Source organism: Phormidium sp. FACHB-592 (genome assembly GCF_014695795.1).
Lineage (GTDB): Bacteria > Cyanobacteriota > Cyanobacteriia > Leptolyngbyales > Leptolyngbyaceae > Stenomitos.
Genome location: NZ_JACJOZ010000069.1, coordinates 57,672 through 115,342, shown reverse-complemented (window position 1 = coordinate 115,342; position 57,671 = coordinate 57,672). Strand labels below are relative to the sequence as shown.

Sequence of the window (57,671 nt, the reverse complement as noted above, 5' to 3'; positions counted from 1 at the left end):
TGAATATCGCAAAACAGTCTTCCAAAATCCATGCGTAGTCTAACCCAATTCATTCAAGTATTCCTCGAATTTTTAAGGTGGGTTTAAAGAACGTTTTAAAGGTTTTTTCTACCGCTCAAAACGGTTTAAGTAGACCATCAAACCAATGAAATGGTATGCAATGAATTTTTAGGAAGGCGAACCTTAATTCAGCTAAGAATCAACGGTTGCTGTGCTTCTTGAACTTGACATTGATTAAAGCAAGCCTAATGTGCAAAATTTGTGCAAAATTAAAACGAGTGTTCGTATAAGCGGTTACAAAATATTAAGAAGCGCTGCATCCCTTGTGTGTCAAGGCTTCTAGATTCTTTGCTTTCTTAGTTTATCTGAGCTTATTGTTACTTTTGTTTACACTTGTTCAAATAACTAAATGTAAAAGGTGGAGCTGGCGATCGCCAGATGTTGCTACCCACCTCTACTAGTTAGGTTTCAGCCTCGTTTCTGTAGATAGTGCTGCTGACTGCAAACTACTGTGTTAGCGAGAAAGAAGGAACAAGGCGATTCAGCTTAATTTGCATATGCCATTGACGATCAAGCAGGACGCACGATCTCACCTTGCTCTTTGTCCTGGTTTCCAGGTCATGGCGCTCGCGTGAAAGGCATTGGCGAGACATCAACCACTCTCTTGCTCGTCAAACTCTAGCGGTATCCTGACGGTGAAGGTTGTCCAGCCATCGGCACTGGAAGCCTCAACGACTCCTCGAAGCGGCTCAATCAGTCGCTTGACGAGTGCCAGACCTAACCCTGTACCCCGGTGCTGCCAGGGATTAAGGCTGGGAATGCGATAAAACTTGTCGAACACTCGGTTTAGCTCGTCAGCCGCAATTTCAACTCCAGAATTGCTGACGCTAATCTGAATGTGCGATCGCGCCAGAGTGGATGATCGCTCCACCGCTTGCAGCGACACAACAATGGTTTCGCCTGCTGGAGTGTATTTACAAGCATTTTGCAACAGTTCGTTAAAAATGCGTTCCAGATAGGAATAATCGGTTGTTAAGGGAGGCAGAGGCATTGCCACACGAGTTTCCAGACGTTGCTGCTGGCTGCTAAGACGATCGACAAAAGGCGCTAAAAGCGGAGCCAGCCAGACTTGAAGATCCCGTGTGCTGGGGTTGAGCGGTTCAGCCTGGTGCTCCAAACGAGATAGATCGAGCAGGTCGTCGATTAACATGGTTTCGCGCTGACATTCGTCACGCAAGACCTGAACGTAGCGGGCTGCACGTTGAAAAGACTCTGGCTGCAACACTAGTGAAGATGGATCTGCAGCATTGCGTGATCGCCCGTCCTCGGTTTGCAACAGCACAACTTCTAGCATTTGAATCGCCATTCTGATACTGGACATTGGTGTACGCAGTTCGTGCGAAACGGTGCTCACAAAGTCGTCTTTGAGCTGATTGAGCCGTTCCAGTTCATCGACTTGCGCTTGTGCTGCTTGATAGAGACGTGACTGCCGCAGGGCGATCGCACACTGATTGGCAACCTGCTGCACCAGGCGGACTTCCTGCTCCGAAAAAACGTAACCCGCATAGTTGACGAGTCGCAAATCTCCTAACACAGACTGATCATCAACGATAGGACACGCTAACCGTACTACGTGTTCTTGAATCGGTCGCGCATCCACATTACAGTACTGAAAATGCTGTCCCTCTAGTAGCTGCTGGTAAACTTCTGGAAACTGCGACATGGGAATTAGGCGACCTTGAAGGCTCTCTACCGCCGTCGTATATTCGTAGCGCACATTCACTGCGCGCTGAGGTAGATCGTAAACAGCTACGCTACATCGGCTTATAGCCAGTGTGACAGCGAGTTCTTCTACGACTGCCCGTAAAATTTGGTCTTCGTCCAGGCTGTCACGCACCCGCTCAGCAATCCGCTTTAACGTCGCTTCAAAGCTAAAGGCTTGCTGCAAGAGGAGAGTGCGTTCTTGCACCTGTTCTTCCAAACGGGCATTGAGTTGCTGCACTTGCTGATAAAGCTGCGACTGTTGAATGGCGATCGCCAACTGATCCCCAACGGCACGGGTGAGCTCAATTTGCCAGTCTTGCCAGACAAAGGGTTCTGGTCCATGAATCAGTGTGATGTTGCCCCAGACGGCACCGTTCATCTGCAAGGGCACTGCCAGCCATGCTCCCGGAAACGTTTGCGCTAGAATTTGAGTCATTTCATGAGCGATCGTGCTGGCATCATCGAGCCGCACAATTTCCAGTTGTTTTAACCGTGCCGTAATGGGATTGCCCTCATCAGGAATTTCTAGCCCCACTACATCTAAGCCAACGGGTGCAACATCTGGGCTTTGGCGATAGCTAGCTTGATGGACCCAAACACCTTGCTCTGGTAAATATTGCAAAATGTTTGCTTGTTCAACCTGAAGCAAACTTCCCATTTCCATAACAGCTGTTTGGAAAATTGTCGTGAGATCTAGTGAGTTGCGAATTGCCTGAATGACTCGACTCAGCGCTTGTTCTTGCCTTGCCTGCTGCTGCGTTTGCTGATAGAGGTAGCTTTGGTGGATGGCGACCGCAACCTGAGCCGACAGCTTTTTGAGTAGGTCAATCTCTAACTCATCCCACTGGCGGGGTGCCGCACATTGCTGCACCGCTAGTAAGCCCCACAGATGCCCTAGCCCATCTTCATTCCGGTTCACTTGGCTTGGAGGCAGCAGCACTGGAATAACTAGATTTGCTTTTACCTGAAATTGCCTGAGTAGACCAACATAGCACTCAGCTAACCCCGCATTTTCTAGATCATCAATGCTACTAATGTTGCCGTTTGCATAAGGGATCAAACAGTCCGCCATCGCCAAACAGGGGTCAAAAAGGCGTCGCCCCAGCATGGGAATCCAGCCATCTCCGACTGATTCCACAATGACAAAGCCACTCCAATCTGGCTCGAACCGATAAATGATCACGCGATCAGTCTGGAGCAGTTGGCGTACCTCTGTAACCGTTGTGTTGAGAATCTCATCCAACTCAAGCGACTGACGTACCCGTTGCGCGATCGCTACTAGTAGGCGCTCTCGTTCAGCCTGCTGACGCAAAAGGGCTTCTGCCCGCTTGTACTCCGTGATGTCGCGACTGACACATAGCAAAAAGTCGACGCTGCCATCCTGGCTGAACTCCGGCACAATCCGCGCTTGATAAACTTTTAAGCCAGAGGGGGTCGAAAACTGAAACTCAGTAATTTGTTCTTGCTTCGTATCTAGCACGGCTTGCAGCGTCTCACGCCAAGATTCCACTAACTCGGTGGGCATTCCCATCTCGGCGTTGGTGCGTCCAATAAAGGCTTCTACAGCAATGCCAGTTGCCACCTCGACTGCAGGATTAATGTAAACGTGGCGAAACTCCCGATCAAAGCGCACCACAATATCGGGAGAGTTTTCCACCAGTGCCCTAAATTCTTCCTGGCGACGGTGTAAGAGCGCTTCGGCTTGCCGCCGTTCGGTTACATCTTGAAAAATCAAGACACCACCTGTAATTTCACCCTTGTCATTGCGAATGGGTGCAGCCGTGTCACCGATCGCTCGTTCTAAGCCATTCTTCGTTTGCAGCAAACAATGCTCAGAGATACTGACACTGGCTCCCTGACGGATTGCCTGCAAAAGCGGGTTTTCGATCGTTTCTCGTGTCTCTGCATGGATTAGACGCAATACCAATTCAGCAGAGGCACCTAATGCTTCTGACTGCTGCCAGCCAGTAAGGTGCTCTGCAACTGCATTCATAAACGTGATGCAGCCATACTCATCGGTAGCGATCGTGCCATCACCAATACTGGCTAACGTCGTTGCCAACCATTGTTCGGCTTGCTCAAGCTGTTGCTCCAATTGGTAGCGACGCAGCGCAATATTGATAGTTGTATACAGCCCAACCTGATTAAAGGGCTTAACGAGATAGCCAAAGGGCTCCGTAGCCACCGCACGCTGAAGTGTTTGGTCTTCGGCATTTGCTGTGAGGTAGATGATAGGAATGCCCAACTGCTCATGAATTTGAGTCGCGGCAGCAATGCCATCCAGCCCACCCTCAAGCGAAATATCCATAAGAACGAGATCAGGTTGTGTTTCGGCTGCCAGTCGAACGGCTTCCGTTCCTGATGTCACACTTCCTACAACCGTATGTTCCGAATGCTCCAAAAAAGCTCGAATCATTAAGGCAGCCACAATCTCATCTTCAACAATTAAAATTCTTGCCATACGTGAGGCTGCTACTCCTGGCAGACAGAGCAAACTAAGACAACACCATTCTCATCCCGCACCGAACTAAAGGGAATCAGAAGAAATGATGATCTTTGGACTTGACACCACTTCTTGATCCAGAGCGTAGAGACCTTAATGCTTGCTGGTGTAAAGAGAACTAGCGTGTTTTTTGTTTGGTAAAACTAGAGGATCACTTTCATCAGCTATCTCTCCTTGTTTCGCGATCGCACAGCGATTCTAGAAAGCTAGTGATGAACATCATTGTTGAAAGCATTGGTCTAGCAGTTAAGAGCGACCGGACTTACAATCTCCTTTAAGCAAGCACGGCGAGAACAGAATAAATTACGAAAACGCTATGATAGCAAATCTTGATCAGGCTACCTGATGCCTTGTTGAAGCAGTCTGATCAATCAAAACTGACTTGATTACTGCGGGTACAGGGTCAGCCAGTCCTCGTTGAAGGCTTTAGAAACCGATTCAGTCGTTTTGGGTACTAGAGGCGAGAGTGGGCAATTGCTTTTTGTTAAGGGGAATACACTCCCAAGACTTGAGCTAGCCCTAGAGACGCTCCATGAGGTGTCACTCCGTCAAATTACTGAGTACAGCAACGCTAACTGCACCAGCCTTCTCTTAAAATGCGTAAACCATAACAGGCAGTTCCTTGAGACAACGCTAAAAATCAAGGCGCTTGATGTTGAGCCATTCTGAGTTGAGCCATTCTGAATTGAGTCATTCTGACCGCCGATCAGTTTAGCTAAATACTGACGTTGAAGCCTCACTACTGGCGCTTAAACCCATACGCTAAATCGATCTAAGAGGTTGTTTGAAAGGGTCTGGCGGTCAAAACCGCGACGACACCAATAAAGTCCGCTGACACGGACTATCAAAGGCAAGGGTTTGACAACCTGCGGCGGCAGTTTATAGCCTGTTAGGCATGGCTACGCTAGCCTCTCTGTAGCTGGGACTTTAGTTGCCAAAACTACAAGCATCTGGACTGAGGCTTTTGGCATGGGCAGCTAGATACGAATCATTCAGCCAAAAGTCTCACTCCTGTCCATCATCCTGAAGCGATAGGTATAGGTGTACCTAGCGCCACAGGTGACAATTTTTGAGTCAGGTAGAATAGCGGCAGTCGCGCCCTGCCTTTCGGTTTGCCACTTTCAATTCTTATAGGAGACATCTATGAACCATCGGGAGATTAAAAAAGAATCTAACCTTTTATACAAAGCTGTCTTACCGTTATTGGAAAAAGGAGGCAACTTTGAGCGGTTAGTCTTAACCGATTTGGCAAAGATTTTGCAAATCTGTGGGCGCAGTCATGGCGAACTAACATCCAATGAGTTACTCGCTTTTCTAGTTGTCTTTGCGTTGATTAAGCGGGATACAGAAAAGCTGCATATTGCGATCGACTTGTGGGATACCTCCAGTGAAGTGAGGCGAAACACTGAGAAAGAGATGCTAAGACTGCTCCTGGAATTAACCAATAGCACAAACCAGAGTGAGCAATTAGCGCTACCATCGGTTTTGAACAAGTTTGATGAAGAAAAAGGTGCTAATTATTTAGATAAAGTTGTTAACGCGCTTTACCGCTTTGCTCAAGTCATTGTTAAAGCAGATGGCAAAGTGACAATGCAAGAAATGGAAGCATTATCCCAGATCTGGCAATTGCTGCATTCTTACAATAGTTCTGAAACGTACGCTCAAGCGATCGCTCCTGAAAACTTCTCGCTACCCGTTCAGAATGTTGACGATGTATTAGCTGAACTGAACAAGTTAGTGGGCATGGAGAACATTAAAACTGAAGTGAGAACGCTGACCAATTTTCTGCGGGTGCAGCAAGCTCGAGCGCAGCGCGGCATGGCAAAAACACCTACCTCACTTCATGCTGTCTTCTCTGGACCACCGGGAACTGGGAAAACAACGGTCGCTCGCTTGATGGGGAAAATCTTTAAAGAGCTAGGCTTTTTGGCAAAAGGTCATCTAGTAGAAACCGATCGTGCTGGTATGGTTGCCTCTCACATTGGTGGTACAGCGGAGAAGGTTGATGCACTGGTTAAATCTGCGTTAGATGGTGTACTGTTTATCGATGAAGCCTATGCCTTGAAACCACTCAATTCAACCCAGGATTTTGGGCAAGAGGCGATCGATGTGCTGATTAAGCGTATGGAAGATTACCGCAATCGGTTAGTTGTCATCGTTGCTGGTTATACAGACGAAATGGTAACGTTTGTGGAATCTAATCCGGGTCTAAAATCACGCTTTAATCGTTACTTTTACTTTAAAGATTACACACCAGACGAACTCGTTGCCATTTTCAATAAACTTTGTAAAGATAGCCATTTTAAGCCGACTGAGGCTGCTAATCAAACGCTCCGTGCTTTACTTAATACGCTCTACGATCGCCGTGATCGAACGTTTGGCAATGCTCGACTGGTGCGAAATTTGTTTGAGAAAACTATTGAACAACAAGCAAACCGACTCGCTGTTATTTCAACACTGACAGATGAAGTGCTGACAACAATACAGCCAGAAGATATCCCGCTGCTGGAGGTCTTACTGCCACGGCAAAGCGATCGCGAACCGACCAGGCAAGAGGCGATTAATCTGAATGCAACGTCAGTACTCGATGAACCGCTGCCTCAAGATGGCATTCAGCAGCTAACCACGCTGATTAACCAGGCACTACAGCCAGATGGTATTACCGCTAAAGCGAACCTGAAGGATCATAGTTTGCAGATTTTGTTTGAAGCAGAAACAGCGCCTAGCGAACAACAAATGGTTGACTTCGTAAACGAAATGCTGCCGCGCCTGAAGCCCAGTTTTATTACGCAGGTGCAGCTGTATGGTCGCCAACCAGGAGCTGAGTTTCCCGCCTGGAGTCAAGAGTTAACGGTATAACTGTTGCCGACTTCCATAATTAGAATTAGCCAAAACTTTCAACCGCGTAGTAAGAATTGCCATAGCTACTGTCAATGAAAATAAGGCTGCTGTCATCGCTCCCTAGTTCTCGGCTGCTAACAATGCCACGATTGAGAATATGAATAAGCTGCTGAGGCGTAAAGGATTCCAGCTCAACTACGTTGCCTGCTTCCAACCAGGTAATCTCATCTTCTGATAAGCTCGATCGCACCTCAGGAGACATTTGTTTCGCTGCTTCAACCGCATCGGCTGTATTTTGAATAAACATAGACTTGCTAGGAAAAACTTGCCGTGGCAATAAGCCTACGTCAAAGATTTCAACACTGCTATTTTGAAACCATTTAGCACTGCTTCTTAGTTGATGAACCAAGCCTACACCTCTAGCACTGCAATCATGAAAGGCGTACACTTTTAGTTCAGGATTGCGGCGCAACATTCCCATAGTAGTGTCAAAAATGCTCTGCGGATAACCTGTAATGCTAAGAATCGCGCAATTATTTTCAAAATGAAAATTATTGGCAATCAAAATTTGGGCGATCGCAGCACTGCTACAAACAACTAGGCGATCGAAGCTATATGCAGTGACATCTGAATTGACAGTAGCAGGCGTTCGGTCTTCACGAGCAGGCGGCAGCATATTCGTTGCAGAACCATTGATTTGCTGCCAGCGATCGAGCCATCCCTGAAAGAGAGCAGCATCAACTATTAGCTGCTGATGAATCAACATTTGACGACTCTGCCGCCTGCCATAGTAAAACGACCCAACGCCTAAAAAAACACTAATAGCAAAAAGCGGAAAAGAGTTGCCTATAATGCTGACACCTATTCCAGCCGCTAAGATAACGCCTCCAATAATTTGCAGTGCTTTCGCACTACTCTGACGTGCCCTATTGCTTGTTTTTCTAGATTGGCTGGTAGAAGCCAAAATGACAATAGCAACAAGGCTAATAGCAATTGCAGGGAGGGATGCCATTAAGACACTAACCGTATGAGTAAAGAGATTAGAACCCACCACCAGCGTCATAAATGTGGTTACTACAAGGTAGAGAAGCAAACAGCCTTTAGCAGACAACAAATTCTTGGTTCGTAGTCGTTTGTCAAAAAAGTATAAAAACTGTTTGGGTGTGAAAAAGAGCGTATTGTTTGCTGAAAGATCGGCGATCGCTTTGGCGAACATGGGGTCTGTCACTTTAACTGTTCCCATTGCCGTTGGTTCAAAGGCAAACGGATGCTGACAATTTTTGCAGCGACCTTGATTGTCGGTTCGATCTTTTAATGTATTGTCAGTGCTACAGCGAATACATTTCATAATGTTCTATCAGTTAGAAATTAACTATAGCGATCCTATCTAGATTGTGAGAAAGGATTCCAGTGGAATCCTTTCTCACAAAGTCTCTCAATCTCACAACTGATTTAGGACTGCTATAGGAAGTAGAAGGGTTAATTAAATACGGCTTCTAAATAATTTACCCCTAACTACTCACATAGTCGGCATTAAACGCTAATCAGACCTGTTTGTCTAATTTACAACGTTATCTCAGAAAGTTCTCAGGTTGTCCTCATCTTGAGCCTTTAACGTCAGCGGATACTGCAACAAATGGCAAAGCCGCTAATGGTGTGCCTTGTTTATGCTTCAGTTGTAAAAAACGTTACGGGCAAAGTGATGATTAGCTCTCAGCCTGCTGCTAGGCTTTCTCCTCAACTGCTTTTGCAACGTGTTTCTCGTGGTCAGCTTGCTAATGCCGTGATGTTGGGTGGTGTGGCTTTAGCTGAGGCGATCGTAGCGGCATGGTTTGCTAAAGAAGGGACAACCAGCCAGATTTTTCAACATTTAAACCAGTTGCAGGAACAGTCACCGATGGGGATAGAAGCGCCCATGATAGTTGAGGGCTACCTACTGTTTTAGGCGGTTGCGCTCTTATTGGTAGCATTGGTAATCATGCAGGTCGCCCCACGTCCAGCCCACTAGTCAAGAACTTTAGTGATCAGTATTCTGGCTGTGCTAACAATGCGTTATTTACTCTGGCAATCGCTCTCAACGCTTAACCTCAGTACTTGGCTCAATGGCGTTTTTAGCCTGGGGCTATTTTTTCTAGAGTTGACCATACCAGTAGTCGTATCATTCAACTTATTTTGCTGTTACAGGTACGCGGTTCGCGTAGTGATCCGATAGTAGTTGCCAACCTGAAGCCGATCGACCATCTGAGGCAGTACTTAGTGGCGTGTTCACCCCCACTGTTGATATTGTCATTCCCACCTATCACCCGGGGCAGTGGAAAAGCCGTTGTGCTCTAGGAGAATTACGATCGCCGTGGCTACGCTTCAGAATCCTGTTTAAATCACAGGTGTTGTTTGATCGCAACATCAATAGCAGTGTTGTTGCAGTCTCTAAGGGATAACTCAATTCAATCTGGCGTAGGAGAAAGGATCGATCGCCTTGAAGGATCTCCTACAAATAGGCTGAAAAGCCTTTTCAGAGCCTCATTGCATTACCTATACCGTTTTTACAGCATAATTAAATAGATCGTTACCTTAATTTCGGATGCGAACAAAGCCGCCCGCAATGCCCTCTGCCGAATTACGCAGTTTAACATTGGGTGAGATTTCAACCGTGCAAGGAAGCTGAGTTGCCCAACATAAAATACTCTGAATTGGAGAAAAATACGTAATATCGTTGACTTGTTTCTTCTCAAAGGAAATCCTCTGAATTTGCGGAGGCAACAATAATTGAGATGAGTCAATGCTGGCGTAGCTTGTAATGATTGCAGCGATTAAAGAAAGACAGATAATAGGCATAAATCTGTAGAGATTTCGCAAAGGGAACTGTGAGCTTAACCGCTCAACAACCCTATTAAAGGCATCCTCAAAATTATTTTGAAAGTAGATTGCCATGCCTAAAGCAGGTAAAAGAACGAGGTAGGGGATTGCAAACCTGAAGAAAGGGGATTGCAGTATGATGAATACGATTCCTAAAACTGCTATTAATATCACCCAAAGCGGCTCAGAGAAGCGGTCCATTTTTACTTTTCTTGCAAGGTAGATTGCAGGAAAGATTGAGAATAAAACTAAGAAAGCCATGAATTGCCTTTGGATGGAGGAGTTAAACCAGCGCCAAAATGACCAGAGCCAAGGATGGATACCAGATGGCGGTGAGTCTGCCCAAGTTATTACGCCATGCGTCCCATTAGCTGTCTGTTTAATTTCTTCCAGGGCTGGCGACCAGGGTAAATCGAGACAGAACAAAGAAGATGGATAAATTGGACACCCGGACGTAATGGCTCCAGAAATGAGCATCGGGGCGATCGCTACTGTGATTACTACGCCTGCGACCAAAAATCGTCGTGGTTTAAACCCTCTAATAAAAATAAAAAATAAGCTAGAGATTAATAAAACTGGCAAAGCGGTCAGTTTTACGGTTACGGCTCCTGCTGCTAAGAATAGCGGAATTACTTCAGGTTCGATCGCTCTTTCGCTACTTGTTGGAGAAAGCTCTTTACGAGTAGAGAGTCCTAAAATTGACCAGACCGTAACCTCTACAAGAAAAATGACCGGAATATCTGGAGAGGGCGAGACTAAAATGGTTGCTAACGAACTTACCAACATTAAGGCTGGTAAAAGTATGAGTGAGCAAGCTACCATAAACCAATCACTTAAGTAGGCTTTACGCTTCAAACAGTGCGTTAAGCAAATGAAGAATTGTAAGGTGGCAATGAGGAAAACAAAGCCGTTGGTAACTGCGCTAACGCGGGCATCAAAAATTTCAGCATTGAGAGGTGCAGCAAAGGCAAACCAGGATGAGGTGAAGCCGAAGTTGGGAAATAGTAAGGCTACACCCGGAACAGTGCCAAACTTCTCTAGCCATTGAATCACTTGGTAATGGTAGTACCCTGTGTCGTACCAGGTAACTTGACGAGTCATTAGAGATGCGATCGCGATCGCCAAAGCCAAGAAGCCAAAAATTTTCTTTCTCGATACCTTTGGTCTTAACGCCACCAGTTCTGTTCGAGTGCGTTTTGACAACAATGCTATCAAACAAAAGCTTCCTGCAACGCCTGCTCCTACAAGTGGAGATAAAGGAAGAATGAGAGCGGTTGCTAAGAGCGCGATCGCTAGTGTGACAGTTCCTACCCACACAGAGACGATCAGACGATCGCCAGCTCGTGTTAAATAGCTGACCTGAAAGACATTGAGCAACCCAATGCCGATTAAGTAGCCAGTAGCAAGTAGAACAATCCAAACAATAACGAAATAGCTCATTATTTCCTCTGAAGGGCTTTATTGAGACAACATTCTCTATTCAGTTGGATCGAAGTTGGGCAAGTTTAATGAGTGTGATATCTAAAGCAAATTTAGAACATTGCCTGGTAACTGTACTGAAAGTACTAAGACGTTCTTTCTACAATACCTGGAGCGTTCATCCGGAAGATTTTGCCGAACTTCACTCAAAGTACAGAGGCTTGTTCAAGATTTTTGTTTTTAGTGGAAATACTGAGGAAAGCTTCAACCACTTTGGTCAAGTGTGTCATCTTTAGTGCACTGGTGCATTGATTTATTTGCTCTCAACCTAATGATCAGTTCACCCAAATCAGTCCCTATCAGGACTTTTCAGAGCGAATCATGCTTTTACTTTTTGGCGCTGACTACAACTAGGAGCGGCTCGAATAAGCGTCCAGGTTGCTTAAGTCGAACACCCCTGCTTCGTTGATGAAAATTGTGAAGTTCATCCGGATAGCCTCACTAAGCTTGCGAATAAGTTAAAGCGTTCTCCATTAGGACGCACTGGGTTTTATTCCATCTACGGTGGGTTCCCCTTTGTTCTGGGTCGTCTGCTTCACTGGCAAAACTAGTATTAATCAAGAATGATAGTAAGGACTATGAATGTCTTGAAAAGAAGCCTTGTCTTAGCAACATAGAGTAACTCAATCATTGGTATTCATGAATTATCCTTGTGAGAAACAATCTTTACCATTAGTCTCTGTTATTATCCCTGCTTACAATGCTGAACAGTTTGTGGAGCGAACACTAAACTCTGTTTTGAACCAAACTTATCAGAAACTTGAAGTAATTGTTATTGATGACGGTTCTCACGATCGCACAGCCGAAATTGTCAGCGAGATTGCTCATCGGGACGATCGCGTTATTCTATTACATCAACCCAATTCAGGCGTTGCTGCTGCTCGCAATCTAGGAATTCAGCATTCTAGAGGAGAATTCATTGCACCGATCGATGCCGATGATCTTTGGCATCCTGAAAATATTGCAAAGCAGGTGCATTGTTTTGCTAATTCTAACTCTAATGTAGGCTTAGTATATTCATGGTCTTTAGACATTGATGAACATGATTTGCCAACTGGAGAAACTCATGCTGCCCAAGTTGAGGGAAATGTCTATTTAACTCTGCTTTGCCACTATTTTTTAGCAAACGCAAGTGCTTCACTCATTCGTCGAAACTGCTTACAGAAAGTTGGGAGCTATAACTGCCAGTTCAAAAAGCAGAATGCTCAGGGCTGCGAAGATTGGGATTTTTATTTGCGGGTTGCAGAACAATTTGAGTTTCGCTCTGTACCTGAGTTCCTGGTTGGCTATCGCAAAATTCAGCATAGTATGTCTTGCAACTACAGCTCCATGGCAAGTTCTCATACGTTAATGCTGCAACTAATTCGGTCAAGGCATCCAGAGATCCCTGCTCTCATTTACCGTCTGTCAAGCAGTAGTTTTTATATGTATCTAGCACGGCAAAGCGAACAACAGGGTGACTATCAAAGTACACTGTCTTGGCTACAAAAAGCTTTAGAGACCGATTGGCTAATTTCCTCTTTAAGAACTGAGCTGTATACACTATCAATTAAGGTCTTTTTGAGGTCCAAATTTCAAGCTGTCACTTCTTCATCCAAGTTGAGCTATCACTTTTCTAAGCAGTTAAAGAGGGAAAATGGTAGGTCTAGTAGTGACGAAAAACTAACTTTTAATTTCAACCCAAAGAAGCTGAATCAATCTAAATCTACTTTAGAGATTCTATTGCACAAATTTTTATCGATCTTGGCTTTAAAGCTAAGAGTAAAAAATCAAAAGTTTCAGAATCGTCTGAGCTATAAAAAAGTTTTATAGAGGTAGAAATGGCAACAGCTGTTCTTGATCTTGATTTACAGAAGCTTCCATCAGTCATTGCTGGGTTAGAACGTTATAACAAAGCACTTGCTTTAATTCGCCTAAATGGGAAGCCGATCGGTAAAGCCTATTTATCAGTTTTTGACGGAAAGATTGATGGGGCTGAACTACGAGCTGCCGTGCTAAGTAGTATGGGTTCAAATCTTGAAACAGCCTGGCTCCATCACTACTTAAATTGGGATAGCATTGAGAGCAAAAACTTTATCCCTCCTAAAGCGACGATAGCCGTTTGTACGCGCGATCGACCTGAGGATGCCCGACGCTGCCTTGATGCACTAATGCGCTTACCTGACGATGGGCAAGAGGTCCTGATAGTTGATAACTGCCCATCAACAGATGAGACACAACGGATTGTAGAGAGCTACAGTCGCGTACGCTATGTACGTGAGGATCGCCCTGGGCTTAATAATGCCCGAAATCGTGCCTTGCAAGAAGCGGCTCACGAAGTCATTGCTTTCACAGACGACGACGCAGTTCCGGATTCAAACTGGCTGCGATCACTCCTGAGAAACTTCCATGATCCAATGGTCATGTGTATAACAGGTTTAACAATGCCATTAGAACTAGAAACCGAAGCGCAGGAGTGGTTTGAGCGGTACTGTCCTTTCGGAAAAGGCTTTGAGCGAGTTGTTTTCAGAGGAGATAGACAAAATCCTATTGCAACAGGGCGAGTGGGGGCAGGAGCTAACATGGCTGTACGTCGCAGCTTACTTGAGTTGGTTGGTTCCTTTGATGAACATTTAGACGCGGGAACACCAACCTGCTCAGGTGGAGATCACGAAATGTTCGCCCGAATTCTGATGACGGGTTATCAGATTGTGTATGACCCAACGGCACTAAGTTGGCATCGACATCGACGTACCTGGGAAGAACTACGGCGAGCGCTCTACGGTTATGGAGTTGGAGTTTACGCTTATTGGACTCGGATACTTCTAGTTGAAAGAGATCCAAGCATGTTTCCGATCGCTCTAGCTTGGTTCCATCAAGATCAACTACCTTATCTAGTAGGTGCCCTCTTTAAAAGACCTGGCAGCATTCCTTTAGATCTCATCGTTGCAGAATTACACGGTTGTCTTGTAGGTCCTTGGGCTTACTTTTCTTCACGGCAAAGATCAAAGAGTTATCAATCATGAATAGTATGAAGCCATTTACTAGCGTAATTATTCCTACACATAACCGTGTTGCTGCTCTCAAGCGTAGTCTTGATGCTCTGAAGGCTCAAAGCTATCCACTTCAACAGATAGAAGTTATTGTTGTAGCCGATGGTTGTACGGATGGAACTGTAGAGATGCTCCGCAGCTATGAGGCGCCCTTTGCTCTTCAAATTGTTGAGCAGTCTGGACAAGGTGCAGCAACAGCCAGGAACCAAGGAGCAGCTCATGCAAAGGGAACATTGTTACTCTTTCTAGATGATGATATTGAACCAACTCCTTACTTAGTTGAAGCTCATGCTAGTGCTCATCAGAATCAATTAAGTCATGTTGTAATTGGCTACTTACCCCCAGTCCTGCAAAACCAGACAGGATTCTTTCGTGCAAAGCTACGAGGTTGGTGGGAAGCAATGTTTTGTCCAATGAGGCAGTATGGACATCGTTTTAGCTACCGCAACCTTCTGAGCGGTAATTTCTCCTTGCAAGCAGAGTTGTTCAATCAAGTTGGTGGCTTTGATGCATCCTTTAAGTGTCATGAGGATTATGAATTGGGTGTGCGCTTAATTCAAGCAGGTGCCAACTTTACCTTTGATGAAAATGCCTTAGGATATCACCACGAAATTACTGATCTTGACCGATCGCTTCAACGGAAATATCAGGAAGGAAAAGCGAGTGTGCAGCTTGGACGCAAATATCCTGAATTAATCTCTACGTTTCCTGTTTTGTACTTGTTTAAATCTCGATCCCCCCTCTTTCAAAGCATCTTGCTCATTCTCATTTTTCAGTTTCCAATCGTGAGTGATTGGATAGTGACTAGCTTCCGAGGCTGGCTGAATGTGCTGGAATATATGCGAATGCATGGTTCTTGGCATCGATTGCTAGACCAGCTACTCGGCTACTGGTTCATGCGGGGAGTTGCTGATGTTTTAAATACCCAGGTAGCTCTCGCTCAGTTCTTAGAGCTTGAGCCAATTGCCGCAACACAAGAAGAGCCTGAGATCGAGGTTGACCTTAAGGAAGGACTAGTTGCAGCAGAACAAGTATTGGATACCTACCGTCCCACGAGTATTCGTATTTTCTACGGTCATCAACCTGTAGGTCACGTTCCCCTAGCTCCTGGACGTGAGCGTCTGCGTGGGGAACATCTTCGACCCTTTTTAGCAACTACTTTAGCTTCTTCCCTATTATCAGCAATTGCACTAGAGAAAGCTACGGATGCACTTGGTCTAAAGGACTTCTCTGCTAAACCCGTTACCTTCTCCCAAGAAACGGTGTATGTGAACTAGGGTGTTAACGTTCAAAATTCTAGAGAATCTTCCATCTTTGGAGAAGATAAGTACGACAGCCTGTGAATTTTAGGATTCTACAGTTCCTCATCAACAAGTACTTTAATAGTTAGATTCTGCATAATCTTGCCATCTCGTGAATTGGCACAATATATTTCATTGATTAGGATAATTGGAATGCTCAGAAGTTCATTAGTTTACTTGTTTCAACAACGTTGTGCCGCACGTTTAAAGCTGAATGCCAGGGAAACGAGGATTGAAAAGGCATAACTATGAAAGCATTAAGTTTTCCATTTTCTAAGCGGCAACTAGCGCAAAGGTTTGACATACTACGTGAACTTGTTGATCGCGATATGAAGCTACTCTATAAGCGATCGACGTTGGGAATTGCCTGGACATTAATTAACCCATTGCTCCAGCTCATCGTCTTTGCATTTGTCTTTCAGGTGGTGCTTCCAACTAGCATCTCTCGCTATGCCTCCTTTACATTTACTGGGTTGCTAGTGTGGAATTGGTTTCAGTCCTCGCTTTATCAAGCAACTGGGGTAATTATTGGCAACCGCTCTCTCATCAGGCAGCCTGGTTTTCCCATCGCTATCTTGCCTGTAGTTGTTACAGCAACTGGATTAATTCACTTCTTGTTAGCACTTCCCGTTTTGATTATCTTTCTGCTCATTGATGGCATTGAGCTAAAGCCTGTAATTCTGTTTCTACCGCTTTTGCAGGCACTTCAATTTATGCTGACCGTCAGTCTTACCTATGTACTGGCAGCCCTGAACGTTACCTTTCGGGACACACAGCATACATTAGGGATTGTGCTCACCCTCCTGTTTTATGTCACGCCGATCTTTTACGACATCAAGCATCTATCAGCTAACTATCAATTCTTCTACAATCTCAATCCAATGGTGCATATTGTTTCAGCTTACCGAGCTATTTTATTAGAAGGCGTGGCACCGAATTGGGTACCCTTACTCATCATCGCAATAGTCATGATGGTTTGTTTACCTATCGGTCTACAGTTTTTTCGACAGCAGAGCGATCGCTTTGTGGAGGAACTGTAAATGACTGAGTCAATTGTTGTCCAGCGATTAGGAAAGCGATTCTCTCAATATCATTGCGATCGACCCAATACTATTATGGAGGCGGCGCTCTCCGGTTGGAGACGGTTGAAACCAGTGGAACACTTCTGGGCTTTGCGCGATGTCAGTTTCATGGTTGCTCCAGGAAAAATGTTAGGGATTATTGGTAGAAATGGGGCGGGGAAATCTACTCTACTGCGGTTAATTGGCGGTGTTGGGCGTCCTGACGAGGGAAAAGTTAGGCTCAAGGGGCGGGTTGGAGCATTGCTTGATCTGGGTGCAGGTCTTCATTATGACTTGACGGGACGGGAAAACGTTTTTGTTTGCGGTGTAGTCGCAGGTCTCACTCGTCGAGAAGTAGCGCAGTGCTTTGGCTCTATTGTTGAGTTTGCTGAGTTAGCAGAGTTTATTGATAATCCAGTTCGGACTTACAGTACTGGAATGCAGATGCGGCTTGCGTTTGCTGTTGCAGTTCATACTCAACCGCAAGTGTTGCTAGTTGATGAATTTCTTTCCGTTGGCGATCTCTCTTTTCAATCGAAATGTTTGGAACGAATTGCCCAACTGAAGGAGCAAGGTTGTGCCATTATCTACATCTCTCACAGTGTTGAACAGGTTCAGGAACTTTGTGACCAAGTGCTATGGTTACGGAAGGGACAAGTTGTTGCTCAGGGTGAACCAGAGGTGGTCGTTGGACAGTATCTTGCTGAGATGCGATCAGAAACTCAGGAGCGTACTCCGTTGCGCCCGCCACAACTGACAAAAGCAGGAATAGAACTGCGAGTCAATGAAAATCGCTTTGGTTCTTTAGAGGTCGAAATTACTAATGTACGGCTTTTGCCTGCTTCAAAACTTCATAGTGGTGATGCATTAAGCATCGAAATTGAATATTTATCACCTCAGCTAATTCATGCACCAAATTTTGGTGTCAGTATCAGCAATGAGGATGGCGAAGTCTGTTTTGACACTAACATCTCTGCTAGAGAATTAGCACTTCCCTCTATTCAAGGGCAGGGCAAAATCACGCTTCGTCTTGATCGTCTTGATCTTTCAGGTGGACAGTACTTTGTCGATGTTGGCATCTACGAAACACAGTGGGATTATGCCTATGACTATCATTGGCATGCTTACTCCTTGGTAATTGACTCAATGATTCAAAAAAGAGGATTACTGTGTCCACCCCATCGTTGGGAAATCAGTAAAGCACAAATGACGATGCTCAAAAGATTGTAGTTCTGCTTTTCATCAATTACTCAAATAACATCGCTATTTTACTCTAGAGAATTAAACACTTGCAAGTTAGAACGTCTAACTAAACGATTCAATATGGCGAAAGTATCTGTTATTATCCCTGCTCATAATGCAGAAGAGACGATCGCTGAAACACTGCAATCGTTGCTTGCTCAAACTCTTTTAGATTGGGAAGCAATTGTGGTAGATGATGCTTCTGTTGATCGAACCATTGAAGTTGCTAAAAACTTGGTTTCACAAGATTCTCGCATCCAAGTAGTTAGTCAATCTAACATGGGTGTTAGTGTAGCCCGAAATACAGGTATCCAATTAGCGCAGTCTGACTGGTTACTGTTCTTGGATGCAGATGATTGGATTGCACCGGAGCATTTAGAAAAAATGCTCTGTGTGTTGGAGGCTGATCCAGACTTAGATGCAGTTCATTGTGGTTGGGCGCTGGTTGCTCCAGATGGAATCACCATCAGTCAGGGGTTTTGCCCTCAAACAAACAATTTGTTCGCTTTATTTGCCCGTAAGTGTGCTTTTGTAATCCATGCTTGCATCATTCGGAAAGCGCTGGTTGAAACTGTCGGACTGTTTGATTCCTCCTTAAAAGCTTGTGAAGACTGGGATTTATGGCAACGAGTAGCACGGACAGGTGCAGATTTCGGAGCCATTTCTGAAGTTTTGGCATTTTATCGTGCTCGACCCGATTCAGCTTCAAGAGATAGTGATCAGTTTTGTAGGGATGGTTTGCGGGTCATCACTCAAGGACATGCACCTGATTCACGTGTACCAAATCCTCGTCTCACTAATGCAAACGGTCAGTCAGTCAGTCAGCTTTTGGCTGCCAAGTCTTACTTGGTCATTTGGGCAGCGGGTCTATCATTAGGATGTACTAGAGATGCACGGTATTTACTTGATACGCTGGAAGACTGGGAACCGCAACTTCATCCTCAATACGTTGCAGAATGCCTTTTTGAATCGGCTCTACGTTCTACTTGTCAAGCACCCAATATTTGGGGAAGCCTATGGTTAAAGATTGAGCACTTTATTAATGAGTTTTTAACGGCGTTGGAAGCGCGATCGCAGGCACCTACACTAGCAAATCGTACGCAAATTATTCTAGAGCGCTTGGTTGTGGAGCATACGACAGAGCCAAGACCTATTGCGATCGGATCCACTTATGCAGTCCGGGTTGAGGTTACAGAACCGATCGCCGATATTTTCTCTCCCACATCCATTGAGCGAATTCACTGCACCATTGAACTGGAAAGAACTCCCATTGGCAAGCTTGAGCTTCCTGTTTGCGATGGATTTGTTGCAAGCTATGTGTTGAGTGATGCGATTGTGGCTGAGTATGCCTGGACAATTCTTGGAAAGTTTTTTGAACACACGATTTATTCCAAAGTTAACGATAGACAAGATTTAACAGTCCAAGAACTGCACAATCAAACAGGTTGGACAGTGTTTTTGCAAGAGCTTTGGGGTCGTCCAGAGTGGTCTGATAGGGAATTTTATGATCCTGCGGTTGTAGAGCAGTCCCGCACTCGCTGCCACAGTGACGATGGCTGGCTTGTCCTTGAAGTTAGTGAAGAGCTTCCCGACGTGGAAACCGCTCAGTCAGCGTTAAACGTAGTACTGACAGTGGGCGGTTCTGCCCTTGGCGTTGTGACAGTTCCAGTCAAGCGAAATTTCGTTTCTGCTCAGGCACTCAGGGTAGCCTTGACAACTGATAGTGGATTTGAGTTGTGTCGTGCTTGTGTACGAGAAGGATTACTAGGACAAACCATCGATAATCCTTTGTCGTTACGCGATCGCCTTGCTGAAGCAACGAAGCAGAAGCGCTTGAACAATCAATCTACGACTCAGTTTGTCCCAGTTATTCCTGATCTTCTAGACAAATCAGATTTTCCGATTGCTTACATCAAAGCTCCTGAAAACACATTGCTGCTTGGACGCAGACCAGAAGTGATGGGAACCAGTGCATCTCGACGGGCAATTCTGCCGATCGATGCAGCGACTGAACTACAAGAGGCAGCAACTGGTGCGGGGGAACCAACAACTCATCAGGTGCCATTGAATCAGCAGCTAGAACATATTGTTTACGCACCAGAGTTCATTTCACGTTCACAAAACCAGAGAAAATCATCCATTATTCATCCTGGTCAGGCTTTAGCCAGCAAAACTAAGCAAGCAAACCTGTACGATCGCAGCTACTTTGAGTCGCTGTTTGCAAAGCAAGCAGATCCCTGGAAGTACACCAACGCTTATGAGCAAACCAAGTATGAGCAAACACTCTCCCTTCTGCCACAGAAGAGAATTAAGCGAGCATTGGAGCTTGCCTGTGCTGAGGGGCATTTCACAGTTCAACTTGCTCCCCGTATCGATCATCTGATCGCTTCAGATATTTCTCAAATTGCGATCGATCGAACTGCCGAACGCTGTGCAGAGCTAGAAAATCTTGAGTTCTTGTGCCTTGATCTAGCTAAAGATCCATTGCCAGGACAGTTTGGATTGATTGTTTGTAGTGAAGTTTTGTATTACATTGGCGGACTAAAGGAACTTCGGGCTTTTGCCCAGAAAGTAGTGAATGCGCTTGAGCCTGGTGGTTACTTTTTAACTGCCCATGCCAATCTGGTTGTTGATGAACCTGATCGTACTGGCTATAACTGGGATCATCCTTTTGGTGCCAAGGTGATTGGTGAAACATTCGCTAGTACTTCTTCACTCCAGCTAGTGAAGGAATTGAAAACACCGCTTTACCGTATCCAACTCTTTCAACACCAACAGCGCTCCTGGAATCCTTTCTACCATTCGGCTCCAGAAATCATTGAGCTGCCACAGCCGACTCCCCCGCCCCGACACGTTGCTCACAAAGTTCTATGGAATGGTGGCTCTCCCCAACGCTACGACATTCCCGCCCCAGCCACCGCCCAGCTTCCAATCCTGATGTATCACCGAGTTGCACCCACAGGTTTATCTGAAATGAACCGTTGGCGAGTTACTCCGCAGGTATTCGAGGAACAACTTCGCTATCTACGCGAAACCGGGTACTACAGCATTACGTTAGAAGAGTGGCGTGTTGCGATGGCAACCAGGCAACCCTTATCAGGTCGAGCCGTACTGATTACCTTTGATGATGGGTATCTTGACTTTTTAACTTACGCTCAGCCACTGCTAAAACAATATGGCTTCTCAGTCACCGTGTTTTTAGTTGCAGATAAAATAGGGCAGTCCAACAGTTGGGACAAGTTCTATGGCGAGGATTTACCACTTCTGAACTGGCAGCAAATCCGTCAGCTTCAAGCAGAAGGGGTTGAGTTTGGCTCTCACTCTGCTAGCCATCGCCCACTTACCGGGCTATCATTTGCCGAAGTTGTGAAAGAAGGAGCACGATCGCGAGCCATTCTCCAACAAGAACTGCAAGTTCCGATTCGAGCATTTGCTTACCCCTATGGGGATTGTGATCGCGTAGTTGAACACTTAATTGGAGGTTGTGGCTATACCTTTGGACTTTCTTGTCACCCTGGTTTGAGTCATTTTAATGATGCTCTGCTGGCATTGCCTCGCATAGAGATCAAAGGCTCTGATCGGTTTCAAGACTTTGTGAAAAAACTTAGAGAGGGATAAGTCTGCTTTCTACACAACGACATTAGTTACTTGACAAATAGAAGATACTGTTCCTTGGTGAAGGATAGAGGGAAATAGATCATGATTGCCCTTTTCATCCTTAGCAAGTACTTTTTAGCGTAGGCTATCACTGCATGGGGCTGGAATATTAAGGGTACTTAGCGCTCAAGTTTACCTCCAATTGTGTCCTAACTGCCGCTGCAATTGCAATAATAGACTTCCGATCCAGCAGCTTAACGTCCCCCGGATATTTTGATTAGAGCCGAAGATGCTACTGAAACTAAAGAAAGCAGTTGATTGTCTCTACATGCATCCGCCTTATCTAATCCTCTTTCACAGCCTTGCCGTTACTTAATGAAACCAAGGGAACGGTTGAATTGGTTATCCCTTCACTTCTTCACCTCTTCACTTTCCCCGTTCCTGCTCCCTCCCTCTCCCCTTTGCTGCTCCACTAAGCGTCGATCACCACCGCTCCATTTGGGTAAGCAACACATGCGAGAGCATACCCTGCCTGCTGATCGGCGGCTGTAAGCGCCATAGGTGGAGCGTCGTATCGCACTTGCCCTTGCCGAACACGAATTTTACAGGCACCACAGGCACCAACGCGGCAAGCATGACGGATTTGAATACCTTCTTGTTCTGCAAGTTCCAAAATCGAGGCACTATCGTCTGCTTCCACCTGCCGATCTGATTGAGTGAAGTGAACAATGGGGGTTGCTTTAGCAGTAGTTGACAGTGCGTGATGTCCCTTCCCAGGATGGATAACCGTTTCCGGCTCCGATATTAAGCCTTTAGTAGCCGTTAGCTCCAGTGCCGTTGGTCGGGCTTTTTTGCCACCAAAGCTCTCTTCTTGATAGTTCTGCATAGGAAATTTCATGGACTCTAGCAAGGCACGAATGCTGTCCATGAAGCTAGCAGGTCCACAAACATAGACGGCGCGATCGAGCAAGTCAGGCACAACCATATTTAACAGTGAGTCAGAAATGCGTCCGGTCAAACCCATCCAGGCGTTACCTTGTGGTTGCTGCGTCAGTGTGACGGCTAGCTGAAAATTTGGCAGTTGGGCAGTGATGGTTTCTAGCTCAGTACGAAAAATGAGATCTGCAGGTGTGCGCGCACTATGGAGAAAGATAAGATCGCAATCGGTTAGCGTATCTTGCACCCACCGCGACATCGACATCATAGGTGTAATGCCACTGCCAGCCGAAAGCAGCAACAGCTTAGGGGGCAAATGGGGTAAACAGGTAAAATGCCCCATCGGTCCACCAATTAATTTGACGCGATCGCCCACATTGAGATGATCATGCAACCAGTTTGAAACAATGCCAGCAGGCAGATCTGACTGATCTGAAGGAGACGGTACACGCTTAATCGTCAAGCTAAGATGGTAGGGGCGGGTCGGCGATGATGAAATGGAGTACGATCGCATTACAGGCTGACCATCAATTTCGAGCGCCAGATTCACAAACTGTCCTGGCAGGTAGTTGAACAGCACAGGCGGCTCTGCAACAAAGCAGAAGGTTTTTACGTCCGGTGTTTCGTCCACAATACGGCAGCAACGGCATTGCAAATCTTCACCAGCCCATTGCTGGTCAGGCAGTGAAATAGGAGGGTGGGTCTTTAATCCATCAGCGCTACCACTATAGGAAGGAGCCGTTAACGCTTCAAGATGCAGAAACGTTTCTCCCAATTGAAGAATGTCACCTGTATGGAGTGGGCACATTTCGTTGGCAGGCACGCTTTTGCCATTGAGTAAGGAGCCAGAACTACTGCCTACATCAATGTAGTGGTAAGCATCATCAACATAAACAATTTGCCCATGGATGCGGCTAATCTCTGGACTGGGCAGCACTAAATCGCAGGCAGCGCTGCGTCCCAGCAACCATTCCATCTTTTCAGGATGCAATTGCTGTAACTGATGGCTTTGGAACTGCTGTTGCTCAAAATTAATTGACTTTAAGGTCAACATAGCGTGTAGACTCCTTTGCAAAGCGTGTGAATTGATTAAGTAGCGGTAATACCTGGAGGCTGACTGCAATTGCTAGGGATCGCTCCGATGTGCGTTTGATGGCTTTGCCTGTCTGGCGATCGTTTTTGCTAGCGTCACAGCATCATGCATCTGGACAGAAGACGGTGTGCGAGACGCTAAGAGCGATGGATGCGTGGTGGCGATCATTTCAAGCGCAGTGAAGTGGTCGGCATCTTTGAGTTTCAGGTCTTGTCGGAGTTTTTTGCAGAACTCGAAACTACCGGAACCATTTGTTGCCTTCTGTTCCAATAAATCCAGCACTACACCGATGTAGGTATGCAGCCGTAACTGTTGTGAGAAGCCCTGTAACACTTTGACTAAGGTGTAGGTTTCGTCTGGCGTTAGTTCGTCAATCGATCGTCCATCTAACAAGGTTGGATCTAGCTCAAGCTTGTGCAGTTGTTTGCGAAGGCTGATTGCCATGTGTTCACGCTCGTACTGAGCATGGGTACGCTTGATGGTGCGGTACAACCACATGGAGCCGACTACCACAATCAATGCATTGAATGCCAGCAGAGGATATAACGGCAACCGATTTAATGACGGACGTGCACCATAGGAAAAAAATGTCCAAAACGAGATCACTGTAAATAGCGTAAACACAAGATGTTGGGCGTGTTCTGCGGAAACTGGACGACCACCCCACGTCATGTAAGTGCGGCAAAGCTTCTCTAAAACCACTCCCCAGATGAACGTAATGGCAATCAAAATGCCGAAGGTGATAAACACTGCCAGCGCTTTTGGAATGGGAATGGCATAGCCGTAGAGATAGAAACCTGTGTCAAAAACATTGGCAATTTGATCTGCCTCGTGCGTCCATGCGCCTGTAAAGTAATAATCCCAGTTGCCAGCGTAGAGAAAGTAATACAAGTAGAACGCGATCACCATGCCTAAATAGCCATATTGCACCAAACGCCGACCGGGTTTACGCAACTCTGCCCAATATGTTTTCTCAGCATCAATGTCGAAACAGGATGTTTTGCAACTAACACATGCGCTACGTTCGCTGCCAGTTTGTGGATCAACTATGCGGCACATGGATTGAGTAATGGCTGGCTTTGGTGCATGATGGGTTTGACTGCCCAAGAGCGATCGTGGTCCTGTGTAAACCAGTTGCACCGGAGCCATAGGGCAAAAGTAGTGGCACCAGCTTTTGCCAGCATAGAGGTAGCCAATCAAAATGGCACAGCAAATAGTAGCAATGAGAAAGCCTGCCAGTGCCACGCGATCGGAATTGACATATAGAATACGGAGTCCTAAACCTAGAATAAACAGCCCAAATTGCACATAGAGATGGTTTCGCCCAAGCCACGAGTTTTCGCCGATCGTCACCAGTTCTCGACGCACCTCTCCCGTTAATGGATCGCGCACGTTTCGTCGCCGTTGGATACCCAAAGCACGGGGAATTTGAGACATGAAGGAAAGTGGGCAAATCCGCCGCCAGAACTCATGTCCAAGCACCAGTAAGATAAAAATTCCAGTGGGTACAATCATTGCCCACCAGATAAGCGCGCCCATCGCAAAGGGCTCTTGCGACATACAGGCATCGCGGATTTTGATGCAGCGATCGGGATCAATCCGAAAGGGACTTGCCAGATTATCTGGCTGCGTCCATAGGGGTGTCAGCGGGTCGTAGAGAAGTGAGGCAATGAGCACCAGCCAGCCAATGGTTAATAGCCAGCGGACACGGTGCATGGTTTTTTCTGGAACATTATGCAGCATTAATCTTACCTCATGTGGAAATTGTCAGTATTTAGCTGTGGAGTTGCCAACGGTGAACTTTGCCATACCAACGCAAAAAGTGCTGGCTACAGCTTTCTCCGCTTAATCCATCTCAATCCCCTTTATGAAGGGAGAAGCCGTGGACAAGGGACTCTTGCTTTGTAGCGTGTGAAACGGGAATGGGTCTAATTCCATCAATCATCTGGTTTTTGTACTATTACGTGCTTGAAACTTGAAACTTCTGTCTCCTTGCTTCCCTTAGAGAGGAACTTTGAAGGTTCCTTTTTCTAACGGAGCGGTATGATCGCACGGGGCTAGAGAGCTTTTTGCATCAGTCTGATGTATAGCCATCGCCAGACTGGTTAGAACGGGGTGCAGGGGTGGAGCCTCTGGTTAGGGCAACGTCCCATACCCCCTTCCTTCCCAATGTCCTAAGCTTTGTGACAAAAGCTATACGTTGCTTTTTCAGCGAACATTGTTAGCGTGAAGCTGCCAGACACGCAGCCGTTGATCGGCTCTCCAACTCACGAGATAGCGATGGTCAGGACTCAGTGCTACACCCAAATTTTGCCCTAGCGCACTCGACTCGCCTTGCACTAGCTGCCCTGCTTTCCGCATCCAAACTCTGAGGCTGCCGTTAGCATGCACAGTCACAATATTTTGAGCGTTGAACGAAGCCGTGATCGCATTCGCTGAATTTTTAGGAAACACTGTGGCTAATTCTTCGCGCTTTAAATCCCACAGCAACGCTTGATCTTTGCCCACGCTAAAAAGCATCTGGTCACCAACAACCTTCAACCCATCAATTGCAGCCGTATGTCCGGCAAATGTCCGTGCTAGGTTGCCCGTGTTGAGATCCCAAATTTGAATTTGGCTCAGCGATCGCGCACGATCGCTACTGGCACTGATCAGGCGATCGGAAGTTGCACCATATGCCAGTGCAGTTACTTCACCATCAGCGAGCTTCAATGACTGCATCCGAATACCTGTCTGTGCATCCCAGCGGCGGATTTTTCCTTCTTTACAACCACTGGCAATGGTGCTTCCATCAGGGCTAATGGCAACTGCTGTCACTGGCTGACGATGCCCATCAAAGGAGCGTAGAAAATGCCCAGAGACGGCATCCCACAGATAGACCGTGCCATCTTGACCACCACTGACTAACAGTTTGCTGTCCTGGCTAATATTTAGAGCGGTGACGGTAGTTGTATGCTTGGACAGCGCTTTAAGCATGGCTCCGGTTGTTAGTGACCACACACGCAAAACGTGATCTGACCCAGTGGTAACGAAGCTACGGTTATTGGGCGCAACGACTAACCGCTCAATTTCAGGCTGTACCAAAACATCACGCACCATTGTTAAATGCACGTTAGATGGATGGAAGTGCTGCCTGAGTTGGCTAAACCATAATTCGGTTTGTTGACCTTGAGCCTGAGCATACTGAATACCAACGACACCCAGTAGCACCCCTGCCACGGCTGGTACCAAACGCTTGGCTACAAAACCTTGCCAATTGGTGATGTCTGGCTGCCGAAAATATTTTTTGAGGGGCAAGGCTTGCAGGTCTGCCAACACGTCTTCTGCTTGCTGATAACGATCGCGAAAATCAATCTGCACCATACGATTGAGCAGCACAACTAAACCTGGATCGATCGCCGACTCAGGTAAATGACGCTGCCAATCCAGTTGTCCCGAAACAAGGTCGCGTTGAAACTGACGTGGATGTGCTCCGGTAAGCAAATGAATCACTAAAATACCCAGCGCATACAAATCACTATTGAGCTGGGCTTCGCCAGCATACTGCTCATCTGGCATATAATCTGGCGTACCGATCGCCAACGGACGCTCATCACTGGTAGAAGTCTCTGTTGCTTCCGGAAGCTGACAAGCTGCACCAAAATCAATCAGCACTAGCTTTCCATCTCGCTGGCGACGAATGACATTACTCGGCGTAATATCACGATGGATCACACGATGAGCATGAAGATACGTCAGGATAGATAGCAACTCTGACAGCATCTTAATTGCTGCCTGTGTTGTCAAGCGCTTACCGCGAGCAAGCCACTTGCTTAAGCTTTCTCCCTCAATATATTCCTGGATTAGGTAGGATTGATCGTGTTCATGGCTGTAAGCCAATAGGGTTGGGATTTGAGTGTGATGTTGCCCCAGCGTTTCTAAGAGCCGCGCTTCAGTCTCAAACAACTGCTGTGCGGTCTCTAGTGACAGTGTGTTGCCGGATGACAGTTGCAGTGCTTTGACAACACATAAAGGATGATGGGGAAGGTATTTGTCGCGAGCCAGATATGTTTCACTGAACCCGCCTACCCCCAATTTTTCCAGGATGAGATAGCGTCCAGTCAAGAGTTGACCAATCATGCAAATTCAACCTTTTGTGAGATGAGGTCTACACTATTGCCCTTAGGGGTAGCGGACTCTTTGACGACCTTACAGCAACTTTCAAAGGGGTAACTACGGTTTTAATGGAAGGGCTAAGGCGTGAAAGAGTGTAGCCTCTGCTAGTGGAAACGTTCATGACAGACGTTTCTGTGGAATTGCAAAATCAAGCATTGTTGCTTGTAAGGATGATTTACCTCATCCCCAGCCTTTCTTCCAAGAAGGACGCTAAACTCTAGTCCCCTCACCTGTTTCTGCAATAACCCTCACCAATTCAGCATTAGAACGTTTGCAATTAGCAAGACACTCCAGCTGATCGCGTTTTACCTTCAAAGAAAGATGGCTGCAATTTTGATAATCGGATGCCTAAAAACTTTTCGCAGTAGCCACTGCGATCACTCCATCACACCGGGAAAGCACTACATTTCAAACCTATGCCTGCAAGCCTATACATATTAAAAAAACTGATCCTGCTACGGCGGTAGACGAGAGCCTGCTTGCTCTTATGGGATTGCATTTAGTGCTGTTCTTAATGGCACTCAGTGCTGTTAGTGGTCAGATGCTCACGTAAATTATAATGGCTAGAACTGCCAGTGTCTAGGTTTTGTGACAGAACGAAGCCAGACGAGTCGTCTTTCTCTAACTGGAACACGTACATGGGGCAGGTTCTAATTGATTCTCGACCGTACAGACACAAACTGACTGTCACATCAAAGGCTTTGACTGTGACAATTGTCAAACAAGCATATTCTACAGATCCAGTGAAACAGAAATGCTTGACTATAAAGGCGACTAACTCAAACGTATGGCAAGTTCAGTGAACGAAATAGCTCAACACCAATAAACGTTAAACGGGTGTCTGAAGTTGATCGGTAACTGAACTAGCAGGAGTAAGGGTAGAGATAATTAGCTTGTAATGCAACGGCTTTAGGTGTTTATGCTCTTACAGCGTCAGCGCCTTTACGCAGAAGCCACATCTACCTAATTCTATGGGTGTATCCATTCAAAGGTTAGTAGTCATCAATTATTTGTGAGTCGATCGCAATCAGCATAGTGCCTCTAAATATTTAGCAGGCGTGCCTTGACATCACTCGATCCGAAACGAAAGGAATGCATTGTATATGGTTTCTGCTTTGTGGAATCTTCCTGGAATTCAGTCTCACCAATCATTAGAATTCTTGGAGCGAGCGCTTACGCCTCTTTGTATCTACAACAAGCATGGACAAACAATTTATGCTAGTCAAAGCTTTTTAGCCTTGCTACAGGCTGAAGCTGAGGACGTTGCTTTCTTTGACTGCTTTGCCTCAACGTTAACACCACAAGCGTTACTTAAAGATCTTTGGGAGCGTGCCTTACAGGGAGGAACAGTTAACTTTCTCGCTAAAACCCATGACGGTGGAATCAGCCTCGAATGTTCCCTGCATTTTAATCAAGCGACCCACTCAATGTTTTTAACAGCCCAAAAAAGCGGGTATATGGAACCAATTGATTTTGCTGTAGAGAGAAATGAGGAAGCGATAGGGTTACCGCCACACCCCAGTTTAGCAATGGCTTTGGTTAACCAGGATGGTGTCGTTGTTAAAGCCAACACACAATTTCATGCTCTATTGAAGACAAATGAGCATGATGTATTGATGTTTGACGCTTTAACGTACCCAGGCGATCGGCTGACTGATGCCGTTTTAAAGCAAAAGCTGCTGGATAGAGCCATCCACTCCTATACGGTTGAGAAGCGATTGATTGCTAAAAATAACGACGTTGTTTGGGTTAACATTAGCGTTTCCCTAGCAGAGGACTCTGGCTGTAAGAGCCGACATCAGTGTTACTTCAAGTATCTATTGGACGACATAACGGAATATCGCAAGGTCTACAGTGCGCTAGTTAGAACCGAAGCAAAGTGGAAAGCACTCATCTTAAATAGCCCCTACTTGTTTATCCAAACCACCAATACAGGACAAATTGTTTACACTAGTGGGGCTGTCGAGCAGCTTTTAGGCTACAAGGAAGAAGAGTTGTTGGGTCGTCATCTTGCAGAACTGCTTCACCCCAATCATTTCAACGAGTTTGAACTTGCATTGCGCTTGTGGGCAAGTGATGCTCAACCTCACCAACCAGATATCGAATGTTGGTGGCGAACAAAAGCAGGTCGATGGGTAGCACTTTCGATACAGGGACAGCGCTTTCCGTCCGCCTCTAATGTTGATGGCATCATGATCAGTGGACACAACATCACCGATCGCAAAAGTTTAGAAATGGAGCTTAATGCAAGTGAAGAACGATTTCGGTCTTTAGTGCTTGATCTGTCAGGAGCTACGTTTCGCTGCAATGCTGTGTATACAATGACAGACCTCAGCGATGGTATTGAGGCGATCGCTGGCTATCCGGCTGCCGCATTGATCAACAATCAAGCACGATCTTTTCTTGGAATCGTACATCCAGACGATATTCCACTCCTTAAAGACTCCTTAATTCAATCGTTTTTGGATTGCCACCGTTCTTCGATCGAGTATCGCCTGCTTCATGCCAATGGTCAGATTCGCTGGGTTTCTGAACGCAAACAAGGCGTTTTTGATCAGCATGGTAATTTGTTGTGGCTGGACGGTGTTTTGCTCGACATCAGCGATCGCAAACAAGCAGAGGCAGAGCTGCGTCGGTGTGAAGCGGTTAACCAGGCAATCCTTCAGCAGTATCCTGACTTAATACAACCGAGTGCATCAAACTGGTTTCCACCTTTTGTTTCAGCGAAAAATATGCAGCAGTCGAACTAAAGAGCCTGTCCAGTCCGGTAGTTCCAATTATTTATCAAAGGAGAGTTTTGATCTGCTTCTAGGTATAAATTTTCACCTTTGGCTGAACGCTTATGCCAAAGTCCTCTCCACTTCTAAACGTATCCTTCGTTTAATTTTGCCTATCCTGGTTAGCTGAGATCAGTGTTTGAGAATCTTGTAGACGCTGGCGTGGGATGGCGATCGCTCAGCGGCTCGGGAACGTAAATTAAATTATTTATCAATCTATAAAGCTGTAGAGGCAGGGCAATGCCCTGCTTTTTTAGTTAGAAATTCGGCTTACACAAGGCTCTTTTTACACGCCACAAGGTCCCTTATAAGGATAAAACTCTTTTGAGCCTTCTCCAGCACTGCAATCAAGCTGTAAACCGCTGTGTGTTTAAATGCAACCAATCAGTGAAGTAGATAGCAGTTCTCGCCCACGTTATCCCTTATCTTACTGAAGAAGGCAGCCTATAGCTGACTGAGAAAGGCTGTTAATGCTTCGTTCAAAGCCTTTCCATCAACTCTTAACACAAACCTCGCATTACTTCGCACGATCTTTCGCTTAGGTTATTAATCTGCGGAAATATCTGGGATAGAATGAACCCATCGCAATCGAGTCCTTTGGGTTAGCTAGATTCACCCAGTCGAATTGTCGGAAAGTGTGTTGTACAGCCCCTGGTTTTTCCTTACATGAGTCGTGAAGTTCCCGTTCCAGTTGCGAACGAGGGGGATGTTCAATCGCTCCCTCCAGCAGATGCAAAAGCATTGACTGAGCCGTTTGATTCGTCACTGTCTTTTGAAGTAGACATTTCGTTGCCAGAAGATTTAACTGTTGCTGGCGGCATTATTGACCAGATAAACCAACTTAAAGCGACAGTAAAGGTAGCGTTGGTTCGCCGTTTGATGACCCAGCTACAAACCGAGCAAATTCAAACAATTTTAGAATGTGGGCTGCGAGAAATTGGCGATCGCCATCGCCGTGGCATCGCGCCTACACAAAATACCCGTCTGCTGCTGAAAAAGGATTACAGCTACCAGGATCGGGGCTTAAGCGACCCAAACCAGTATTACGTCTACTTGAGACGACGTAAACCTAAACTCGATCGCTACATTGGCACTCTTTTCTACGTTCCTCAAGGCTGTACACTTGACTACTTTTTGGATGCTGAAGGGCGGTTAGTGTTTAACCCCCCTCATAATGTTTTTCAGTTGCAAGATTGTAAAAATCCGGCTGTCAAACAACTGGTACGGCTGCTCTATCTAGAACCACCGCCACCCGATTACACCTTTGATAAACAGCAAAACGATACGCCAGATATCCATTTACACGTAGAATACCTCGATCTAAAAACTCACCAACCGATTGCAAAACAAGTTTACCCATTTCCTCTTTGTATGCATGAAGGGGGCAGGCTTGATCGCTATCGCTGGGATGTTACACCTCTAACGCTCAAACCAATAGCCGTGCTGCATGACCCATCTGATTGCACGTCTGTTGTTCCATCAACGGCAGAAAAACTCGTTGCTTCTTCTCACACTCAAGCTGACCCGACTCTTTCCCTTTCCAGCCAGGCAGTAGCACGCTTAAGTGAATTCCAGCCACCGCCGATCGCTGCTCGATCCTCACAGGCTGCGATCAAGCCACCCTTTAACCGTGCGCCAACAGGACCGCCACCAGTGCGTCGAGTGCTTGAATTGCCAGCAACAAAATGGCTGACCTTTGCTCTATCAAACTCCAGTGATACAGATGTAATTTTGAAACGGATGCGCTTGTGGGTTACCTGGAGCAAGAAAGCAATGCCACAATCGCCCTGGGAACTAATCCAGGAGGGCACTACCCATACATTGATGAATGCTCATTTCAAGCGGCGCATTTTACGCTTTTCGAGCGATCGATCTGCTATGGCATTTGAGAACTCACTACCCGTCTTGGTGCGATGGTTTCATGATTTGAGTTTGGCGGTTTCCCAAAGCCCTAACCAGAGGCAATATAGTGCTGCCCAGCTACAGCTAGCGCATAGCCTCTTTGTGGAGATGAGTCTTCCTCAAACAGACCCAGTAGCAGTGTTGAAACATCTGTTTGGGGTTGATTTTTCTAAAACATTACCAGATAGGCGCTAGAGGTACAAACGATCTCCGCAGGCGAAATCATCAAACAACTTGCCTCTAGACTGAGGTTGCTTGATGATTAGTCATGTCCATTTGAATTTGAGAATGCTACAGATTTTGTAGGGAGATATCCTAAATAGGAGCTAATCAGATGGGGGAATCCTAGAAGGTTGGCTTGTACCAATTCAGGAAGTGTTAGCTACAGCTATCTCACTGCTTGGGCATAGCAGCGTTTACTTTCGGCAAGGCAATGGGCGGTATGGCAGGCAAGTCTTCTGTTGCCACTTGTAGCATGGTTGCATCTGGTGTAAAAAGCTGCGTCATGGCTTTTTGCAGCAGTTCTTGCACAGGCAGGCTTTGATACATTGGTGTGCCTTCTAAGGCTTTAACGGAATCAATGACACCTTGCCAGTCACCAGATCTTTTGAAGGCGATCGCTTGTTGCAGAAAGCTGTCCTGTTTACTCCAGCGTTGCCGTAATTCAGTAACACGATCGTGCAACTGGCTGGTAGCGGGAATCATGTCAAGCATACTAAGGGCTTTGGCAACACGCGCGTGTTGGCATTCACTGGTTGCTTGCCGCAATAGTTCTCTTGACCAGTCTTCCTGAAGCTGGTGCGCCATCTCGTAATGCTGGCTGTTTTTAGGAATACCAGCCACGCGATTGATTGCTTCATTCAGTTGATTGCGATCGCTAAATGCCTGCGCTTGTTGTAGCAAATCGCTATAAACAGCTTCGATCTTGTTCGGCAGCTTGCTGAGGCGACGATCGCTCCATTGATCATTCACCAAGGCTTCGGGCGCTGTACCACTGGCTAAGTGCTGTGCGTTCTGCAAATTTTGTGCATTTTGCAAACAACGGTCTTGTGTCCCAGCAACGTTAGGCGCAGGTTCGCAATGAGGAAGAGTGGGTTCCGATACCGATGGGTGTGACCAACCGTAAAGGGCTAAGAAAGAGCAAGCAAGTGCTCCACGCTCTAATACCTGACGACTCATAACGAAATAATTTCAAACTAAACAACAATGGATTGCCATGTGTTATCAGCACACTACTGCCTCACGACGGCAGCTTTACACCAGTGCTGTTGATTGGTGGATGAGTGGATTTGTACCCATCCACCAATCAGTCAAGCGATCGCTTGAGGATGGAGCGGCTTATACTACTGTGTTACAGCAGCACCGCATCGATCTTGCTAACGCACAAACCCGATACAACGGCTAAACCAGAGCAAAATCATTTGCTGAAAAGTTTGCCACGTTTGCCAGTCCAGCCTCGCCACGCTGGTTGTCCAAATTAGCAAGAACGCTGATATCTCCACCGTCGCTGAGGTCTTTAGAGTAGACGAGCCGGGTCAGCCCCAACGTTGAGTTGAAGTAAACAAATGCGCCTTCATCGGCTGTGATGTTGGGGTTGTTGGCGATCGCACGTGCAGCCGCCCCAGCCGCAGCAAAGGGATTGGTCAGCACAATAACGTTGCCATCGGTTGCAATTTCAGACGCTTGCCCTTTCTGAAACGTAATCGCATCCAGACCTAAATCCGCTTGAGCTAACGCAAATTTGTCTTCACCAACTGTATAGTCCAGGATTACATCTGGTGTGTTCAGCACATTAATGCCGGTTTGTCCTGCAAGGGCAGGGGTGCCATTGGCAAACAGATTACCTTCGTACACAAACAGATCTTGCCCCTCACCGCCTCTCATGAGATCTTGTGTATCACCGCCAATAAGGACATCCGTGCCCTCTTGACCTTCGAGCAAATCACTACCTACACCGCCAGCGAGAATATCGTTGCCAAAGCCGCCAAAGAGTTCGTCACTGCCCGCGTCGCCAAACACAACGTCATTACCATCGTCAGCCTGAAGTCGATCGTTGCCATTGCCACCAAACAGCGCGTCGTTACCACCTCCTGAAGCCAGCAAATCATTACCATCACCGCCGAGCATAAGGTCGTTGCCTACCTTCAAAAGATCGCCACTTGAGCCAGTAATGGCAATGTTATCTCCTGCATCCCCAAGAAAATTAATCCCAGCCGCTGGGTCAGTTGCTGCGTTAAGACCACCTGGGAATTGAGCCTGTCCCAACAGTGAGGTTGGATTGTTTTGCAATAGGGACAAAATTGCGTCTAGCCCAATCTGTGCGCTAATACCCATGCTTATTTCCTCGTAATTGGTTAAATTGCTTTCATCGAACTGAGAGTGCCAATGCTCATCTGACGAACATGAACTAACACCAGATATATGAATGTGCTCTTTCTCACCCTTACGCTGCTACAGGATAGCGTAGTGCTAAAAACCAGGGGATTTCTACACACTGTGCTAGCCGTAGTGTGTCATGTAGCTTGTCTAGCCGCATTGAGACAATCGAGACAGCGCGATCGCAAGAGCAGAAAAAACTGGTGAAAAGGTTGAGCAGGCTGCTTAAGAGAGCGTTAGAAGCGTCTCCAGCACTGGTTGATGAGTATAACTGGTAGCTCTGCACCTGCACTTGAGTAGTAGTGCAATACCACTCTGTATCAAGAGTAAAGAAAATATAAGGCTTTAGCCAACCTGAAATTCTCAGAACTTTTCACAAGGTTCATGATTATTTTATACTTAGCTACCTCAGTAGTAGTGCAACGCAATTTTCGCTAGGCTCCTCGCTTTCACAGAAGTTTCCAGCTTTTCTGACAGACGACTACAAATAGCGCCGTAATCTAGATGTGCTTTTTTTGACCACGAACCCAGAAATAGATTAATTGGAACCAGGTTTGCAAAAGTGGTTCTAGTTGATTTTTACCTTGCACGTTGTTTTGTTTGATGCTAGCTATAGAGGCGGTTTAGAGCAAATTGACCGGATCGATCCTTATTTAACTAGAACAGTTAGAAAATTGGTTCTAATTAAGTGATGACGCAAATGATTGTGTTATTGTTTGGGTCGGTGCATAAGTATAATCCGTTCCCTCGTGAGTTTGATGATGGTCGGTCTGCATCGTTCGGCACATAGGTGCTTTGGCATACTGACGATCGACGCTTTCAGGTTTAGATAAATGGGTGCGACTGTGATAATGGTTTGTGCTGCAAGGCAGTACTGTTGAAGCTGTAAATGGCTAGCTAACCGATCGCTGCTTACACCTTTGCAGCAAGTGCGGTTCACACAGGGTAAAGCTTTTGCTATGAGCAACTATTTGAAGATTGGCGATCGCACATTAGATGGCGATCAAATTATTTCGGCTTTGATTCGGTATCAGCTTCTAGAAACAATGGTCGGGCAGATTCTGATAGATGAGGTGCTTCAGAACGTACCCTTGTCAAAACAGGAGGTATTTCACACTCTCTTTGGCAATACTGAGGTTCCAGTGCCCGATGACTTTGATGGTTTTATCAGCCAGTGGTGTCAGCTTAAAGGAGTCACACTAGATTACTTCAAGTCGGTGGTGCTGCGAGAATTACAGCTACAGAAATTCAAGCAGCTTCGGTTTGGTGACCAGGTTGAATCAGAGTTTTTGCGGTGTAAGGCTGAGATGGATCAGGTGGAATACTCATTAATCCAGCTCACTAATTTGTCCTTAGCGCAGGAACTCTATTTTCAGCTACGCGATGATGGAGCAGATTTTGCTCAACTGGCACAGCAGTATTCTGTAGGGCGAGAACGCTTGACAAGTGGTTGGGTGGGTCCAGTGCCATTGGCAACGCTACCGATCGAGGTCACAGCACTGTTTCGTAGTGAGCAGATTGGCACAGTCTACGGTCCAGTGCCCGTTGCAGATAGTTTTTGGGTTGTGCGGCTAGAGCGCTTTACTGCCGCACGGTTAACTGAAGCAACGCGCGCTGATGTAATCAATCGTCTTTATAACCAGTGGCTGCAAGCTCAAATTAGAGCGATGACACAGACACCAGGGACGATCGCAATACAAACAAACGTGCCAGCAGAGGCAGTGGAATCAGAGCCGTTGTCATCACAGACGAGGCCATCACAGGCAAACGAACGACTGCCCGTAGCAGCACATTAAGACTTGAAGAATGCACAAGGGTTTACAGCGATGATGCAGGTTGAAGCACCGATACAAGCGTTTCTGACAGATTTTTTTGCAGCGTGGCCCTTCAATCATCTCCCTGCCCATTTACAGAAAGCGATCGCTCCAAACATCCAGTTGTGCTCGTTTCAACCCGGAGAATTGATTTATCCTTCTAGAGAACTCCCCTCAGCCGTTCACTGTGTTGTACAGGAGCGGGTGCGGATTCTTGGTCCTACATCCTACCAAAGTCCAACCTTAGAAGTGGTGGGTGATGGTACGGTGATCGGCTGGGATAGCTTGCTGCGGCGTGTTTCGGCTGGTTCGGTGCGGGCAGCGATGGCGGCTCCAGATACCGATCGTGAAGTGTTGACCATGGCACTGTCTGCTGATGCATTTGAAACGCTGGCATTAGAACACTTGCTACCTGTGTTGCTGCGGCGCGTGAGCTTGATGGAATTGTTTGATACGCTGTCTCGCGCCCTCTCTAAGATGCCCGATCGCACGGCTGGCATTAATCTAACGGAAGTTGTCCATCATATCGAGCGTGAGAAGTTAGCGGTGGCGCAGCACTGGTATCCCGAGACGGAGACGGTGGAAGCGCTAGCTCGCAAACTATCGCCTGACCGGGTTTGGTTAGTGAGTGGTGGTGCAGCGCTCAACTTGCCGATTGGCGCACCTGTGGGGAATGTCGAGCAATTACAGCTAATCCATCCATCACGGTTTCCCGTACGGCTACTGGGGATCGATCGCACGTGTTTGGCTTCGGCTGTCTTGCATCAGTCAGCTTCTGGCTTGCCTGCCGCTGCACCAACCAATCAACAACTACTGGCTCCGACCGATGCTTTCGTGAACCTGACAGAGCCAGTGGCAACTGAGAGTCTCCCTGACATTACCGCGTCTAAAACCTATCCCATTTGGCGATCGACCGCACCTGACCTAATTGAAGACGTGGTCGCTTGTTTCGGGATGGTTTGTGAACGTTTACAAATTCCCTTTCGTCCCGATTCGTTACGCCGTTCGCTCAAGCAGCAGGCGATCGAGAAATTTGAACCCTTTGATCTCTATGTCCGTATTGCTCAGGCGCTCGGTCTGAATGCTTATATCGTGCGCTTTACACCAACAGCGGGTGGCATTAATCGGCTCACAACGCCCGCACTGGTTGAGTGCAGCAACATTCTCGCGGTACTGCATGATGCAACAGCAACAACGGCTGTACTGGGTTCACCGCGCACGGGTTTACTGCGACTTGCCCCTACTGAGTTAGCCTCTCGTTTAACGCTGGATGCCAGTGCTACAGGCACCCGTGAAACGGCAAGCTGTCGGGCGATCGTTCTGGAGCGGTTTGCTACCACACCAACTAAGCGGTTCGGCTTTGATTGGTTTTTACCGTTAGTCGCAAAGCAACGGGGCACACTGGCGCAGGTTTTGCTGGCTTCGGTCGTGATTCAGCTTTTGGGTTTAGCTAACCCACTGCTAATCCAACAAGTAATTGATAACGTCATCATCAAGGCAAATGCCGATGCCATGTCCATGTTTGGCATCTTGATGGTTTCGTTTGCCTTTGTAGAAGGGATCTTGACCATCTTACGCACATATTTATTGCTCAGTACCACTAACCGGATGGATTTGCATCTGGGTGTGGAATTGATTCGCCACTTGTTGCATTTACCACTCAACTTTTTCGAAAAACGTCCGGTTGGCGAATTATCGTCACGATTACTGGAACTAGAGAACATTCGCCAATTTATGACCGATACAGCCATTACGACCGTGATGGATGTCGTCTTTTCGGTGTTTTATATTGGCGTGATGGTTCTCTACAGCGCACAGCTAACCCTTTGTGTCCTGGCAACGGTACCAATCGTGATTATTTCAACGCTGCTTATGTCTACCGTTCAGCAAAAACTGATTCGTACTAAGGCAGAGCAGGGTGCAAAAGTACAATCGTATATGGTGGAAGTGCTGGGTGGTATTGCCTCTGTCAAAGCCCAACATATGGAATCCCTCGTTGAAGCGACTTGGCGCGATCGCTACGTGCAATATCTCACCAGTGGCTTCACCACTTCAACCATCAACACCATTTTCTTCTCATACAGTCAATTTTTGAATACGATTAGCAGCTTGCTGGTGCTGTGGGTGGGTGCTGGGCTGGTATTGAAAGGAGAACTATCGCTGGGTGGCTTAATTGCCTTCCGCATTCTCACAGGTTACGTGACAGGACCGCTACTGCGTCTTGCAAGGCTCTGGCAGCGCTTTCAAGAGACATCCCTTTCGATGGAACTATTGGCAGATATTGCCGATGCGCCGATGGAAGGTGAACTGTCCCAGGAAAAAGCATTCCTGCGTTTACCTGCGATCGACGGGCGCATCCAGTTTCAAGATGTGAGCTTTGGGTTCAAGCCAGGACAACTGCAATTGATGAATGTATCTCTAGATGTACCGCCCGGCACGTTTGTAGGTATTGTTGGGCAGAGTGGCTCTGGCAAAAGTACGTTGATGAAGCTGTTACCTCGGTTGTATTTGCCCCAGTCGGGCAGTATTACTATTGATGGCTATGATGTCAATAAAGTGGATTTGAATTCCTTGCGATCGCAAGTAGGCATTGTTTCGCAAGATGCTGTGCTGTTTCAAGGCACCATCCGCGACAATATTGCCTTATTTGAAGATCTGCCGGATGAACTTGTGATTGAAGCAGCACGAGTTGCCGAAGCACATGATTTCATCATGCAATTACCGGATGGTTATGCAACACAGATTGGTGAACGTGGTTCGGCAATTTCAGGCGGGCAACGGCAGCGCATTGCGATCGCCCGTGTTGTTATCCGCAACCCCCGACTCTTGATTTTTGATGAAGCAACCAGTGCCCTTGATTACGAAACCGAACGACGAGTCTGCCGAAATTTGATGCAGCGCTTTCAAGGGCGCACGTGCTTTTTCATCACCCATCGCCTCAATACGATCGCTCATGCTGATCGAATTCTCTTCATGCAAGCAGGCATTATCGCCGAACAGGGAACGCATCAAGAGTTACTTGCCAAGCGCCAGCTCTATTACTGCCTCTACTCACAACAATCACGCGAAGCATAGAACACTGGCAAAACAGTACCTAGTGATTCGCGCTGAGTGGTCAGAACCAACGCAACACTGCTCTCCTTACCCCTCACTCCTCACTCCTCAATTCATTTGGAGAAAAGTTATGACCCGTCACTGGTTAGCTAATCCCTTTGAGGCATTGCAAAAGCATTACCGAAAAAAGTTGGATCAGGTTGAGCAAAATCTGGAAATTAAAACCATTACGTTGCCACCCATAGCACCCTGGACAAAACTCATCACACAAGTGATTTTAGTTGGTATTGCTGCCGGTGCTGGGTGGTCGATCGTGGCACGTGTGGATGTTGTTGTAACGGCAACCGGCAAACTAGAGCCACTATCGCAATCGCAGATTATTCAATCACGTGCGGGTGGTGTGGTAACGGCAGTGCTGGTGCGGGAAGGGCAAGAGGTAAAACAGGGTCAGCTATTAATGCAATTAGATAAAACTGCCCTCTACAATCAACTTCAAGAATTGCTACTTCAGCGCGATCGGTTAGTGAAAGAAATCGCAGTACTACGCACAGTACGAGAAGGGCGCTCAATGGAATCCCTAGGCAAACACTGGGCTGGGATGCCACCAGAATTAATGAACCAGGTGCAAATGCGTATGCTGCTGGTGGCTCAACTTTCAGGCAACCCCAGCAATCTCTCTCCAGAGCAACGTCAGCGATACGACCTGTTTGAACGGCAATGGCGAGATCGACAATACATTGGCAATTTACAGGAAGCAGACATCCAGGCAAAAATTAATGAAACCAATGCACAGCGAACGCAAACAGAATTCCAATTGCAAACAGAGCAAGAACTAATTGCACGGCTCAAACCCCTGGTAGATCAAGGCGCTATTTCCCGCATTACTTTACTTCAGCGCAATGTTGGTGTGAGCGAACTTCAAAGTCAACGCACCCAAAATTTCTTAAAAAAGCAGCAGTTAGAGATTAGCCGCGTCCAGACTAGAGCTGAAGAAGGCAGGACGATGAATGAAATGCTGCAAGATTTACAACGACAGTTAGCCGAATTAGATACAAGGTTTGATACCACAATCAAAGACAGCCAGCAGCAATTGATTGCGATCAATAGCAAATTAAGCCAGGTGCAACTCGACCTAAAAGCGCAGGACTTACGCGCTCCCACTGATGGTGTTGTGTTTGAATTGGGACCTAAGCTTCCAGGCGTTGTTTCTCAGGCAGGTCAAACGCTGCTGCAAGTTGTGCCTAACGAAGCACTCACTGCCCAGGTCAAAGTTGCTAACGCCGATATTGCCAATGTCCATGTTGGTATGCCCGTCGATGTTCGGGTTGATGCCTATCCATTTACTGAATATGGTTCGCTTAAAGGGATTGTCTCAAAAGTTGGTAGTGAAGCAGTCAAGTTGAGCGAACAAGCTCCAGGTGCCACTGTCTTCCCGATCGAAGTACGCCTTGATCGCCAGTTTATAGAACGCAAATCAAAGCGATTACCGCTCACCCCTGGTATGAGTATTGCGGCTCTGGTTAAAGTGCGGCAGCGTGCTCCGATTACTTACGTTACCGAGGAAATTACCAAGGCATTTGATGGTCTCAAATCCGTTCGTTAACGCGAAGGTGGAAATTAAAAATGCGTCAAACCATCCTGACTTCTATCCTTTTTATCAGTAGTGTCGCAGGTACAATAGCCATTTTTCATCTTGCTTCGATCGCCTCTTTAGCAAATGGAATGCCTGCTCAGTTCAAGCAGCATCTTGCTAAGCAGCACTTACTACACGATTAAAGATGGAATGCCTAACTGGCAGAATTTCTCTCTCCTTGTCCCCCAAACGCTTTTTAAGAGCATTTGGGGGATATTTTTATGCAGTTTACTCGCACAGGACGCATGAACAAGTCTGCTGATGCTCTTATCGCTATGGATAAGGGGCAAAGATAAATCACAAAATTCGCCTTCATTTCCATTCTTAGCAACGCTTACAATCACAAGTTCACGCAACTGATTGACCAATTAGAACCCAATAGAGATGTTAGTTCCAATTAATTATCAATTTAGTTTCAAAATTGGCTGATTTAGCCTTGCCAATGGGTGTGCATTTGCTATAGTTGAAACGAAGAGACGACAATGACTGATCGTAAAGGATTGCAAGTCTCTAGAGGCTTCATTAGTTTTTCACTTTCACAGATTTCACAGACGCTATATTGCTCAAAACACTCATCATCTTATGCCAGTAGAGCGGTCTGTTAGTCCTTTTGCATTTACCTCGATTGAATTGTAAGACTTCAAGCTAGTGCATAGCTGACTACCATACCAGTTCGTTCAAACTTTAGAACTATTGGTATTCAGCTTCCACAATGTATGCCTTAGTAGCTAAAGGCGCTTCTGAAGCTAGACTTTAACGTTCGGTCTTGATGTCTCTTCATCTTGTTCTCAACTTTTAGGAGTTCTTATGGAAGGCTTTGATCACAAAAACCATTCTGAACAACATAATGCTGGTGGAATAGCAGATCCATCAGTCAGCACAGCTAATGCGGGTGCGATCGCCAGTAGTTCAAAAGGTTCTTCTGTATTGGATTCTGATCTTAAGCAAGCGCTGGATCAAACGCTCTCACCTGATGAAAAAGCAGCAACGCCAACAGCAGTAACGAACCCTGACGATCACGATCATGGACCCAAAGTGGGTGTCTTTGAGACCCATGTAGATTTAAACAACGTTGCTAATGCTCGATCGTTGAATGCTAAACAAGTTAGCAAACAGGGTTCTTTCACAGACACTTTTGGCAATAAAGGTGATTTTCTCAATCCCGGTGGCGGTAACAATACAGTCATTTCTGGTAGTGGCAATGATGTCATCCGAGGCGCAGGGCAGGGATTAAACACTATCACCACAGGTACTGGTAGAGACACCATCATTCTAGGTGAGGAGACTACTAACCGGATTTTTGATTTTGATCCAACAAAGGATCGGTTTGCGTTACAAGGCATTAACCCTAAAGATATTGTGATTGCACAGGGCAAAAATCCCGGTAAAGGTGGGCTGGAGCAGCCGCTTGATTCTGTAAACAATGCACTAGTGATTGACAAGCGAGGTGGTCATATCCTCGCTGCGTTGACATTTACTAAAGCCTCTGACCTTAATGAAGGTCACTTTTCAAAGCTCACTGGTCAGGCAAACAAGAGCTTAAATGAGAAGGAACTTCAAGACCTTGGGTTCGCAAGCCAAAGTGGCAATGGTCAACTCACTGGAACGCAGGAGAACGACCGCTTAATCGGCGGCAAAGGCAATGACTTTCTCTATGTGGGCAATGATGGGTTTAAATTCAACACTGCTGGAGCAGCGTCCGGTGCGACTGAATTTCCCTTCAAAAATGATAGCCCTGGGTCAAGCGAAATCAAGCTTGAGTTGAAGGATGGTGTGCTGCGTGCCAATGGTTCGTACAAGAACTTTGACGCTGCCCCACTTTTCAGCCAGGGTGAGACAGCCATTGACCCCAAAGCAACGATTCTCAATGGTTCAGATCCAGTGTCTTTGATCAATAACTTCTTGCAGGTACCGAAGGATGTGGAAGGCAATGTGCTTTCCGGTACGCATCTACACTTTAGTCCAGCAGAAGATGGTCGTGGGAGCTTTGCTGATGCTACCGTGGTGCGGTTCTTCAACAACACTGTGATTGATCCCAAATCTGGCACGATTACGGGTGAGTTTGAATTGAAACCAGAAGAGCAAGCTGCGCTCCTTGCCGGTAACTTGTATGTGAACATCCACACCAATGTTGACCTTGATGGTGATGGTAAGGCTGGCTTCCCAACTGGGGAAAATCGCATCAATATCAACAACAAAGTGGTGCAATTCGCGTAGACATCAAGCGTTAGCCTGCGGTTTACTAAAAAGCCTCAGGCTGACGTAACACCACACATCAACTTTCTTGTGAAGCGAGCGACGAAGTCGATCACCTGTTGAGGGGTTTTTACTTCTCAACAGGCTTCTTTCTACATTTGAGTGCTTTAACAGACAGCAATTTAACCATCATGGAGTGAAGTGATGCAACGGGCGAATTCTGTTCTGATGTTAGTTGCCATCAATGTTCTGCTAAATGCCTGGACAGCGTTGGCTAAACCTGGCAATCCTGTCATCAGTTTTGATCGTTCAAGGCTTACGAATGAATTTGTTGTCAGCGATCGCCCTATAGATAGCAACACCTATGCGTTGACTATGACATTACCGAAACGAGTAGGGAAACAGTTCGCGAAAGTATCGATTTCGTTTACAGAACAAAACCGAGACAAAACGATCGCGCCCTTACAGTTTGATCTTCCTAACATCAAAGCTTTTGCAGGTGCAGCCAATAAGGGGAGACGGGCAATTGCGATTCAAAGAACATGGATTGACGAGACAGGCAGCCTATGGGTGCAATTTAAGACACCGATTCCTCCTCAAACCAAACTTACCCTGGCGCTGAAACTACGCCAGCTACCAGCGGCTGCAAGTTATGACTATGGCATTGCCGCTTACCCAGAACCCAAAGCGGCGGCGAGCTTTGTGGGTGATGGCACGTTGACCCTGAAGCGATAACAAGCCTTTTTACAGCCAGCTTCCAACCAGAATTAACGCTGCCCAATAGCCAGGATGGCGACGATCGCTCGGCTGCTGCTGGAGCCAGCTTTTTTGTGCCGCTTGTAGCGCCTTAGCACGGCTCATCCCTTGCTTGAGCGACTGGTAGAAGTGGGTAATCAATTGCGCGGTTGCCCGATCGTCCACCTGCCAAAGTGAGGCAACCGTACTACGTGCCCCTGCCTGGAGCGAGATACCAGCAATGCCCAAAGCCTCGCGATCGCTCCCCACTGCTGTTTCGCACGCTGTTAATGTCAGTAACTCCAACATAGTTCCCTGCCGCATGGTGCGGAGCATTTGATAAAGTGCATTCATCGTCAGCGTTTCATTGTAGTTTTGAGGAACCAGTTGCGAGTCGAATGATTGGTTCCTTCCCGATCGTTCATTGCTCATACTTTCCCCTCTCTCTCCTCTCTCCTCTCTCCTCTCTTCCCTCTTCCCACCCGTCACCAAAAACGTGTCGCGAGCATCCATACCAAATTTGCCGTGCGTTGCTAAATGTACGATCGGGTAAACGTTTTGCGTTAGCTCCTGTTGCAGACGATCGAGGTTAAAAGCCTCATCAAATAGCCCTTTGCTATCTGGAAGCGCGGCTTGAATACTGTCAATTTCTCCCTTGACGTAGCTAAGGGGTGGAAAGAAGGTTGGGCCTTCGACGACAGATGGTTGGGTTAAGCCAAACCCCAAGACACGCAGCGAGTGGCGATCAATGCGAGATGGATTGATCAAAGTCAGGCTCAATGTGCTGGCGAGCGCGTATTGTTCCACCAAAAACTGTTTGCCATCATAGAGTGCCGCCATTGGCAAACTGCGTAAAATGCCATCCTGAATAAATACCAGCGTTTCGATCCGCGCGGCTTGCAAGTCTTGTGCAAACGGAGCAATCAACCAGTCGTACATCTGCCGCGATGTTACTTCATAGGTCTTTGCTAAATCAGAGCGGGTTTCTAGCTGGCGGCGTAGTTGGTTGACGGTCGTTTTGAGAGTTTGAGTGTTGACAGGCAGCCATTGTACCTGAGAATGAAATTGATGGTTTGGTGCTGGCAACGTTAGTACAACTGCCACACGATCGCCCAGCATGATGGAGCTGAACACAGCCGTTTTTTGATCAACTACGGTAACGGGTGTTGCGTTTGCCTCAAGCGTACAATCCTCACCGAGGTAGTTTTGCAGTTCTGCCAGACGCAATCGATCAATGGTTTCCAACGCTGAGGCAATCGGTTTGGCAGAGGCAAACTCAGGCTTCACCTCACCCAGATCCTTGTTCTTCTGCTGTGTTAGCGTTTGGCGTTTGGTTGCCTGCTCCAGGTAGAGTGCAGTTAACTCTCGATACACTGGCTCGACCGTATCCCGAAAGTCAAACTGAAAATCTCGACTCGCGCTTGCTAAATCGCCCCGAATGGTTTGAAGCGTTTTGACTGCGAGATCGTAGGCAGCGATCGCAGCACCTGTTTTTTGTTGTAACTGCAAGATGCGACCAGTCTGCCACTCCCACAAATAGCGGCTATCGTAGTTTGCCGCCGCGAACTGTGCCTGCTGCGTCAAGGTCAGCGCTTGCTCATAGTTTTGACGACATTCGTAGACGTGCCCCAAGCGTCCTAAGGCGAAGGCTTCTGACTGCGAATCACCAATTTGTTGCGCGATCGCGATCGCCTGTTGCAACAATGTTACTGCTGATGTAGGCACATCAGTTGCCAAACAATGTGTAGCCGGATCGCGATCCCAATCACCTTGCCCTAGTACCTGCTGCGTCAACGTTGATAGCCGGATCGCCGCGTAAACTTTTTCACGCGATGCAGGTAATTGGGCGAGGAGCGTTTGAGCACGCTGGAGCGCTGTATTGGGGGAAGGGGGGAAGGGGGGAGAGGGGAGAGGGGGAAGGGGGGAGGGAGGGTTTCCTAACGGTTGTTTCGTGATAGTTTCAACAGACTGCCTTCTACCTTCTGCCTCCTCTCTCTTCCCACTCCTCTGAAGCGGCACAATCAAGTTGAGGAGCGATCGCAGTTCGTTGACAGCATTGTTCTGATCACGAGCAATGGTCAGGCTGGCTTCAAAGAACTCGATCGCCTCACGGTTATAGCGGCTTGCCGTTTGTGCTAGCGCTTGTGCCATTGGTTCGTCGGCAGACTGTTGAGCATAGTAGCGGCGGCGATCGTCTCGTTTTGCCAGACTGACATAGGTATTACCCAACCCATTTAAAGCGGCGAACTGGTGAGACTGGCTCTGCATCTGCGTGGCTAGCTTGAGGGCAGTTTGGAGATATTGCAAGGCACGCTCGTACTCGCCGCGTAGACGATGAACATTACCCAGAGTACCCACGGCTGCTACTTCGCCTGTAGCGTCAGATTGGCGGCGAGCGATCGCCAGCGCGCTGTCACTACTGCACGAGGAGTCTGCATTTTGATCAGTAAGGTCACGGCAAAGAAGGGCGATCGCTTTGCGTTGCTGACCCAGGCTGCTGTAAGCCTGAGCTTGCTCCGTCCGCATTCTGCCGACTTGAGTGATGTTACCTGTTTGTTGGTAATCAACGATGAGTTGGTCCAAACGCGCGATCGCCCGATCAACCTCACCAATTTGCTGCTCTGCCCGCACGAGATACTTTAAAGCCGTTCCCCTTACGGACGAGGCACGGTCAGTGGTAAGACGTAACGCCGTTTGCCAGTGGTCGATCGCGCCCTGTACATCACCGTTCTGATAGTGCTCTAAGCCATGCTGAAGCCATTCCGTTGCTCCGGTTGCGCCGCTCCTGCTGTCGTTAACACCGTGAGCCAGCGATCGTGCGGTGGTAAAACCTCGCCCTAGCCAAAGACATAAAAGCAGACTGCTAAAAAAGAGAAGTCGAAGCAGCTTTAGACGGTGGCGCATGGGTCACAGATGTGTGGCAGCAGCGAGGTTGGATGTTAAACAGTAGCGTTATTCTACCGCTAGTAGAACAGCCGCTTTTGACCTATACCAATCCCAATGCACCTTCTACGCAACTAAAGAACACTTTTTTTCATAAAACTACGACGTTTCATGACAAACTTCATCAAGGTAACGGGTCAGTCAGCCATACTTTTAGCCTCTGATACGGTTAAGTAGGCAGCTTCAATTAAATGTAAGAAGGGAGTAAGGGGGTTTACCGCCTGCGCGCCCAAAACTATCTTGACAGCGGTTTTCAGGTGAGTGCTACACAAGCAACGTCTCAGAATTAAGGCAAAACAGGCAGTTCGTGTGGCACGCACAAATGAAAATTGCTGTAAGTTAATTCCACCCAGCTACTAAGAACGATGGCAGCTAACGTTTAGCGCTTAACAAACGCTGTCACCGTTCAGACTCGCTGCCCAATAAGAGATTCCGAGCCGTCGCACTGGAGGGGACGTTGGTTATGGTCGGACGATCGCAATGGTTACGTTTTATCAGTCAGGTCTGCTGCCTTACGTTGCTGGGGTTGGGCGATCGTAGCGTGGCGCAAGTCACACCCGACACAACGCTGCCAAGCGGCGAGCGATCGCAAGTCTCTGCGGGACCGCTGTTTCAAATTGATGGGGGTGCCATTCGCGATCGCAACCTGTTCCATAGCTTTGCCCAGTTTTCTTTAAGGCAAGGCGAAACAACGTTTTTCAATAATGCCGCGACGATTACCAATATCATCAGTCGCGTGACGGGTGGGCAACCATCTCAACTAGACGGGTTAATCCAAACCAGCGGGAGCGCCAATCTTTTTTTCATCAATCCCAGCGGTATTCTTTTTGGACCTAATGCCGCGCTTAACGTGGGTGGTTCCTTTCTGGCTACCACTGCAAGCGCCATTCAGTTTGGCAATGAGGGTCTTTACAGCGCAACCAATCCCACTGCGCCATCGCTGCTGACAGTCAACCCATCGGCGTTGCTGTTTAACCAACTAGCAAATCAGTCGATCGTCAGCCAGGCAAAGCTCCAGGTGCCCAGCGGTCAGAGTCTAGCACTGGTAGGCGGCAATGTTTTGCTTAACCAAGCGGCGTTGCTAGCGCAAGGTGGGCGAGTAGAGCTAGGCGGCTTGTTTGGTCAAGGTGTCGTGGCGCTAAATGGCAACGGCAGCAGTCTGCGCTTGAGCTATCAAGACTTACAACAACCACTAGCCGACCTGTCGTTGACGGGGGCTGAAGTGAATGTTCGTACAGGCGGCAGCATTGGCGTGAATGCCCAAAACTTGCGTCTTGCTAGCGGCAGTAAGCTACAAGGTGGCGTTGCTACGGGTGAAGGCATTCCAGGCAGTAAGGCAGGCGACATTGACCTGAAGGTGTCGGGTGCGATCGTATTTACGGATGGGAGCTTGATTGATCATGCAACATTGGGCAATGCCGACAGCGGTAATGTCAACGTTACGGCTGGCTCCATACTGCTGAAGGACGGTTCGCAGATCAATGCCAGCAGCTTTGGCAGAGGGAATAGTGGCACTGTCACGCTGCGATCGCAAGGTGCGGTGATCGTTGATGGTGAAGCTAGCGGTGGGCGACCAGGCGGTATCTTCAGCCAAATTAATGCTAATGCGGTGGGCAACAGTGGCGGCATTAACATCTTTGCTGAATCTGTCACAGTGACCAATGGTGCGCTTTTGTCCGCCAGCACACTCGGAATTGGTGACTCGGGCAGCATTAACATTCAGGCACAGAGGGAGGTGCGCTTTGCAGGCGTAGGTTCGGTCAATCGGTCCGCAAGTGGTGCCTTTAGCGGCGTTCAAAGCGGGGCAGTGGGCAATAGTAGCGGCATTACCATTGTTGCTGACAGCTTACTCATGGAAAACGGCGCTCAACTCGATGCCAACACGTTTGGTCAAGGGAATGCAGGACTGATCGACCTTCGGGTATTGGATGCTGTGACGCTAAAGGGCGATTCATCAGGCGTTCTTGGCGATCCTGGCGGCATTTACAGCTACATTGGTGAACGCGCGATCGGCAATAGCAGTGGCATTAGCATTACGGCACGCTCGTTCTCTATGCAAAATGGGGCAGCGCTAGTCGCCAGTACTTTTGGGCAGGGGAACGGAGGCGATATTCGCTTGCAGATTGCTGACTCTGTAACGTTAGACGGGCAAACGCCACAATTCTCCAGCGGTATTTTCAGCAGCGTCAGCCGTATTGCCCAGGGTGACAGCGGACAAATCAGCCTCGCTGCCGCTTCGCTTACCGTCACGAATGGAGCCGCGATCGCCACCAGTGCACTTGGTAATGGCAAAATGGCTGGGGTCAACATCAACGTTGCAGGCGCAGTTTCCTTCGATGGCGTTGGATTGGATGGCTTTCCCAGTGGCATTTTTAGTCGTGTGGGTCGGGGTGCGATTAAGGATGAGATCGGCGGAAACGCCATCACCGTTACGGCGCGGTCAGTCTCGCTAACCAATGGCGCACAGTTTCAAACGAGCACTCTCGGTCAACAACCCGCAGGCTCCATTAGCATTAACGCGATCGATGATGTGCGAATCGTGGGCAAGGATGCAGCGACGGGGCAATCTAGCGGCTTGTTTAGTGCGACCACCATTAACAGCAGCGGCAATGGTGGCAATGTTAACGTGGGGGCACGATCGCTATATCTGCAAGATAACGCCGTTATTTCTGCTCAAAGTAGAGGGAGAGGGAATGCTGGCACGATCACCCTTAGCCTGCACGAACGTCTGCAAGCCATTGACAGCCAGATTCTAACGACATCAGCTCAGGCGGCAGGTGGCAACATTGCGATCGCCGCCCGCATCATTGAGCTACGCGGCAATAGCGATCTGACAACAAGTGTCTTGAGCGGCACTGGCAGCGGCGGCAATATTACCTTGGGTGCACAGGCGATCGTGGCGCTTGATGACAGCGACATTCTGGCAGCGTCCCGCGACGGCAGTGGAGGCGACATTACTTTGAATACACCTGCCTTCTTCGGCTTTCGCTATCGACCGGATGCTGACAGTTCTAACATTGCGGCGCTAGATGGCAATGATCGGGTTGATGTCAATGCCAGCGGTAGGCTACGGGCGGGAAACGTGGTTGTACCCAGGGTGACATTGCAGCCAAGCCGCGTATCTTTGCCCACGGAGGTTGTAGACACCAGCCAGCTTATCGCCCAAAGCTGTATGGCTCGCAGTTTGCGTCAAGGTAGCTTTATTGTCACAGGGGCAGGCGGCTTGCCAAGTTTGCCAGATGATTTGGTGACAACACCATTTGCAACTGATGAGACAACGCTTGTCACCTCAGTGCAAGCCAACAGAGAAACGGGAAATAAAGAGGATGGAGAGCATTCAAAGACTGCATTGGGAGCGGCAGGGGCTAGTATCGTTGAAGCAGATGGTCTTTATGAACTAGAAAATGGTGGGATCGTCCTGGGTCGATCGTGTAACCGCTTCTAAGGATCGTGAATTTAATCAATCCGCAAACTGTACGGGCGAACTTAACAGACCAAACGGCATCCTGCAATCGCTTTGACAGCAAAACCCGCCCCTACCAAAGATCGAGCTTATTTAATTCCCATTCCTAAAGCAGAATCCGTAAAACCTTGAGCCTGCTTTCCAAAAGTGGAAAGTCGCTTGCATCACAGAGGAATGTCTTTGCAGAGCAATTGTCTTAGTGTTGATTTACACCAGTAACCTTAAGAAAAGCTCCATACGAGCGCTAGCCTGTTCTTGAACGCCTCCTATGCAATTTGCCTTGAGTCGTTGCAGTTGGGCAACAGATAAAATTGATTAACATTGATTCTGTTTGCTTTCAAATGCATTGGGCTGTTCTTTAATTTCTAGCGATCGTTTGTGCTTCGACGGTCAACAGTGTTCGCCCCAGACCCATCCCTGGGGCTTTCTTATCTCCGAGTCTTAGCAAGAGTTAGACCAATTTCCTTGCTACATGCTACACACAAAGCAAGCGCCTCCTGACTGTGGCTTCTCTCGTCAAAAGGGGGATCAAGCGGGGGATATAGCCAGTACTTTTTGATAACTAAAGCTCAAAGTTGAACCCTTTTTCTTTCAATTGACGGTACGTTGATTCGTCAAATTGGTAAAGTCGGGCAGCTCGATGGGCGACTTCGGTCTGGGTTTCATCTAATTCGATTAGCAAACCCATTTTGAGAATTTTTTTGCGGAAGTTGCGTTTATCAAGAGGCATTCCCAGCACCGTTTCGTAGAGGGTTTGCAGTTGGGAAAGGGTGAATTTCTTGGGGAGAAGTTCAAACCCGATCGGCTCATAACGAACCTTTCCTTTCAGTCGGGCGATCGCCACTGCAATGATTTCGTTATGGTCAAACGCGAGGGGTGGTAACTGAGTGATGGAAAACCATCCCGCCTCACTAGCATCCGTTGCTGCCTGAATGAGATGTTCTTGAAGATTGACCAGGGCGTAATAGGCAATGGTAACAACGCGCTCACGAGGGTCGCGATCGAGCAGACCGAAGGTATACAACTGCTCTAAGAACACGTCTTTCAGCCCAGTTTCTTCCTGTAGCTCCCGACGGGCAGCCGCATCCACTGATTCATCAACGCGGACAAAACCGCCAGGCAGTGCCCATTGATCTTGAAAAGGGGGCAAGCTGCGCCGGATGAGCATGACTTTGAGGCTGTTCGGCTCATCCAACCCAAAGACGACGCAATCGACAGCCAGGTTAGGACGGGAATATTCATACGTGTAGGTCATGGGTTGACATCGTGTAATTTTGACACTAAGCTTGGTGTTATAGAAACACTATCCCACAATGAAGAACGAATTTGAACTGGTAGGTGGCTCGGTTATCGGGCGAGAACATCTGCGAGTGGGCAAGAATAACCAGGATGCGTATAGCTGGAATGTATCTGAAGCAGGGGCGATCGCGGTGGTATGTGATGGGTGCGGCAGCGGGATGCATAGTGAGGTTGGTGCAAATTTAGGTGCCCGCATGATTGTGGAAACGCTGCATCGTTCTCTGAAGGGTGGTATGTGCTTGGAGCATGAGGAGTTTTGGCAAACCATTCAGCAAAAGCTATTGAACCAGTTGCAACAAGTTGCAGAGCATTTGGGGGGCGATCAAGCACAAACGGTACGGGATTATTTGCTCTTTACGAGCGCGGGCGCTGTCATTACACCTGCCATTACCTCCATCTTCACATTAGGCGATGGCGTGATTGCAGTTAATGATCAAGTCATGCAGTTAGGTCCGTTCGCCAACAATGCGCCGCCGTATTTAGCGTATGGTTTGCTGGAGGGGAACGTCTCAGAATCCCTACCGCTCAAAGCATTGCAGGTTTTACCAACTAAGCAGGTGCAGTCTATGTTGCTGGGCAGTGATGGCGTGAGTGATTTGATGGAAGTGGCTGCACACGCACTACCAGGACGATCGGATGTTGTAGGTGACATAGCTCAGTTTTGGCAGGACGAGCGTTATTTTCGCAATCCTGATCAGGTGCGGCGGCGTTTAGCACTGATCAACCGCGAAGTCACAATGCTCAATCCACAATCCCAACAATGCTCAAGGCAGCCTGGTTTGTTGCCAGATGACACAACCCTGATTGTAATTCGCAGAAAGGAGGCGGTATGTTAGGCGCGATAGCGGGTGATATCATTGGTTCCGTTTACGAGTGGAACAACATCAAGACTAAACAATTTCGGCTGTTTCGCTCAGAATCCCGGTTTACGGATGACACGGTGTTAACGGTCGCGATCGCCGATGCCATTCTAAATCAGGGCGACTATACCGACACTCTGAAGCAGTATCATCAGCGCTTTCCAGGGCCTGGCTATGGTGGTACGTTTAACGCCTGGGCTGGCTCCAGTAATAGGGAGCCTTATAACAGTTGGGGTAATGGTTCTGCGATGCGTGTTAGTCCAGTGAGCTATGCGTTTGACAATTTGGAGCAGGTGTTACAGGAAGCTAAACGCAGTGCTGCGGTGACACACGACCACCCCGAAGGCATTAAGGGAGCGCAGGCAACTGCTGCCGCCGTTTTTCTAGCACGGACGGGACAAAGCAAACCTGAAATCAAGGCTTACATTGAATCAACCTTTGCCTACGATTTGAGCCAAACATTAGATGCTATTCGTCCCAGTTATCAGTTTGATGTCTCCTGCCAGGGTTCTGTTCCACAAGCCATTACAGCGTTTCTAGAATCAACGGATTTTGAGGATGCGATTCGTAATGCCATTTCTCTAGGTGGTGACAGTGACACGATCGCGTGCATTGCAGGCAGTATTGCTGAAGCGTTTTATGGGGGTGTACCAGAGGCGATCGCCCAAGAAACTATGATTCGCCTCGATCAGCGTTTGATGGATGTTGTAGACACATTTACCACTCGTTATCCATCTCACCAAGTTCATTGAGTGATAAAATTATGGATGTCTATATTAATGGAAAACGGATTCGGGCTGACCCCAAGAAGGCGATCGGTAAAGGTGGCGAAGCGGATGTTTTTCAGCTTGATCAAACCACAGCCCTAAAGCTATTCAAACTACCGACGCACTCAGATTATCAAGGCTTACCACAGGAGCAACAAACTGCCCGCGATCGTCTTCAAATCCATCAACAAAAACTACTTCAATTTCCCCATCATTTACCATCACGAGTGGTTGCCCCCAGCGCTCTTGCCACTGATAAAGCGGGAAAAATGATTCTCGGTTACACCATGCCATTGTTGAGCGGTACTAATCCTTTGTTGCGCTACAGTGAACGCAGCTTTCGGCAAACAGGGATTTCTGCCCAGACCGTTGTACAAGTTTTTCAAGATTTGCATGACACGGTTTCTAAGCTACACTTCCATCACGTTATTATTGGTGATTTCAATGACTTAAATGTGCTGGTACGAGGGACAGAAGCTTATTGCATTGATGCGGATTCGTTTCAGTTTGAGTCTTTTCCCTGCATGATGTTTACGGCTCGTTTTGTTGATCCGTTATTATGTGATCCAAGCGCTCCTCAAGCGCTCCTGAAAAGACCTCCCACTACTGATTCTGACTGGTATGCCTTCGCGGTGATGTTGATGCAGTGTTTATTGTTTGTTGATCCCTATGGAGGCATTTATAAACCCAAAGACCCGCAGCAGAAGGTGTTACAGGCGGCACGATCGCTCCATCGCATTACAGTCTTTCATCCAGAGGTGCATTACCCCAAGCCAGCTATTCCCTATCGTGTTTTGCCAGATGAGTTGCTGCATTACTTTCAGCAGGTATTTGTACACGATCGGCGGGGAGAATTTCCACGATCGCTGCTGGATAACTTGCGCTGGATGCAATGCCCTACATGCAACAGAGAACATGCCCGTTCTGTTTGTCCTGACTGCCAACAAACGGTTCTCATTGCCGTAAAGGCGGTAACAACAGTGCGGGGAACGGTGACTGCAACGCGATTGTTCCAAACCAAAGGGGTGATTTTGGTTGCCACTGTAAATCAGGGACAATTGAAATGGGTGTACCACGATCGTGGACACTTCCATCGCGAAGATGGTTCTGTAATCCTGAACGGTGAACTAAAACCGAATCTTGACTGGCGTATTCAAGGCAACCGCACACTTCTAGGCTATCAGGGGCAGGTCATAACCTTCCATTCACATAAAGCACCCGAACGAATCGCAGTTGAAAATCTTGGCTCAATTACCCTCTTTGATGCCAATGAATCAGCTTCTTACTGGATTAGCAACGGACAACTCTTATGGAACAACCCCTACGCCCTGCTCCCCACTCTCCACAGCCCTTCCCACATCGGAGATGTTTTATCCAATCAAACCCGTTTTTGGGTCGGCTCTCGGTTTGGTTTTGGCTTTTATCAAGCTGGTAATCTCAACGTTGCCTTTGTCTTCGATGTTGATAAACCAGGGCTGAACGATCGCGTTCAATTGCCCACATGGCAAGGGCAACTCATCCACGCTACCTGCACCTTTAGCCAGGAGTATGGCTGGCTGTTCTTGACCACTCAAACGCACGGACAAATCCATCACACCTGTGTAGTCATTCAGTCAAATGGAACCATTGCTGCTACGGCTCAAGCAACCAGTGGCACCGACCATTGGTTATCAGCCATCAGCAAGAAAGATCCTGGTTGTGCGATCGCCAATTTTTTCTTAGCAGCCACCGATAATGGCATTATCCGCATCGAACTACAGCAAGGGCAACTCGTTCACACAAAGACCTTTGCCGATACTGAACCATTTGTAGACAGCAGTTGCCAACTGTTGCCTGCGTTAAATAGCTTGTATGTAGTTAGCTCTCACGAAATTTACCAACTCGCGATCGCTTAACCACAACAGATAGTCGTAGGGACGGGTTTAGCAAGTATATTTCTGCATCCTTCACTTAATGACAAAACCCGCCTCTACAAGCTTTGCCACAATTGCAATCCATTCGCTTTACTTTTTAGGAGATTCATCTCATGACAACTCAAACGCAATGTCCCATTCCTTCGCATTTCGATACTCAACGAGTCGGTGAGGTTTGGCGCGTTCCTTACCAGGAGCGGGCAGCGCAGGCGAAAGCGTGGGCAAAACAGCAGGGGTTACAACCAGCAGCAAAAGATAAAACGCGCCTTTGCTTAATGGCGATCGATGTACAAAATACGTTCTGTATTCCTGGTTTCGAACTCTTTGTCGGTGGTCGATCGGGCAATGGAGCCGTAGAAGACAACCAGCGTTTATGCCAATTTATCTATCGCAACTTGGATGTAATTACTGAAATTGCACCCACGATGGACACTCACACAGCCATGCAGATCTTTCACCCTGGTTTTTGGGTGAATGATGCAGGCGATCATCCCACACCCATGACCATGATTTCGTTAACCGATGTGCAGCAGGGTGTATGGAAAGTGAATCCTGCGATCGCCTATAGCCTGACGCAGGGCAACTACATGGTACTGCAACGGTTTGCCTTGCACTATACCCATCGACTCAGCGATAACGGCAAATATCCTCTCACCATCTGGCCCTATCACGCGATGCTGGGCGGCATTGGTCACGCGCTTGTTTCTGCGGTGGAAGAAGCTTGCTTTTTTCACGCGATCGCCCGCAACAGTCAGACCAACTTTGAAATTAAAGGTGGTAATCCCTTAACTGAAAACTACTCAGTGCTGCGTCCCGAAGTGCTGGATAGTGCTGATGGTCGCCCGATCGCCCAAAAGAATACGCGCTTTATTCAAAAGTTGCTGGAGTTTGATGCGGTGATTATTGCTGGACAGGCAAAAAGCCACTGTGTTGCCTGGACAATTGACGATTTGTTGACTGAGATCCAGGCACAAGACCCTAGCCTTGCCAAAAAAGTGTATTTGCTGGAGGATTGCACCTCGCCCGTTGTGGTTCCGGGTGTAGTCGATTTCACCGATCAAGCCAATGCAGCGTTTCAGCGTTTCGCCGATGCTGGAATGCAGGTAGTGAAATCCACAGAGGCGATCGCATCTTGGGCAGGCATTAATTTGTAGGAGCCGGACGGCTGGCAGTGAAAACCTGTTCAGCCGTCAGATGGATTTCTGGAAAGGTAGGAGAGAGAATTGGGTCAGACTGATGAAACTGGCTAACTTGATACTCACCATCCACTAATGTAAAAAGGCTCAACGTCGGTTGTTTGGGTTGTCCAGTGTAGCGACTGGCTCCCAATGCAGCATAATCAACCACCCAATACTCAGGAATACCTAGTGCCTCGTAGTCTGCCAATTTTTTGAGATAGTCATCCCGCCAATTCGTGCTCACCACTTCTACAATTAACCGCACTGATCGCCCCTGAGTAATGGTCGATCGTGGTTCCCATAGTGGGTCATCGTCGATCGTCGTCTCATCCAAAACAATCACATCGGGTTGATAGCCAGAGCGATTGGTATCAATGGGCTTGACCACACAATCTCTGGGAATGAAGTAAGGGAGTTTCAAGCACTCAATCTCGACACTGAACCGAGCGTCAATAAACCCTGAAACCTCGCTGTGCTGACCTGTTGGTTGCATCTCAACGATCAATCCATCAATGAGTTCATAGCGTCCCTCACCGTTTGGATACCAATCGAGAAATTCGTCCAGATTCATCAATTGCGGTAAGGCTTGAGTCATTATGGCTTCGCCTCCAAGAACCTATTGACCATTTTGGCATATTCTCTTCGCGTGCCCATTTCTAATCCGTTCATAAACGTTTCAAGACCCTACCATGAGGCAAAAAATAGCAGCCTCAACGCCAACGCAACCCCATTCAATTTAAGGAGAATCTTGATGTCACAAGTACCCGATCTAAATCAACTCTTTCAATCGGCTCAGGTAGAAGGCATTCTGTCTAACGATTCATTGCAAGCGCTCAATGTGCATGATATTGGTGCCCAAATTCAAGCAGGGTTGGGTATTCGAGTTGATGATGTCACCGCT

At 47.4% G+C, this 57,671-nt stretch carries 35 protein-coding genes (1 of these 35 only partly in view); 24 read left to right on the top strand and 11 right to left on the bottom strand.

What is annotated here, in order from left to right:
• Positions 1-652 precede the first annotated feature (652 nt).
• Complete coding sequence (locus H6F86_RS17980; protein WP_190450098.1) at positions 653-4,225, bottom strand: GAF domain-containing protein; 3,573 nt, start codon at positions 4,223-4,225, stop codon at positions 653-655.
• A gap of 1,185 nt (positions 4,226-5,410) precedes the next feature.
• On the opposite strand from H6F86_RS17980, the gene H6F86_RS17975 reads away from it, so the two are divergent.
• Positions 5,411-7,126, top strand: a complete 1,716-nt coding sequence (locus tag H6F86_RS17975) for an AAA family ATPase (protein ID WP_199305357.1) — start codon at positions 5,411-5,413, stop codon at positions 7,124-7,126.
• A gap of 25 nt (positions 7,127-7,151) precedes the next feature.
• On the opposite strand, the gene H6F86_RS17970 is transcribed toward H6F86_RS17975, so the two are convergent.
• Positions 7,152-8,456 carry a hypothetical protein gene (locus tag H6F86_RS17970; RefSeq protein ID WP_190450097.1) on the bottom strand — a complete coding sequence of 435 codons (1,305 nt, stop codon included), beginning with the start codon at positions 8,454-8,456 and terminating at the stop codon, positions 7,152-7,154.
• 288 nt (positions 8,457-8,744) lie between these two features.
• Between H6F86_RS17970 and H6F86_RS17965 the strand changes: the two genes are divergently transcribed.
• Positions 8,745-9,053: a hypothetical protein gene (locus H6F86_RS17965; RefSeq protein WP_190450096.1), complete on the top strand. Its 309-nt coding sequence runs from the start codon at positions 8,745-8,747 to the stop codon at positions 9,051-9,053.
• Between the two features lie 316 nt (positions 9,054-9,369).
• Complete coding sequence (locus H6F86_RS17960) at positions 9,370-9,546, top strand: hypothetical protein (RefSeq protein ID WP_190450095.1); 177 nt, start codon at positions 9,370-9,372, stop codon at positions 9,544-9,546.
• A 133-nt stretch (positions 9,547-9,679) separates the two neighbouring features.
• On the opposite strand, the gene H6F86_RS17955 is transcribed toward H6F86_RS17960, so the two are convergent.
• Complete coding sequence (locus tag H6F86_RS17955; protein ID WP_190450094.1) at positions 9,680-11,179, bottom strand: hypothetical protein; 1,500 nt, start codon at positions 11,177-11,179, stop codon at positions 9,680-9,682.
• A 903-nt stretch (positions 11,180-12,082) separates the two neighbouring features.
• Between H6F86_RS17955 and H6F86_RS17950 the strand changes: the two genes are divergently transcribed.
• From H6F86_RS17950 to H6F86_RS17925, 6 genes are all read left to right on the top strand, one after another.
• The gene (locus H6F86_RS17950; protein ID WP_190450093.1) at positions 12,083-13,255 is read left to right on the top strand and encodes a glycosyltransferase family 2 protein; all 1,173 of its coding nucleotides are present in this window, start codon (positions 12,083-12,085) and stop codon (positions 13,253-13,255) included.
• An 8-nt stretch (positions 13,256-13,263) separates the two neighbouring features.
• On the top strand, positions 13,264-14,448 hold the full coding sequence (locus tag H6F86_RS17945; protein WP_190450092.1) for a glycosyltransferase: 1,185 nt from the start codon (positions 13,264-13,266) through the stop codon (positions 14,446-14,448).
• A 5-nt stretch (positions 14,449-14,453) separates the two neighbouring features.
• Entirely contained in the window at positions 14,454-15,752 is a 1,299-nt protein-coding gene (locus H6F86_RS17940) for a glycosyltransferase family A protein (protein WP_190450091.1), read from the top strand.
• A 272-nt stretch (positions 15,753-16,024) separates the two neighbouring features.
• Entirely contained in the window at positions 16,025-16,816 is a 792-nt protein-coding gene (locus H6F86_RS17935) for an ABC transporter permease (RefSeq protein ID WP_190450090.1), read from the top strand.
• On the top strand, positions 16,817-18,067 hold the full coding sequence (locus tag H6F86_RS17930; protein ID WP_190450089.1) for an ABC transporter ATP-binding protein: 1,251 nt from the start codon (positions 16,817-16,819) through the stop codon (positions 18,065-18,067). It abuts the gene before it with no gap.
• Between the two features lie 93 nt (positions 18,068-18,160).
• Positions 18,161-21,697 (top strand): trifunctional glycosyltransferase/class I SAM-dependent methyltransferase/polysaccharide deacetylase, encoded by a 3,537-nt coding sequence (locus tag H6F86_RS17925; protein ID WP_190450088.1) that lies wholly within the window; start codon positions 18,161-18,163, stop codon positions 21,695-21,697.
• Between the two features lie 451 nt (positions 21,698-22,148).
• Here the strand turns inward: H6F86_RS17925 and H6F86_RS17920 are convergent, their stop codons facing one another.
• The 3 genes from H6F86_RS17920 to H6F86_RS17910 all read right to left on the bottom strand — a co-directional run bounded on the left by H6F86_RS17920 (position 22,149) and on the right by H6F86_RS17910 (position 27,824).
• Entirely contained in the window at positions 22,149-23,666 is a 1,518-nt protein-coding gene (locus H6F86_RS17920; RefSeq protein WP_190450087.1) for a 2Fe-2S iron-sulfur cluster-binding protein, read from the bottom strand.
• A 72-nt stretch (positions 23,667-23,738) separates the two neighbouring features.
• Positions 23,739-25,448, bottom strand: coding sequence for a hypothetical protein (locus H6F86_RS17915; protein WP_190450086.1), 1,710 nt, complete (start codon positions 25,446-25,448; stop codon positions 23,739-23,741).
• A gap of 465 nt (positions 25,449-25,913) precedes the next feature.
• Entirely contained in the window at positions 25,914-27,824 is a 1,911-nt protein-coding gene (locus H6F86_RS17910) for a serine/threonine-protein kinase (RefSeq protein WP_190450085.1), read from the bottom strand.
• 1,139 nt (positions 27,825-28,963) lie between these two features.
• Here H6F86_RS17910 and H6F86_RS17905 point away from each other — a divergent pair.
• Complete coding sequence (locus tag H6F86_RS17905) at positions 28,964-30,610, top strand: PAS domain-containing protein (RefSeq protein ID WP_190450084.1); 1,647 nt, start codon at positions 28,964-28,966, stop codon at positions 30,608-30,610.
• A 693-nt stretch (positions 30,611-31,303) separates the two neighbouring features.
• Positions 31,304-32,734 carry a hypothetical protein gene (locus H6F86_RS17900; RefSeq protein WP_190450083.1) on the top strand — a complete coding sequence of 477 codons (1,431 nt, stop codon included), beginning with the start codon at positions 31,304-31,306 and terminating at the stop codon, positions 32,732-32,734.
• A gap of 198 nt (positions 32,735-32,932) precedes the next feature.
• Here H6F86_RS17900 and H6F86_RS17895 read toward each other — a convergent pair whose 3' ends face one another.
• On the bottom strand, positions 32,933-33,718 hold the full coding sequence (locus H6F86_RS17895; RefSeq protein WP_190450082.1) for a hypothetical protein: 786 nt from the start codon (positions 33,716-33,718) through the stop codon (positions 32,933-32,935).
• Positions 33,719-33,755: 37 nt separating this feature from the next.
• Here H6F86_RS17895 and H6F86_RS17890 point away from each other — a divergent pair, with 37 nt between their 5' ends.
• Positions 33,756-33,944, top strand: coding sequence for a hypothetical protein (locus tag H6F86_RS17890; protein ID WP_190450081.1), 189 nt, complete (start codon positions 33,756-33,758; stop codon positions 33,942-33,944).
• On the opposite strand, the gene H6F86_RS17885 is transcribed toward H6F86_RS17890, so the two are convergent.
• Positions 33,941-34,873, bottom strand: a complete 933-nt coding sequence (locus tag H6F86_RS17885) for a hypothetical protein (protein ID WP_190450080.1) — start codon at positions 34,871-34,873, stop codon at positions 33,941-33,943. The genes H6F86_RS17890 and H6F86_RS17885 overlap by 4 nt on opposite strands.
• A 1,001-nt stretch (positions 34,874-35,874) precedes the next feature.
• Here H6F86_RS17885 and H6F86_RS17880 point away from each other — a divergent pair.
• The 6 genes from H6F86_RS17880 (at position 35,875) to H6F86_RS17855 (ending at position 44,347) form a co-directional block, all read left to right on the top strand.
• Positions 35,875-36,711 carry a peptidylprolyl isomerase gene (locus H6F86_RS17880; RefSeq protein ID WP_190450079.1) on the top strand — a complete coding sequence of 279 codons (837 nt, stop codon included), beginning with the start codon at positions 35,875-35,877 and terminating at the stop codon, positions 36,709-36,711.
• A 3-nt stretch (positions 36,712-36,714) separates the two neighbouring features.
• Positions 36,715-39,804 (top strand): peptidase domain-containing ABC transporter, encoded by a 3,090-nt coding sequence (locus tag H6F86_RS17875; protein WP_199305356.1) that lies wholly within the window; start codon positions 36,715-36,717, stop codon positions 39,802-39,804.
• A 109-nt stretch (positions 39,805-39,913) separates the two neighbouring features.
• Positions 39,914-41,386, top strand: coding sequence for an HlyD family type I secretion periplasmic adaptor subunit (locus tag H6F86_RS17870; protein WP_190450078.1), 1,473 nt, complete (start codon positions 39,914-39,916; stop codon positions 41,384-41,386).
• A 20-nt stretch (positions 41,387-41,406) separates the two neighbouring features.
• On the top strand, positions 41,407-41,559 hold the full coding sequence (locus H6F86_RS17865) for a hypothetical protein (RefSeq protein WP_190450077.1): 153 nt from the start codon (positions 41,407-41,409) through the stop codon (positions 41,557-41,559).
• Between the two features lie 664 nt (positions 41,560-42,223).
• Positions 42,224-43,633: a CHRD domain-containing protein gene (locus tag H6F86_RS17860; RefSeq protein ID WP_190450076.1), complete on the top strand. Its 1,410-nt coding sequence runs from the start codon at positions 42,224-42,226 to the stop codon at positions 43,631-43,633.
• A 183-nt stretch (positions 43,634-43,816) separates the two neighbouring features.
• Positions 43,817-44,347, top strand: coding sequence for a DUF2808 domain-containing protein (locus H6F86_RS17855; protein ID WP_190450075.1), 531 nt, complete (start codon positions 43,817-43,819; stop codon positions 44,345-44,347).
• Between the two features lie 9 nt (positions 44,348-44,356).
• On the opposite strand, the gene H6F86_RS17850 is transcribed toward H6F86_RS17855, so the two are convergent.
• Positions 44,357-47,251: a CHAT domain-containing protein gene (locus tag H6F86_RS17850; protein WP_190450074.1), complete on the bottom strand. Its 2,895-nt coding sequence runs from the start codon at positions 47,249-47,251 to the stop codon at positions 44,357-44,359.
• Positions 47,252-47,753: 502 nt separating this feature from the next.
• On the opposite strand from H6F86_RS17850, the gene H6F86_RS17845 reads away from it, so the two are divergent.
• On the top strand, positions 47,754-50,735 hold the full coding sequence (locus tag H6F86_RS17845) for a filamentous hemagglutinin N-terminal domain-containing protein (RefSeq protein WP_190450073.1): 2,982 nt from the start codon (positions 47,754-47,756) through the stop codon (positions 50,733-50,735).
• A 580-nt stretch (positions 50,736-51,315) separates the two neighbouring features.
• Here H6F86_RS17845 and H6F86_RS17840 read toward each other — a convergent pair.
• A complete protein-coding gene (locus tag H6F86_RS17840; protein ID WP_190450072.1) occupies positions 51,316-52,008 on the bottom strand; it encodes an NUDIX domain-containing protein in 693 nt (230 codons plus the stop codon).
• Between the two features lie 58 nt (positions 52,009-52,066).
• Here H6F86_RS17840 and H6F86_RS17835 point away from each other — a divergent pair, with 58 nt between their 5' ends.
• From H6F86_RS17835 to H6F86_RS17820, 4 genes are all read left to right on the top strand, one after another.
• Positions 52,067-52,888 (top strand): protein phosphatase 2C domain-containing protein, encoded by an 822-nt coding sequence (locus H6F86_RS17835; RefSeq protein ID WP_190450071.1) that lies wholly within the window; start codon positions 52,067-52,069, stop codon positions 52,886-52,888.
• The gene (locus tag H6F86_RS17830) at positions 52,882-53,664 is read left to right on the top strand and encodes an ADP-ribosylglycohydrolase family protein (RefSeq protein ID WP_190450070.1); all 783 of its coding nucleotides are present in this window, start codon (positions 52,882-52,884) and stop codon (positions 53,662-53,664) included. The genes H6F86_RS17835 and H6F86_RS17830 overlap by 7 nt, the downstream gene beginning before the upstream one ends.
• On the top strand, positions 53,661-55,574 hold the full coding sequence (locus tag H6F86_RS17825) for a hypothetical protein (RefSeq protein WP_242033580.1): 1,914 nt from the start codon (positions 53,661-53,663) through the stop codon (positions 55,572-55,574). Before H6F86_RS17830 ends, H6F86_RS17825 begins: the two co-directional genes overlap by 4 nt.
• 131 nt (positions 55,575-55,705) lie before the next feature.
• Positions 55,706-56,746: an isochorismatase gene (locus tag H6F86_RS17820; RefSeq protein ID WP_190450069.1), complete on the top strand. Its 1,041-nt coding sequence runs from the start codon at positions 55,706-55,708 to the stop codon at positions 56,744-56,746.
• Here H6F86_RS17820 and H6F86_RS17815 read toward each other — a convergent pair.
• Positions 56,736-57,365: a Uma2 family endonuclease gene (locus tag H6F86_RS17815; protein WP_190450068.1), complete on the bottom strand. Its 630-nt coding sequence runs from the start codon at positions 57,363-57,365 to the stop codon at positions 56,736-56,738. The genes H6F86_RS17820 and H6F86_RS17815 overlap by 11 nt on opposite strands.
• A gap of 156 nt (positions 57,366-57,521) precedes the next feature.
• Here H6F86_RS17815 and H6F86_RS17810 point away from each other — a divergent pair, with 156 nt between their 5' ends.
• Positions 57,522-57,671, top strand: partial view of a hypothetical protein gene (locus H6F86_RS17810; RefSeq protein ID WP_190450067.1) — the 5' end (the start) only. It continues 642 nt past the right edge of the window; only the first 150 of its 792 coding nucleotides appear in the window; the start codon lies at positions 57,522-57,524; the stop codon falls past the right edge of the window.

Bases quoted from the DNA above. Each gene is read 5' to 3' on its own strand.
- H6F86_RS17860 (WP_190450076.1), top strand. From the start codon at position 42,224: ATGGAAGGCTTTGATCACAAAAACCATTCTGAACAACATAATGCTGGT.
- H6F86_RS17895 (WP_190450082.1), bottom strand. From the start codon at position 33,718: ATGAGTCGTCAGGTATTAGAGCGTGGAGCACTTGCTTGCTCTTTCTTA.
- H6F86_RS17835 (WP_190450071.1), top strand. From the start codon at position 52,067: ATGAAGAACGAATTTGAACTGGTAGGTGGCTCGGTTATCGGGCGAGAA.
- H6F86_RS17940 (WP_190450091.1), top strand. From the start codon at position 14,454: ATGAAGCCATTTACTAGCGTAATTATTCCTACACATAACCGTGTTGCT.
- H6F86_RS17905 (WP_190450084.1), top strand. From the start codon at position 28,964: ATGGTTTCTGCTTTGTGGAATCTTCCTGGAATTCAGTCTCACCAATCA.
- H6F86_RS17830 (WP_190450070.1), top strand. From the start codon at position 52,882: ATGTTAGGCGCGATAGCGGGTGATATCATTGGTTCCGTTTACGAGTGG.
- H6F86_RS17890 (WP_190450081.1), top strand. From the start codon at position 33,756: ATGTGTTATCAGCACACTACTGCCTCACGACGGCAGCTTTACACCAGT.
- H6F86_RS17965 (WP_190450096.1), top strand. From the start codon at position 8,745: ATGGCAAAGCCGCTAATGGTGTGCCTTGTTTATGCTTCAGTTGTAAAA.
- H6F86_RS17910 (WP_190450085.1), bottom strand. From the start codon at position 27,824: ATGATTGGTCAACTCTTGACTGGACGCTATCTCATCCTGGAAAAATTG.
- H6F86_RS17855 (WP_190450075.1), top strand. From the start codon at position 43,817: ATGCAACGGGCGAATTCTGTTCTGATGTTAGTTGCCATCAATGTTCTG.
- H6F86_RS17850 (WP_190450074.1), bottom strand. From the start codon at position 47,251: ATGCGCCACCGTCTAAAGCTGCTTCGACTTCTCTTTTTTAGCAGTCTG.
- H6F86_RS17945 (WP_190450092.1), top strand. From the start codon at position 13,264: ATGGCAACAGCTGTTCTTGATCTTGATTTACAGAAGCTTCCATCAGTC.
- H6F86_RS17980 (WP_190450098.1), bottom strand. From the start codon at position 4,225: ATGGCAAGAATTTTAATTGTTGAAGATGAGATTGTGGCTGCCTTAATG.
- H6F86_RS17870 (WP_190450078.1), top strand. From the start codon at position 39,914: ATGACCCGTCACTGGTTAGCTAATCCCTTTGAGGCATTGCAAAAGCAT.
- H6F86_RS17920 (WP_190450087.1), bottom strand. From the start codon at position 23,666: ATGTTGACCTTAAAGTCAATTAATTTTGAGCAACAGCAGTTCCAAAGC.
- H6F86_RS17930 (WP_190450089.1), top strand. From the start codon at position 16,817: ATGACTGAGTCAATTGTTGTCCAGCGATTAGGAAAGCGATTCTCTCAA.
- H6F86_RS17970 (WP_190450097.1), bottom strand. From the start codon at position 8,456: ATGAAATGTATTCGCTGTAGCACTGACAATACATTAAAAGATCGAACC.
- H6F86_RS17880 (WP_190450079.1), top strand. From the start codon at position 35,875: ATGAGCAACTATTTGAAGATTGGCGATCGCACATTAGATGGCGATCAA.
- H6F86_RS17975 (WP_199305357.1), top strand. From the start codon at position 5,411: ATGAACCATCGGGAGATTAAAAAAGAATCTAACCTTTTATACAAAGCT.
- H6F86_RS17865 (WP_190450077.1), top strand. From the start codon at position 41,407: ATGCGTCAAACCATCCTGACTTCTATCCTTTTTATCAGTAGTGTCGCA.
- H6F86_RS17820 (WP_190450069.1), top strand. From the start codon at position 55,706: ATGACAACTCAAACGCAATGTCCCATTCCTTCGCATTTCGATACTCAA.
- H6F86_RS17925 (WP_190450088.1), top strand. From the start codon at position 18,161: ATGGCGAAAGTATCTGTTATTATCCCTGCTCATAATGCAGAAGAGACG.
- H6F86_RS17815 (WP_190450068.1), bottom strand. From the start codon at position 57,365: ATGACTCAAGCCTTACCGCAATTGATGAATCTGGACGAATTTCTCGAT.
- H6F86_RS17935 (WP_190450090.1), top strand. From the start codon at position 16,025: ATGAAAGCATTAAGTTTTCCATTTTCTAAGCGGCAACTAGCGCAAAGG.
- H6F86_RS17845 (WP_190450073.1), top strand. From the start codon at position 47,754: ATGGTCGGACGATCGCAATGGTTACGTTTTATCAGTCAGGTCTGCTGC.
- H6F86_RS17885 (WP_190450080.1), bottom strand. From the start codon at position 34,873: ATGGGTATTAGCGCACAGATTGGGCTAGACGCAATTTTGTCCCTATTG.
- H6F86_RS17900 (WP_190450083.1), top strand. From the start codon at position 31,304: ATGAGTCGTGAAGTTCCCGTTCCAGTTGCGAACGAGGGGGATGTTCAA.
- H6F86_RS17915 (WP_190450086.1), bottom strand. From the start codon at position 25,448: ATGCTGCATAATGTTCCAGAAAAAACCATGCACCGTGTCCGCTGGCTA.
- H6F86_RS17950 (WP_190450093.1), top strand. From the start codon at position 12,083: ATGAATTATCCTTGTGAGAAACAATCTTTACCATTAGTCTCTGTTATT.
- H6F86_RS17840 (WP_190450072.1), bottom strand. From the start codon at position 52,008: ATGACCTACACGTATGAATATTCCCGTCCTAACCTGGCTGTCGATTGC.